This window comes from Burkholderia sp. PAMC 28687 (genome assembly GCF_001577465.1).
Classification (GTDB): Bacteria; Pseudomonadota; Gammaproteobacteria; order Burkholderiales; family Burkholderiaceae; genus Caballeronia.
Window position 1 is genome coordinate 342,747 of record NZ_CP014505.1, and the last position, 57,671, is coordinate 400,417.

48 protein-coding genes and 2 pseudogenes (2 of these 50 cut by a window edge) are annotated in these 57,671 nt (G+C 60.8%); 35 read left to right on the plus strand and 15 right to left on the minus strand.

The features are described 5' to 3' along the window. The 4 genes in view from AX768_RS01590 to thiL are tightly spaced (at most 58 nt apart) and all read right to left on the minus strand, a layout consistent with a single transcriptional unit that may run on beyond the window. Positions 1 to 445, minus strand: partial view of a DEAD/DEAH box helicase gene (locus tag AX768_RS01590; RefSeq protein WP_442857248.1) — the 5' portion only. 2,867 nt of this gene lie to the left of the window's left edge; only the first 445 of its 3,312 coding nucleotides appear in the window; the start codon lies at positions 443 to 445; the stop codon falls past the left edge of the window. A gap of 55 nt (positions 446 to 500) precedes the next feature. Then, positions 501 to 1,001, minus strand: a complete 501-nt coding sequence (locus tag AX768_RS01595) for a CinA family protein (RefSeq protein WP_061998498.1) — start codon at positions 999 to 1,001, stop codon at positions 501 to 503. Between the two features lie 58 nt (positions 1,002 to 1,059). Continuing rightward, complete coding sequence (locus tag AX768_RS01600) at positions 1,060 to 1,596, minus strand: phosphatidylglycerophosphatase A family protein (protein ID WP_231941293.1); 537 nt, start codon at positions 1,594 to 1,596, stop codon at positions 1,060 to 1,062. Beyond that, a complete protein-coding gene (thiL, locus tag AX768_RS01605; protein WP_062000688.1) occupies positions 1,586 to 2,608 on the minus strand; it encodes a thiamine-phosphate kinase in 1,023 nt (340 codons plus the stop codon). The genes AX768_RS01600 and thiL overlap by 11 nt, the downstream gene beginning before the upstream one ends. Before the next feature lie 245 nt (positions 2,609 to 2,853). Here thiL and AX768_RS01610 point away from each other — a divergent pair, with 245 nt between their 5' ends. The 3 genes from AX768_RS01610 to AX768_RS01620 all read left to right on the plus strand — a co-directional run bounded on the left by AX768_RS01610 (position 2,854) and on the right by AX768_RS01620 (position 6,743). Continuing rightward, complete coding sequence (locus tag AX768_RS01610; protein WP_061998499.1) at positions 2,854 to 5,160, plus strand: NADP-dependent malic enzyme; 2,307 nt, start codon at positions 2,854 to 2,856, stop codon at positions 5,158 to 5,160. A gap of 639 nt (positions 5,161 to 5,799) precedes the next feature. After that, complete coding sequence (locus tag AX768_RS01615) at positions 5,800 to 6,180, plus strand: ribonuclease (protein ID WP_082771456.1); 381 nt, start codon at positions 5,800 to 5,802, stop codon at positions 6,178 to 6,180. Positions 6,181 to 6,185: 5 nt separating this feature from the next. Beyond that, positions 6,186 to 6,743: a barstar family protein gene (locus AX768_RS01620; protein ID WP_062000690.1), complete on the plus strand. Its 558-nt coding sequence runs from the start codon at positions 6,186 to 6,188 to the stop codon at positions 6,741 to 6,743. A 105-nt stretch (positions 6,744 to 6,848) separates the two neighbouring features. Here the strand turns inward: AX768_RS01620 and AX768_RS01625 are convergent, their stop codons facing one another. Together AX768_RS01625 and AX768_RS01630 are read right to left on the minus strand one after the other, a co-directional pair. Next, on the minus strand, positions 6,849 to 7,586 hold the full coding sequence (locus tag AX768_RS01625) for a 16S rRNA (uracil(1498)-N(3))-methyltransferase (RefSeq protein ID WP_061998500.1): 738 nt from the start codon (positions 7,584 to 7,586) through the stop codon (positions 6,849 to 6,851). A 61-nt stretch (positions 7,587 to 7,647) separates the two neighbouring features. Continuing rightward, positions 7,648 to 8,061, minus strand: a complete 414-nt coding sequence (locus AX768_RS01630; protein WP_061998501.1) for a VOC family protein — start codon at positions 8,059 to 8,061, stop codon at positions 7,648 to 7,650. A 311-nt stretch (positions 8,062 to 8,372) separates the two neighbouring features. Between AX768_RS01630 and tkt the strand changes: the two genes are divergently transcribed. Continuing rightward, complete coding sequence (tkt, locus tag AX768_RS01635) at positions 8,373 to 10,403, plus strand: transketolase (RefSeq protein WP_061998502.1); 2,031 nt, start codon at positions 8,373 to 8,375, stop codon at positions 10,401 to 10,403. 68 nt (positions 10,404 to 10,471) lie between these two features. After that, positions 10,472 to 11,482 (plus strand): type I glyceraldehyde-3-phosphate dehydrogenase, encoded by a 1,011-nt coding sequence (gene gap, locus AX768_RS01640; RefSeq protein WP_061998503.1) that lies wholly within the window; start codon positions 10,472 to 10,474, stop codon positions 11,480 to 11,482. Between the two features lie 104 nt (positions 11,483 to 11,586). On the opposite strand, the gene fur is transcribed toward gap, so the two are convergent. Next, positions 11,587 to 12,015, minus strand: a complete 429-nt coding sequence (fur, locus tag AX768_RS01645) for a ferric iron uptake transcriptional regulator (RefSeq protein WP_056356132.1) — start codon at positions 12,013 to 12,015, stop codon at positions 11,587 to 11,589. A gap of 201 nt (positions 12,016 to 12,216) precedes the next feature. Between fur and bamE the strand changes: the two genes are divergently transcribed. The 9 genes from bamE (at position 12,217) to AX768_RS01690 (ending at position 21,667) form a co-directional block, all read left to right on the plus strand. Then, complete coding sequence (gene bamE, locus AX768_RS01650; RefSeq protein ID WP_061998504.1) at positions 12,217 to 13,044, plus strand: outer membrane protein assembly factor BamE; 828 nt, start codon at positions 12,217 to 12,219, stop codon at positions 13,042 to 13,044. A 189-nt stretch (positions 13,045 to 13,233) separates the two neighbouring features. Further along, entirely contained in the window at positions 13,234 to 14,031 is a 798-nt protein-coding gene (gene dapB / locus AX768_RS01655; RefSeq protein WP_061998505.1) for a 4-hydroxy-tetrahydrodipicolinate reductase, read from the plus strand. Between the two features lie 34 nt (positions 14,032 to 14,065). After that, complete coding sequence (locus AX768_RS01660) at positions 14,066 to 14,770, plus strand: MotA/TolQ/ExbB proton channel family protein (RefSeq protein WP_061998506.1); 705 nt, start codon at positions 14,066 to 14,068, stop codon at positions 14,768 to 14,770. 35 nt (positions 14,771 to 14,805) lie between these two features. Next, positions 14,806 to 15,231, plus strand: coding sequence for an ExbD/TolR family protein (locus tag AX768_RS01665; protein ID WP_061998507.1), 426 nt, complete (start codon positions 14,806 to 14,808; stop codon positions 15,229 to 15,231). Positions 15,232 to 15,521: 290 nt separating this feature from the next. Then, positions 15,522 to 18,116 carry a leucine--tRNA ligase gene (gene leuS, locus AX768_RS01670; protein ID WP_061998508.1) on the plus strand — a complete coding sequence of 865 codons (2,595 nt, stop codon included), beginning with the start codon at positions 15,522 to 15,524 and terminating at the stop codon, positions 18,114 to 18,116. Positions 18,117 to 18,190: 74 nt separating this feature from the next. Further along, positions 18,191 to 18,742, plus strand: coding sequence for an LPS-assembly lipoprotein LptE (locus AX768_RS01675; RefSeq protein ID WP_062000691.1), 552 nt, complete (start codon positions 18,191 to 18,193; stop codon positions 18,740 to 18,742). Between the two features lie 20 nt (positions 18,743 to 18,762). Then, on the plus strand, positions 18,763 to 19,878 hold the full coding sequence (holA, locus tag AX768_RS01680; RefSeq protein ID WP_061998509.1) for a DNA polymerase III subunit delta: 1,116 nt from the start codon (positions 18,763 to 18,765) through the stop codon (positions 19,876 to 19,878). A gap of 64 nt (positions 19,879 to 19,942) precedes the next feature. Further along, positions 19,943 to 21,220, plus strand: coding sequence for a glutamate-5-semialdehyde dehydrogenase (locus AX768_RS01685; RefSeq protein ID WP_197672640.1), 1,278 nt, complete (start codon positions 19,943 to 19,945; stop codon positions 21,218 to 21,220). 30 nt (positions 21,221 to 21,250) lie between these two features. Continuing rightward, positions 21,251 to 21,667, plus strand: coding sequence for a CopD family protein (locus tag AX768_RS01690; RefSeq protein ID WP_062000692.1), 417 nt, complete (start codon positions 21,251 to 21,253; stop codon positions 21,665 to 21,667). Between the two features lie 56 nt (positions 21,668 to 21,723). Here AX768_RS01690 and AX768_RS01695 read toward each other — a convergent pair whose 3' ends face one another. Continuing rightward, positions 21,724 to 22,476 carry a copper homeostasis protein CutC gene (locus AX768_RS01695; protein ID WP_061998511.1) on the minus strand — a complete coding sequence of 251 codons (753 nt, stop codon included), beginning with the start codon at positions 22,474 to 22,476 and terminating at the stop codon, positions 21,724 to 21,726. A 592-nt stretch (positions 22,477 to 23,068) separates the two neighbouring features. On the opposite strand from AX768_RS01695, the gene AX768_RS01705 reads away from it, so the two are divergent. The 6 genes and pseudogenes from AX768_RS01705 (at position 23,069) to AX768_RS34080 (ending at position 31,523) form a co-directional block, all read left to right on the plus strand. Then, the gene (locus tag AX768_RS01705) at positions 23,069 to 25,372 is read left to right on the plus strand and encodes a type I secretion system permease/ATPase (protein ID WP_061998513.1); all 2,304 of its coding nucleotides are present in this window, start codon (positions 23,069 to 23,071) and stop codon (positions 25,370 to 25,372) included. Then, positions 25,369 to 26,646, plus strand: a complete 1,278-nt coding sequence (locus tag AX768_RS01710) for an HlyD family type I secretion periplasmic adaptor subunit (RefSeq protein ID WP_061998514.1) — start codon at positions 25,369 to 25,371, stop codon at positions 26,644 to 26,646. The genes AX768_RS01705 and AX768_RS01710 overlap by 4 nt, the downstream gene beginning before the upstream one ends. A gap of 128 nt (positions 26,647 to 26,774) precedes the next feature. Continuing rightward, positions 26,775 to 28,691: a TolC family protein gene (locus AX768_RS01715; RefSeq protein ID WP_172811907.1), complete on the plus strand. Its 1,917-nt coding sequence runs from the start codon at positions 26,775 to 26,777 to the stop codon at positions 28,689 to 28,691. A gap of 617 nt (positions 28,692 to 29,308) precedes the next feature. Next, positions 29,309 to 30,319 (plus strand): annotated as a pseudogene (locus AX768_RS33570) (ESPR-type extended signal peptide-containing protein); the annotation flags it as partial. Continuing rightward, positions 30,309 to 30,443 (plus strand): annotated as a pseudogene (locus AX768_RS34365) (hypothetical protein); the annotation flags it as partial. The pseudogenes AX768_RS33570 and AX768_RS34365, both read left to right, overlap by 11 nt. A 120-nt stretch (positions 30,444 to 30,563) precedes the next feature. After that, positions 30,564 to 31,523, plus strand: coding sequence for a YadA family autotransporter adhesin (locus AX768_RS34080; RefSeq protein ID WP_257722380.1), 960 nt, complete (start codon positions 30,564 to 30,566; stop codon positions 31,521 to 31,523). Positions 31,524 to 31,666: 143 nt separating this feature from the next. On the opposite strand, the gene AX768_RS01725 is transcribed toward AX768_RS34080, so the two are convergent. Next, on the minus strand, positions 31,667 to 32,512 hold the full coding sequence (locus tag AX768_RS01725; RefSeq protein WP_061998517.1) for a MurR/RpiR family transcriptional regulator: 846 nt from the start codon (positions 32,510 to 32,512) through the stop codon (positions 31,667 to 31,669). Between the two features lie 273 nt (positions 32,513 to 32,785). Between AX768_RS01725 and edd the strand changes: the two genes are divergently transcribed. From edd to AX768_RS01760, 7 genes are all read left to right on the plus strand, one after another. Further along, the gene (gene edd, locus AX768_RS01730; RefSeq protein ID WP_061998518.1) at positions 32,786 to 34,633 is read left to right on the plus strand and encodes a phosphogluconate dehydratase; all 1,848 of its coding nucleotides are present in this window, start codon (positions 32,786 to 32,788) and stop codon (positions 34,631 to 34,633) included. 24 nt (positions 34,634 to 34,657) lie between these two features. Next, on the plus strand, positions 34,658 to 35,293 hold the full coding sequence (eda, locus tag AX768_RS01735) for a bifunctional 4-hydroxy-2-oxoglutarate aldolase/2-dehydro-3-deoxy-phosphogluconate aldolase (RefSeq protein WP_061998519.1): 636 nt from the start codon (positions 34,658 to 34,660) through the stop codon (positions 35,291 to 35,293). Between the two features lie 187 nt (positions 35,294 to 35,480). Further along, the gene (locus AX768_RS01740) at positions 35,481 to 36,842 is read left to right on the plus strand and encodes a GntP family permease (RefSeq protein WP_061998520.1); all 1,362 of its coding nucleotides are present in this window, start codon (positions 35,481 to 35,483) and stop codon (positions 36,840 to 36,842) included. Between the two features lie 10 nt (positions 36,843 to 36,852). Beyond that, on the plus strand, positions 36,853 to 37,347 hold the full coding sequence (locus AX768_RS01745) for a gluconokinase (protein WP_061998521.1): 495 nt from the start codon (positions 36,853 to 36,855) through the stop codon (positions 37,345 to 37,347). A 454-nt stretch (positions 37,348 to 37,801) separates the two neighbouring features. Beyond that, a complete protein-coding gene (locus AX768_RS01750) occupies positions 37,802 to 39,352 on the plus strand; it encodes an Ig-like domain-containing protein (protein ID WP_061998522.1) in 1,551 nt (516 codons plus the stop codon). After that, entirely contained in the window at positions 39,331 to 42,765 is a 3,435-nt protein-coding gene (locus AX768_RS01755; protein ID WP_061998523.1) for an Ig-like domain-containing protein, read from the plus strand. The genes AX768_RS01750 and AX768_RS01755 overlap by 22 nt, the downstream gene beginning before the upstream one ends. After that, complete coding sequence (locus AX768_RS01760) at positions 42,674 to 43,492, plus strand: Ig-like domain-containing protein (RefSeq protein WP_231941342.1); 819 nt, start codon at positions 42,674 to 42,676, stop codon at positions 43,490 to 43,492. Before AX768_RS01755 ends, AX768_RS01760 begins: the two co-directional genes overlap by 92 nt. Positions 43,493 to 43,612: 120 nt before the next feature. Here AX768_RS01760 and purB read toward each other — a convergent pair whose 3' ends face one another. After that, positions 43,613 to 45,001, minus strand: a complete 1,389-nt coding sequence (gene purB / locus AX768_RS01765) for an adenylosuccinate lyase (RefSeq protein WP_061998525.1) — start codon at positions 44,999 to 45,001, stop codon at positions 43,613 to 43,615. Between the two features lie 151 nt (positions 45,002 to 45,152). Between purB and AX768_RS01770 the strand changes: the two genes are divergently transcribed. Together AX768_RS01770 and AX768_RS01775 are read left to right on the plus strand one after the other, a co-directional pair. Then, a complete protein-coding gene (locus AX768_RS01770; RefSeq protein ID WP_061998526.1) occupies positions 45,153 to 45,398 on the plus strand; it encodes a FitA-like ribbon-helix-helix domain-containing protein in 246 nt (81 codons plus the stop codon). After that, a complete protein-coding gene (locus AX768_RS01775) occupies positions 45,395 to 45,805 on the plus strand; it encodes a type II toxin-antitoxin system VapC family toxin (RefSeq protein WP_061998527.1) in 411 nt (136 codons plus the stop codon). Before AX768_RS01770 ends, AX768_RS01775 begins: the two co-directional genes overlap by 4 nt. 10 nt (positions 45,806 to 45,815) lie before the next feature. Here AX768_RS01775 and murU read toward each other — a convergent pair whose 3' ends face one another. Next, positions 45,816 to 46,508 carry an N-acetylmuramate alpha-1-phosphate uridylyltransferase MurU gene (gene murU, locus AX768_RS01780; protein WP_061998528.1) on the minus strand — a complete coding sequence of 231 codons (693 nt, stop codon included), beginning with the start codon at positions 46,506 to 46,508 and terminating at the stop codon, positions 45,816 to 45,818. A 26-nt stretch (positions 46,509 to 46,534) separates the two neighbouring features. Beyond that, entirely contained in the window at positions 46,535 to 47,560 is a 1,026-nt protein-coding gene (locus tag AX768_RS01785; protein ID WP_061998529.1) for an aminoglycoside phosphotransferase family protein, read from the minus strand. Between the two features lie 272 nt (positions 47,561 to 47,832). Between AX768_RS01785 and AX768_RS01790 the strand changes: the two genes are divergently transcribed. The 6 genes from AX768_RS01790 (at position 47,833) to AX768_RS01815 (ending at position 56,038) form a co-directional block, all read left to right on the plus strand. Beyond that, positions 47,833 to 50,220: an LPS-assembly protein LptD gene (locus tag AX768_RS01790; RefSeq protein WP_061998530.1), complete on the plus strand. Its 2,388-nt coding sequence runs from the start codon at positions 47,833 to 47,835 to the stop codon at positions 50,218 to 50,220. A 145-nt stretch (positions 50,221 to 50,365) separates the two neighbouring features. After that, a complete protein-coding gene (locus AX768_RS01795) occupies positions 50,366 to 51,730 on the plus strand; it encodes a peptidylprolyl isomerase (protein ID WP_086381372.1) in 1,365 nt (454 codons plus the stop codon). A gap of 12 nt (positions 51,731 to 51,742) precedes the next feature. Then, the gene (gene pdxA / locus AX768_RS01800) at positions 51,743 to 52,726 is read left to right on the plus strand and encodes a 4-hydroxythreonine-4-phosphate dehydrogenase PdxA (protein ID WP_061998532.1); all 984 of its coding nucleotides are present in this window, start codon (positions 51,743 to 51,745) and stop codon (positions 52,724 to 52,726) included. Positions 52,727 to 52,761: 35 nt separating this feature from the next. Continuing rightward, positions 52,762 to 53,580 carry a 16S rRNA (adenine(1518)-N(6)/adenine(1519)-N(6))-dimethyltransferase RsmA gene (gene rsmA, locus AX768_RS01805; RefSeq protein ID WP_061998533.1) on the plus strand — a complete coding sequence of 273 codons (819 nt, stop codon included), beginning with the start codon at positions 52,762 to 52,764 and terminating at the stop codon, positions 53,578 to 53,580. A gap of 298 nt (positions 53,581 to 53,878) precedes the next feature. Next, positions 53,879 to 54,976: a porin gene (locus tag AX768_RS01810; RefSeq protein ID WP_231941294.1), complete on the plus strand. Its 1,098-nt coding sequence runs from the start codon at positions 53,879 to 53,881 to the stop codon at positions 54,974 to 54,976. A 117-nt stretch (positions 54,977 to 55,093) separates the two neighbouring features. Continuing rightward, positions 55,094 to 56,038: a LysR family transcriptional regulator gene (locus tag AX768_RS01815; protein ID WP_061998534.1), complete on the plus strand. Its 945-nt coding sequence runs from the start codon at positions 55,094 to 55,096 to the stop codon at positions 56,036 to 56,038. On the opposite strand, the gene AX768_RS01820 is transcribed toward AX768_RS01815, so the two are convergent. The 3 genes from AX768_RS01820 to AX768_RS01830 form a co-directional block, all read right to left on the minus strand. Beyond that, the gene (locus AX768_RS01820) at positions 56,039 to 56,971 is read right to left on the minus strand and encodes a DMT family transporter (protein WP_061998535.1); all 933 of its coding nucleotides are present in this window, start codon (positions 56,969 to 56,971) and stop codon (positions 56,039 to 56,041) included. Positions 56,972 to 57,052: 81 nt separating this feature from the next. Next, the gene (gene gloA / locus AX768_RS01825) at positions 57,053 to 57,439 is read right to left on the minus strand and encodes a lactoylglutathione lyase (protein ID WP_061998536.1); all 387 of its coding nucleotides are present in this window, start codon (positions 57,437 to 57,439) and stop codon (positions 57,053 to 57,055) included. A gap of 48 nt (positions 57,440 to 57,487) precedes the next feature. Next, positions 57,488 to 57,671, minus strand: partial view of a M48 family metallopeptidase gene (locus AX768_RS01830; RefSeq protein WP_062000694.1) — the final stretch only. It continues 773 nt past the right edge of the window; the window shows 184 of its 957 coding nt (coding positions 774–957); its start codon lies beyond the right edge, outside the window; the stop codon is at positions 57,488 to 57,490.

Here is a 57,671-nt window from a genome sequence, read left to right on the forward strand (position 1 = left end):
TGCGCATGACGCGCGACGTGCCGAGCACGTAAGCGAGCGCCAGGGCGCCATTTGCTTCGGTGGTTTTCTTCGCAGCCGTACTGCGTGTCGATGCAAACCGTGAGCGAAATCCTTCAAGCCAGCCGGCGACTTCGGCGCGTACTGAGTCGGGTTCCTCGGGTTTGTCGCTGGCGGTCGCGAGCAACGCGGCGGCAGCGTGCTTGCAGCCGAATCCGACCGGGCACGAACAGCGGCCTTGGGCTGAGATCGCGCCACGGTCGTCACGGAACTTCACTTCGACGTGATACGGCTGGCGCTGGGTGCCTTTCACGTCGGCACGCAGAACGTCGTTGTCCCAGTGCAGGTGCCTGACTTCGTCGACGTACCCGCGCGCCTTGGCCACGGTAGATGCGCCGAGCCATTTGATGATCTGAGCCGTGTCGTAGGCAAACGCCGGCATCAGCATGCCCACCCATGATTCGCGGTTCCGGTTTTTGCCTGTCTAGCCAACATCCGCTTGTTCACCGTTCCCTTCGTTCTAATAGTTCGAGCAGACCGCGCAGCGCATGCGCCGCTGCCTGGGTGCGGATCTGTTCGCGGTCGCCCTTGAACAACTGCGTCTCGACAGAGGTATGCAGCCGGTTGCTCCATGCAAATGAAACCATGCCGACCGGCTTGGTTTCCGTACCGCCGCCCGGACCCGCTACGCCCGTAATGGACAGCGAAACCTGCGCCCGGCTGTTCCTGAGTGCACCTTCGGCCATGGCCTTGGCAACCGGTTCGCTCACCGCGCCGTGACGCTCGATCAGGTCGGCCGGCACGCCGATCATCTCGGTCTTGGCGGCATTCGAATACGTGACGAACCCCCGCTCGAACCACGCGCTGCTGCCGGAAATATCAGTCATCGCAGCCGCGACCATGCCGCCCGTGCACGATTCCGCCGTCGCGAGCATCAGGCGCTCATCACGCAGTTTGTTGCCGGCACGAATGGCGAGCTGGTGGACGACTTTATCGGTGGCCATGATGGGACTCGCTAGTGGGCTGATCGTGTGGGCAGGAGAGAATCGATAACGCGCGGCATCAAATCGTCATGCGCCACAGCGCGATCACGAGCAACGAGAAAAACGCGGCCGCGATGTCATCGAACATGATGCCGAAGCCGCCCTTCAGATGACGATCGAAATAGCTGATGGGCGGCGGTTTAACCATATCGAAGAAGCGGAACACGATAAACGCCCACAACTGTCCGGTGAACGTGGCGGGCGTGACAAGCAGCAACACGAGCCAGAACGCGACGATCTCGTCCCACACGACCGGCGACGGATCCTCGATACCCATTTTCTTCGCCGTGAAGCCGCAGAACCAGCACCCGGCGACGAAGCCCACGGCGATCAGCACGGCCCATTCGGCAACGGTGAGGTACGGGTTGAACGCCACGAACGACGCCCACGCGAACAATGTGCCGACGGTGCCGGGCGCAACCGGGGACAAGCCGCTGCCGAAACCCAGCGACAGTATGTGAAGCGGATGCGACAGCATGAAGCGGGCGCTCGTCCGGCGCTTTGGCTTGGGACGCGGTTTGTCGTCGATAGTCTCGGTGATCGGGTCAGTCTGCATGAAAGTGGTCGTAGCCCGATGCCGTAAACGATACGGGACCGGCATGATTGCGCCAGTCGATGGCGGGCGTGTCAGTGAGAGCAGCAAGACCCTCGATTGTACCGATGCGCGTCACGAGCACGCCCACCTGCTTGGCCGCGCGTTGGATTTTTGCGCGCGCCTCGACTGGCGCGGTAAAGCAGAGTTCGTAGTCGTCGCCGCCGGCGAGGACGCACGGCAACTGGGCGGCCGCCGGCAATGCACCGATAACGGGGGAGCGCGGTACGAGATCCACGTCGACGGTCGCGCGCATGTTCGAGCGCTTCAATATGTGCAGGAGGTCGCCCGCGAGGCCGTCGGAGAGATCCAGCGCGGCGTGCGCCACGCCGCGCAACGCAATGCCGAGCGCCACGCGCGGCTCGGGCTGCTCGAGCGCCTTGATCGCGATGGCTGCGCTGGCGGCGTCTTTTACTGACCACTCCTGCCGCTTGATGCCGAGTCCGGCGCGCGCGTTGCCTAGCTGTCCCGAGACCCAGATGTCGTCGCCGGGGCGCGCGGCGTCGCGGCGCAACGCGCGCGCGGCAGGAACGTCGCCGAAGACCGTGATGCTGATGGTCACGTGCGGTCCGCCGGTCGTATCGCCGCCGATCAACTCGCAGCCGTGCGCGTTCGCCATCCGGAAGAGGCCGTCGCTGAACGCCTGGAGCCAGCTTTCCTCGGCTTTGGGCATGGACAACGCAAGCGTGAACGCACGCGGCGCGGCGCCCATTGCGGCCAGGTCCGAGAGGTTCACGGCGAGCGCCTTGTGGCCGAGCGCGAACGGAGAGACATCGGGGAAGAAATGGCGGCCGGAGACAAGCATGTCGGTGGAAATCGCCAGTTGCTGACCGCGCTTGGGCGCGAGCAACGCGCAATCATCGCCGATACCGAGCGTCGCGCCCGCGCCCCTACCCGAGTTTTGAGCCGCCGGTACGCGGCGCGTGGTCGCGGGTTGGGAGAAATAACGTTCGATCAGGGAAAACTCTGAGAGCATCGGCAGTCCGGCAATGTCGAAAGAGAGTTGGAGACGATGCGCCCGCGTTCGCGCACGTTTCATCTCGATAAAAGGATTTAGCGGCGTAAACCGCTGGCAGCCATGTGCTTTCCGCCGGCTTTCGAGGCCTTGTCCGAATGGGCCATGCGTCGGGAATTGCGGGTATCACCTTCTGGGACGGCCTTTGATTGGCGCTACAATGCGTTCGAACATCTATTCTAATCTTGCCTAAAGCCCGCCGCCTCATGACCACGCCAGCAGACAACGCCAAAGCCAAACTCCGCGAAGCCGCGCTCGATTACCACGAGTTTCCCACCCCCGGCAAAATCGCGATCGCCCCGACCAAGCAAATGATCAACCAGCGCGATCTGGCGCTGGCCTATTCGCCGGGCGTCGCATTCGCGTGCGAAGAGATCGTTGCGAACCCGCTGAACGCCGCGCGCTTCACCGCGCGCAGCAATCTCGTCGGCGTGGTGACGAACGGCACGGCTGTGCTCGGGCTTGGCAACATCGGGCCGCTCGCGTCGAAGCCGGTCATGGAAGGCAAGGCTGTGCTGTTCAAGAAGTTTGCGGGCATCGACGTGTTCGACATCGAGTTGAACGAGATGGACCCCATGAAGCTCGTCGATGTGATCTGCGCGCTCGAACCCACGTTCGGCGGCATCAACCTCGAAGACATCAAGGCGCCGGATTGCTTCATCGTCGAGCGCGAGGCCCGCAAGCGCATGAAGATCCCGGTGTTCCACGACGACCAGCACGGTACGGCCATCGTGGTCGCGGCGGCGATTACCAACGGTCTGGTCGTGGTCGGCAAGAAGATCGATGAAGTGAAACTCGTGGCGTCGGGCGCGGGCGCCGCGTCGCTTGCCTGTCTCGACTTGCTGGTCGAACTCGGCATGAAGCTCGAGAACATCTTCGTGACGGATCTGGCCGGCGTGGTCTACAAGGGCCGAGTGGAACTGATGGACCCGGACAAGGATCGCTTTGCGCGCGAAACGTCCGCACGCACGCTTGCCGACGTCATCGAAGGCGCCGACGTTTTCCTCGGCCTTTCCGCTGGTGGCGTGCTGAAGCAGGACATGGTGAAGGGCATGGCGCCGAAGCCGCTGATTCTCGCGCTCGCTAACCCGACGCCGGAAATCCTGCCGGAACTCGCACTGGAAGTCCGACCGGACGCAGTGCTGGCAACCGGCCGCACGGATTATCCGAACCAGGTCAACAATGTGCTGTGCTTCCCGTTCATCTTCCGCGGTGCGCTGGATGCGGGCGCGAGCACGATCACGCGCGAGATGGAAATTGCCGCCGTGAACGCGATTGCGGAACTGGCGCGTCAGGAACAAAGCGATATCGTGGCGACCGCTTACGGCATCCAGGATCTGTCGTTCGGTCCCGAGTACCTGATTCCGAAGCCTTTCGATCCGCGCCTGATCGTGAAGATCGCGCCGGCCGTTGCGAAGGCGGCCATGGATTCAGGCGTGGCGACGCGTCCTATTGAAGACATGGATGCTTACGAGCAGCACCTGCAGCAGTTCGTGTATCACAGCGGCACGACCATGAAGCCCGTGTTCCAGCTTGCGCGCAGCGTCGAGCCGGACAAGAAGCGCATTGTGTTCGCCGAGGGCGAGGAAGAGCGCGTGTTGCGCGCGGTGCAGATCGCGGTAGACGAGAAGATCGCCAAGCCGATCCTGATCGGACGTCCGGCCGTGATCACGCAACGCATCGCCAAGTACGGTTTGCGTCTGACGCCGGGCGTGGATTTCACTGTGGTGGATACGGATCACGACTCGCGTTATCGCGATTTCTGGCAGACGTATCACACCATGATGGCCAGGAAGGGCATCAGCGCGCAGATGGCGAAGCTCGAAATGCGCCGCCGCACCACACTGATCGGCTCCATGCTGGTGAAGAAGGGCGAAGCGGACGGCATGATTTGCGGCACGATCAGCACGACGCACCGGCATCTGCATTTCGTCGATCAGGTGATCGGCAAGAAGGCGGGCTGCAGCGTGTACGCGGCCATGAATGCGCTGGTGCTGCCGGGCCGGCAGATTTTTATTGTCGACACGCACGTGAACGTCGACCCGACGCCCGAGCAGCTTTGCGAAATCACGATCATGGCGGCGGAAGAAGTGCGCCGCTTCGGGATCGTGCCGAAGATCGCGCTGCTCTCGCATTCGAACTTCGGCACGAGCAACGCACCGTCCGCCATCAAGATGCGCGAGACGCTGGCGCTGCTGAAAGAACGCGCGCCGGAGCTGGATGTGGACGGCGAAATGCACGGCGACGTGGCACTCGACTCGCGGTTGCGCGCCGAAGTGCTGCCGGAATCAACCCTGGAAGGCGATGCAAACCTGCTCGTGCTGCCGAATATCGATGCGGCCAACATCTCGTACAACCTGCTGAAGACGGCCGCCGGTAACAACATCGCCATCGGTCCGATTCTTCTGGGTGCGGCGCAGCCGGTTCACGTGCTTACGGCGTCTGCAACGGTGCGACGCATTGTCAACATGACTGCGTTGCTGGTTGCGGACACGACGGCTGTAGCGCGTTGAGGTAAATCAAGCTCGCAGAAGTTGCGGGATGCGTTGGTAGAAAGGGGTTGCGGAATCGTCGCAATCCCTTTTTTGTTGGGCGGCCGAAAAATAGACCGTGGCTGCTTCAGGCCAAAAAAAAAGCGTGCCGGATCATCCGGCACGCCTCGAGGCATGCAAGGGGATTTGCTTGTCCTCCAAACAGCAGTGGTTCCGATCGTCAGACCGTGAGAGCTTTCCCCAGAGAGGCGACACTGGGTCCACTCCCCAAGCCACGCATGAGAGAATTATTAACCCATCCAAGATAAAAACATCTCAGATCAGTCCGATATTTGATGCCGCCCTAAATTTGATTGCGGTCGGAAAACGCCGGTGGGCCTGCAGCCCGGCCTGACGGCAGGGGACCGGAGCTGATTAAAAACCGGGCATCGCCTGAACCAACGTTGATTCCGGCTGTCATTAGCGATACCCTTACGTCTTTCATGGTCGTCAATTTTTGGGGCTTTAAGCGGGATGGGTTTTGTGAAGCGCGCATGGGTTTGTGGTTTCCTGACGGCGCTTTTGGTGGTGCTGAGCGGCTGCGGCAAGAGCGCGCCGGACTCGCCAAGCCCGGGAGGCAACAGTCCCGCAGCAGCGTCGCAGGCCCAGTCGCCGCTCGCAGTGCAGGACAAGAACAGGCCGCAAAGCGATCCGCGCAGAGAGAACAGGCGCGATGCCGCATCAGCGGGTTTGGAGTCGTCACAGACGACTGTCGACGCTGCGCAATTGCCAAAGCAGGCGGTTGTGACGTTACGGCGGATCGAAGCTGGCGGACCTTTCCCGTATGAGAAAGACGGCATTGTGTTTGGCAACCGCGAGCGTATGCTTCCGCCGCATCCGCGCGGCTATTACCGCGAATACACCGTACCTACGCCGCGCGCCCGTGATCGCGGCGCACGCCGGATCGTATGTGGAGGGCCGCGTCGGCAGATCGACAACTGCTTCTACAGCGACGACCATTACGTGAGTTTTAAACGCATTGCGGGATTAACTTCGGGATGAACGGCATGAGCGACAACATCTACGCGCACGACAACGGTGTCGCGGGTGATCTTTTCGCCGGCGATGGCAACATGTTCCAGCGCGTTTTGCGACTCCGCACAACAGACGAAACGAGACCCGACAACGAACCGAGCACGGCGCTGTCATCATTGAACGAGGGGTCTATGAGTCTTTTCAAGACAGTACGATCGAATATCGTGCAGTCGATTCGCGCTTTTCGCGTTCAGGATCTCGCCGACGAAGCGGGCAAGCTCGGCCAGCATTTCCTTTACGCCTACTGTGGTCAGGCGCAGAGCAAGCAGGAAGTGCTCGAAACCATCGCGACGTCCTTCTTGTTTCCCAAGCACTTTGGCAAGAACTACGATGCGCTCTACGACAGCCTGACCGACTTGGTACAGAAAGCCGGATCGCAACCAGGATTCGTGATCGTTCTGGAAGCACTGCCAGTGGCGCAGAAATTCGACAAGGAAGGGCGCGAAACCCTTTTGGACGTGTTCCGTGAAGCGGCGGAGTTCTGGGCGGAACGACGTGTGGCTTTCAGGGTGTTCTACTCGTTCGCCTGACGCGTTTGCCTGACTCGTTTGCGTGGATTACGCAGGTTTCATGTCTGACAGATAAGCCGGCCGGCGCCTTTTAAAAGAGGCGCCGGCCGGCTTTTGCGTTCCCAGTCACCATCCGCCCCATTTTGCTGCGAGCGCTGCCAGGACTGCAACGCCGGCCGTTTCCGTGCGAAGAATGCGCGGTCCAAGGCCGAGCGTGGTGAATCCGGCATCGGCGATAGCGGCTTCTTCTGCCGGCGAAAAACCCGCTTCGGGGCCGATTGCGATCGTGACCGGCGAGGTGGGCCCTTTGCCCGGAAGGGAAGCGAAACTCAATTCCGCCCTCGGCGACAACAACAAGCGCAACTCGCCGGTTTCGACGGGCGGCAGGCCATTCAACCATTTGTCGAGATCCAGCGCCGGCGTGACGCCGGGCACGCGATTGCGTCCGCACTGCTCGCACGCGGCGCGCGCCAGAGCCTGCCAATGGCTGTGCCGGCGGATCGCGCGTTCACCGGAAAGCCGCACCACGCCGCGCTCAGTGGTGAGGGGGATTACTGATGCAACGCCCAGTTCCACCGCCTTTTCAATCAGCCAGTCCATCTTGTCGCCGCCTGCCACGCCCTGCGCCAATGTCACACGATACGGCGTTTCGGCATCGCGTTCGATGAATGCATCGATGCGCGCGGTCGCCGTGCGCTTGCCGATTTCGAGCAGCCGCGCGCTGTATTCGCCGCCGGTGCCGTCGAACAGGATGATGGGGTCGTCGGTTTGCAGGCGCAGGACCTGGACGTGCCGGACGACATCGTCTGGCAGCGGCATGATTTCGCCCGCAACGAGCGGGCTGGAAACAAAGAAACGTGGCATGAGAGGGTGCGCCCAAACGCGTGCGGGCGTCCAGGCTAGTGATGAAAACGGAGGGTGTCGGTCAGTTCAGGTGCCGGGCGATTGCCCAGCGATACCCATCCGGGTCTTCGAATTGCGCGAACCGGTCGCCCCAGTACTGGTCTTGCGGTTCGATCAGCCCCTTCGCGCCGACGGCAATGGCGCGGCCATAGACGGCATCGACATCATCCACGTACAAGTAGAACGACTGGGGCGCCATCAAGCCCGTGCTTTTCGGTGTTCTTGCGTGCGACCCGTATGCGCCTTCCGGTGCGAACATCAGGATCAACTGTCCGCGATACGTCATCTCGACATGGATCACGGCGCCGTCGTCATTGACGCTGTCGCGTAGTGCAAAGCCTAGCGCCTGCTCATAGAACCCCGTGCTTACGCGAGCATCGCGAACCGTCAGATACGGCGTGAGCCAAGGGACATCGGCGGGGCGGGGGTCGGTCATTTCAAAATCTCCTCGGAGCGCGCTGGTTCATGCATTGTGCCATGGCGGTTGCGGGTTCAAGCCCGGCTTGGCCGCGTTGCGCCCGGATGCCTGATGCAGGTAGCGTGCCCGAGCGCCGGGTCGCAGCCGGTTTTCTTGCGCCCGCTTGGGCGGCCCGGTCGCGCCTGAGTCCCGGAGCCGTCTGCTAGAATGACGGGCTCCCGATCCTCTCCGTTTCTCGTCGCTCCGGTTGCTGAAAACGTGGTTTCGTCGTTCGCCCGGTGCGTCTCCAGAATCATCCCAGGATCTTTTCAGGACCTACCGGACTCGACATGACATCCCCGACTTCCAGCCAGACCACCCTGATGGCCAACGCAATCCGCGCGCTGGCAATGGACGCCGTTCAGCAAGCCAATTCCGGCCATCCCGGCATGCCGATGGGCATGGCGGAAATCGGCGTCGCACTCTGGTCGCGTCACCTGAAGCACAATCCGAGCAACCCGCACTGGGCCGATCGCGACCGTTTTGTTCTGTCGAACGGTCACGGTTCCATGTTGCTGTACTCGTTGCTGCACCTGACCGGCTACGACCTGCCGATCAACGAACTCAAGAATTTCCGTCAACTGCATTCGAAGACGCCGGGCCATCCGGAATACGGCATCACGCCGGGCGTGGAAACCACTACGGGTCCGCTCGGGCAAGGTCTGGCGAATGCTGTCGGCATGGCGCTGGCCGAGGCGCTGCTCGCCGCCGAGTTCAACAAGGACGGCGCGAAGATCGTCGATCACCACACGTACGTGTTCCTTGGCGACGGCTGCATGATGGAAGGCATCTCGCACGAAGCGTGTTCGTTCGCCGGGACGCTCAAGCTGAACAAGCTGATCGCGCTCTACGACGACAACGGCATTTCAATCGATGGCCACGTCGAACACTGGTTCCACGACGACACCCCGAAGCGCTTCGAAGCGTACGGCTGGAACGTGATCCGCGCGGTCGACGGCCATAACGTCGACGCGGTGGACGCTGCTATCGCGCAGGCCAAGAACTCGGACAAGCCGACGTTGATCTGCTGCCGCACGACCATCGGCAAGGGTGCGCCGACCAAGCAAGGCAGTCACGATTCGCACGGCGCGCCGCTGGGTCCGAAGGAAATCGCAGACGCCCGCGCTGGAATGGGCTGGACGTGGGAGCCGTTCGTGATCCCGCAGGAAGTCTATGCAGCGTGGGACGCGAGGGAATCGGGCGCGCGTGCCGAAGCCGAGTGGAACAAGCAATTCGATACCTACCGCGCGAAACATTCGGCCGAAGCCGCCGAGTTCGTGCGCCGCATGAAAGGCGAATTGCCGGCGACGTGGGCACAGGACGCGAAGAACATCATCGAAGCGGCAAATCAAAAGGGCGAAACCATTGCCACGCGCAAGGCTTCGCAGCAGACGCTGGACGGCCTTGCCGCCGCGTTGCCGGAATTGCTGGGCGGCTCCGCCGACCTGACGGGTTCCAACCTGACGAACTGGAAGGCGTCGAAGGCGGTGCGCGCCGGCGAGACCTCGAACCAGATCCAGTGGGGCAACCACATCAACTACGGCGTGCGCGAATTCGGCATGAGCGCGGCGATCAACGGCATGGTGGTGCATGGCGGGTATCGTCCGTTCGGCGGCACGTTCCTGACGTTCTCGGACTATAGCCGCAACGCGCTGCGAGTCGCCGCGCTGATGAAAGCGCCGTCCATCTTCGTATTCACGCACGATTCCATCGGTCTTGGCGAAGATGGTCCGACGCACCAGTCAGTCGAACAAACTTCGAGCCTGCGGCTGATTCCGCACTTACACGTATGGCGTCCGGCGGATACCGTCGAGACCGCTGTGGCGTGGACGTCGGCGATCGACTACAAGGGACCGTCGGCCCTGATCTTCACGCGTCAGAACCTGCTGTTCTCGGCACGCAATGACGTGCAGATCGCGAATATCGCAAAGGGTGGCTACGTGCTGCGTGACTGGAACGACGACATTCCCGCACGCAAGATCATCCTGATCGCCACGGGTTCGGAAGTCGAACTGGCGCTGAAGGCGGCTGAGAAGCTGGCGCAGGAAGGCATCGGCGCGCGGATCGTGTCCATGCCGTGTACCAACGTGTTCGATCAGCAGGACGCCGAGTATCGTGAGCGCGTGTTGCCGAAGGGCGTCGTGCGCGTGGCAATCGAAGCCGGCGTGACGGATTTCTGGCGTAAATATGTGGGTCTCGAAGGCGGCGTGGTGGGCATCGATTCGTTTGGCGAATCCGCGCCTGCCGGCGAGCTTTTCAAGTATTTCGGCTTTACCGTCGAGCATGTCGTGGAGACGGCGAAAGCCGCGCTCGCGGGCTGAACGGACGCTTTGACGAGCGGACCGGCAGCAGCGAACTGAACTTTTTTTCAGCCATCAGGAGATAGACCATGACGATTCGCGTTGCAATCAACGGCTACGGCCGGATCGGCCGCAATACGCTGCGCGCCTTGTACGAAAACGGCAAGAAGCATGACATCGAGATCGTTGCCATCAATGATCTCGGCGATGCCAAGACGAACGCGCACCTGACGCAGTACGACACGGCGCACGGCAAGTTCCCGGGCGAAGTATCGGTTGACGGCGACTACCTCGTGGTCAACGGCGACCGCATCCGCGTGCTGGCCAACCGCAATCCGGCCGAACTGCCGTGGGGCGAGCTGAACGTGGACGTGGTGCTGGAATGCACGGGCTTTTTCACGACGAAAGAGAAGGCCAGCGCCCACATCAAGGGTGGCGCGAAGAAGGTCATCATCTCGGCGCCGGGTGGCAAGGACGTCGATGCAACCATCGTTTATGGCGTGAATCATCACGTGCTGAAGGCGTCGGACACGGTGATCTCGAACGCATCGTGCACGACGAACTGTCTCGCACCGCTCGTCAAGCCGCTGAACGACAAGATCGGTCTAGTGAATGGCCTGATGACGACCATTCATGCATACACGAACGACCAGGTCCTGACGGACGTGTATCACGAAGACCTGCGCCGCGCGCGCTCGGCCACGCACAGCCAGATCCCGACGAAGACGGGCGCTGCATCGGCGGTTGGCCTGGTGCTGCCGGAGCTGAACGGCAAGCTGGACGGTTACGCGATTCGCGTGCCGACCATCAATGTGTCGATCGTCGACCTGTCGTTCATTGCCGCACGCGACACGACGGTGGAAGAAGTGAACTCGATCATGAAGGAAGCATCAGAAGGCGCGCTGAAGGGCATTCTGGGCTACAACACGGCGCCGCTGGTCTCGATCGACTTCAACCACAATCCGGCATCGTCCACGTTCGACGCAACGCTCACGAAGGTGTCAGGCCGTCTCGTGAAGGTGTCGAGCTGGTACGACAACGAGTGGGGCTTCTCGAACCGCATGCTGGACACGGCTGTGGCTTTGGCCAATGCGAAGTAAGGCAGCGAGCACGCTTTGCTGTAAGCACAAAAAAACCGCCGGTTTGCAAGAACCGGCGGTTTTTTATTTCCTGGCGTACGAACGTTACAACCGCTGCGAACGGATCAGTTTTTCCTGTGCGGACACTGTTCCTTCGTGCACGTGCCGTAGAGTGCGAGCGCGTGTTCGTGCAGCTTGAACCCGCGTTCTTTTGCGATATCTTGCTGGCGGCTTTCAATTTCAGCGTCGAAGAACTCTTCGACCAGGCCGCAGTCAAGACACACCAGATGGTCATGATGCGAGCCTTCGTTGAGTTCGAACACGGCCTTGCCGGATTCAAAGTTGCTGCGCGACAGCAGCCCTGCTTGCTCGAACTGCGTCAACACGCGGTACACGGTCGCAAGACCGATATCGAGTTCTTCGTGCAACAGGTTGCGATACACGTCTTCTGCAGTCAGGTGGCGCACCGGACTATGCTGGAAAATCTCGAGGATCTTGAGCCGGGGCAGGGTTGCCTTCAGCCCGATATTTTTGAGATCGGCGGGATTGGTCATGGCTAGGCATCCCTAGAGTACAATTCAAGGTTCTCATAGTAATGCGTTTTTACCGTTCTGGTCACCATCCGAACGAAATGGCGCGATCTCCGAAAGACTTCGAAACTTCCTGCGCCCATACGGGCAATGGGCCAGGCGAAGGGTGAAATGAAGGGTGAAATGTTTCCAAAATCTTTATTGAATTGCCGGGAGAGCCGTCGTATGCGCGGAACTTTGATTGCTGCCGCAACCATGACCGTCCTGGCCGGGTTGTCCGCTTGTTCCACCTATGACAGCGTCACGCAGAGCATCGCGCAACACATCACGCCGTATCGGATCACGGTCGTGCAGGGGAATTTCGTTTCGGCAGAAGCTGCGGCGCAGATGCAAGTCGGCATGTCGCGCGATCAGGTGAAAACGCTGCTCGGCACGCCGCTGCTCGCGGACATGTTCCACGCGGACCGCTGGGACTATATTTTCTACTTCAAGCGCGGATCGACTTCGGTTGTTCAGCAGCGCGATTTCGTGGTGAATTTCGCCGGCGATCGCGTGGCGAACTGGACGGGTGGCGAGAACCTGCCGTCGAATCTCGAACTGCTGGCTGAAATCGATGGCGACAAGGGCCGCAAGATTCCCGCAGCGCCGGTTCCGGGCATGGCGAGCGCAGCCGGCGCCAGCGGCGTTCCGGCTACGCCGGCGCCCACGACCGTCTCGGCGCCGGGTGGCGAGCCCAGTACGCAGCCGGATGCATCGAATGCATTCGCCGGCGACGCCAACCAGCAGGCCGCGCAAGCCGCCAACCGTGCAACGGCGGCTGTGGAAGCACCGACCGGACGTACCCGCTCGTCGGCCATGCCGAACGTGCCGGGCAATCCGAGCCTGCCACCGAACGTCAGCGCTGCCGGCAACTCGCAGATTCAGTTGCAGCGGCGTCCGCAGACGGTGACCATTCCGAACAGTGCTGCAGTCGGGCCTGCCGGTACGTCGCCTACGCCGGCAAACACGGATGGACAGGCAACGTTCTACGTACCATCGACGAAAACCAATTAAGCAGCACGGCGGGCGTCTCCTCATTGGCTGTCCCGCCGTTCTCGCCTGATTGCACTATCTCGCAAGCGGCCAACGCGCCGCTTCGACGCTTCTGATGCTTCTGCACGAATTGCTTGTTGCAACGACGGCAACACAACGGCAACACAACACCAACACAACGCAAATACGCTTCATCACGCGAGACACGCCATGAAAATCGCCATCGCCGGTGCATCGGGCCGTATGGGCCGCATTCTGATCGAAACCGTTCTCAATAATCCCGACGTGACCTTGTCCGGCGCGCTCGACCGCGCGGGATCACCGCAGCTTGGCGAGGACGTGGGTACGTTGCTCGGTAAAACCACGGGCGTGGTTCTTACTGACGATATCGAGCAGGTGTTTGCCGAAAGCGATGTGCTGATCGACTTCACGCGTCCCGAAGGCACGCTCGTGCATCTGGAAGCGGCGTTGCGGCATAACGTGAAAATGGTGATCGGCACGACGGGTTTCAGCGATCAGCAGAAGGCGCAATTGCGTGCCGCCGGCGAGAAGATCGGGATCGTGTTCTCGGCGAACATGAGCGTGGGCGTGAACGTGACGCTCAAGCTGCTGGAGTTTGCTGCCAGACACTTCGATAAAGGCTACGACATCGAGATCGTCGAGGCGCATCACCGGCACAAGGTCGATGCACCGTCAGGCACCGCGCTGGCAATGGGCGAGACGATCGCCAACGCGCTCGGCCGCGACTTGAAGGAATGCGCGGTGTACGGCCGGGAAGGCGTGACGGGTGAACGCGATCCCTCCACCATCGGTTTCGCTGCGATTCGCGGCGGCGATATTGTCGGCGACCACACGGTGCTGTTTGCGGGCATCGGCGAGCGCGTCGAGATCACGCACAAGTCTTCCAGCCGTTTGTCTTACGCTCAAGGTTCGCTGCGCGCCGCGCAATTCCTGGCGAGCCGGGAGCGCGGAATGTTCGACATGCAGGACGTGCTCGGCTTGCGTTGAGCCAGGCTGCAGATTCCTCCGAGGTCCGAGTTCAATGGCAACAACCGGCATCATTCATTACTTGCAGAGCAGCGACGGCATCACGCATGGCGTGGCGGGCGTGCTGCTGGCCATGTCGGTGGCGAGCTGGTGTTTTCTGATCGTGAAGGCATGGGTCCTCGTTCGTGCAAAACGCCAGGGGCCGCGCGCCGTACAGCGGTTCTGGCAGGCGGCGACGCTTGCTGACGGCATCGCGGAGTTGAAGAAAGCCGATCGCGAACGCGTGTATTTGCCGCTTGCGATAGCTGCGTGGCGTGCATCGGAGGCGGAAATGCCGGGTGCGTTGATCGCGCATGTCGAGCCCGGCGAGCGTGTGTTGCGCGCGCTCAGGCATGCGCTGCTGGCGTCTCAGCGGCGGCTTGAGTTCGGGCAGGTCTTGCTGGCGTCGGTGGGAAGCACAGCGCCGTTTGTCGGATTGCTCGGCACTGTCTGGGGCATTTATCACGCGCTCGGCAGCATTGCCGCCAGCGGGCAGGCGATGATCGAAAACGTGGCCGGTCCGGTTGGCGAGGCGCTGATCATGACGGCGTTCGGACTGGTCGTGGCCATTCCGGCCGTGCTTGCGTACAACGTGCTCGGACGGCTGGTGCGGCAAATCTCGGAAGAACTCGATGGCTTCGCGCACGACCTGCACGCTTACACCAACGGCACGGCGCCGCGCCGGGTGAAGAGCGCGGCCGTTCAGGACCACGTGGCCTGAGCCGAAGCTTCCCAACCGCGAACCGGAACTACATCATGGCATTCGGCGGACTGGACAAGAAATCGAACGGCGCTCCCATGGCGGAGATCAACATGACGCCGTTGATTGACGTGATGCTGGTGCTGCTCGTGATTTTCATCATCACCGCGCCTTTGTTCACGCACGCAATCCGGCTGGATCTGCCGAAGGTGGCATCGCAGGTCGTGCGCGAGACGCCGGACACGATCACGCTTTCCATCGATGACACCGGCAAGTTCTATTGGAACGACAAACCGGTCGCCTTCGAGCAGATGCAGGCGCAATTCGCGGCGGAAGGCAAGAAAGCGACGCAACCGGAATTGCATCTGAGGGCATCGGCGGCGACGCGTTATGACGTGATCGCACGGGTGATGGGCGCCGCGCAAAGCGCGGGCTTGAGCAAGATCGGCTTTGTGACCGAGCCTGCGAAGCCCACGCATTGAGAGAATCCGGGCTTGCGAGGCGAGCCGGTCACCCAAAGGCGCGCCTCGCCAGAACCCTTCGCCTCAACGGTATAATCGCGCTTTGGCCGCGCGGGCGGCCTCCATGTCTACATTGCGTCACCGGGGCATGGAACCACGCTGAAGGAGCGGCCCGGGCACCATGCCAGACGGCCTCGATCTCGACGAGACCCGTGACCGACGCCCGCCGAGCATCGCCCGGAGCCTGGCCGTGACGCTTTTCCGGGCAACACAGCCACATCGCCGCAAGGCAAAACCGCCAAGACCACACCATGCAAGATAAATACGTACCCGCCGACGTCGAATCCGCAGCGCAAAGCGACTGGCGCGCGAAAGATGTCTACCGGTCGACCGAAACCAGCGACAAGCCGAAGTTCTACTGCGTGTCCATGCTGCCGTATCCGTCGGGCAAGCTGCACATGGGCCACGTGCGCAACTACACCATCAACGACGTGATGTACCGGTTCCTGCGCATGAACGGCCACAACGTGCTGATGCCCATGGGCTGGGACGCGTTCGGCATGCCGGCGGAAAACGCGGCGATGGCGAACAACGTGCCGCCGGCGAAGTGGACTTACGACAACATCGACTACATGAAGAAGCAGATGCAGTCGATGGGGCTGGCTATCGACTGGTCGCGGGAAATCGCGTCTTGCAAACCCGAGTACTACAAGTGGAACCAGTGGTTGTTCCTGAAGATGCTGGAAAAGGGCATTGCGTATAAAAAGACCGGCACGGTGAACTGGGACCCGGTCGACCAGACGGTGCTTGCGAACGAACAGGTGATCGACGGCCGCGGCTGGCGCTCGGGCGCGCTCGTGGAAAAGCGCGAAATCCCGATGTACTACATGCGCATCACGGAATACGCGGACCAGTTGCTCGGCGACCTCGACGGCCTCGGCTGGCCCGAGCGCGTGAAGTTGATGCAGCAGAACTGGATCGGCAAGAGCTTCGGCGTGAATTTCGGTTTCCCCTACGAGATCGACGGCGAAAGCAAATTGCTGCGCGTTTTCACCACGCGCGCCGACACCATCATGGGCGTGACCTTCGCAGCGGTCGCCGCGGAACATCCGCTGGCAACGCGCCTTGCTCGCGACAACCCCGCGTTGCAAACCTTCATTGAAGAATGCAAGCGCGGCGGCGTGGCCGAGGCCGATGTCGCGACCATGGAAAAGAAGGGCATGCCGACCGGCTTCCATGTCACGCATCCGCTGACGCAGGAAAAGGTCGAAGTGTGGATTGGCAATTACGTGCTGATGAGCTACGGCGAAGGCGCGGTGATGGGCGTGCCTTCGCACGACGAGCGCGATTTCGCGTTCGCGAAGAAATACAACCTGCCGATCAAGCAAGTGGTCGCGGTCGAAGGCAAGACCTACAGCACGGACGCGTGGGAAGAGTGGTATGGCGAGAAGGGTACGGGCACGCTGATCAACAGCGGCAAGTACGACGGCCTCGGCTTTGAAGAAGCCGTGAACGCGATTGCGGCCGACCTGAAGGCAAAGAATTTCGGCGATAAACAAATCACCTGGCGTCTGCGCGACTGGGGCATTTCCCGCCAGCGTTATTGGGGCACGCCGATTCCGATCATCCACTGCTCCGCGTGCGGCGACGTGCCGGTGCCGGAAGCCGATCTGCCGGTCGTCTTGCCGGAAGACCTCGTGCCGGATGGCACGGGCAACCCGCTTGCGAAGTCGGAAGCATTCGTGAATTGCACATGTCCGAAGTGCGGCGCGCCGGCAAAACGCGAGACGGACACCATGGACACGTTCGTGGATTCGTCGTGGTATTTCTCGCGCTACGCCGCGCCCGACGCGAAGACCATGGTCGACGAACGCACCGATTACTGGATGCCGATGGACCAGTACATCGGCGGAATCGAGCATGCCATTCTTCACCTTCTGTATTCGCGTTTCTGGACGAAGGTCATGCGCGACCTGGGTCTCGTGAACTTCGACGAACCCGCGAAGAACCTGCTCACGCAGGGCATGGTGCTGAACGAAACGTACTATCGTGAAGACGCGGCAGGCAAGAAGACGTGGATCAACCCGGCGGACGTGACCGTGTCGCACGACGACAAAGGCCGCCCCGTCGGCGCAGTGTTGAACGCCGACGGCCAGCCGGTCGTGATCGGCGGCGTGGAGAAGATGTCGAAGTCGAAGAACAACGGTGTTGATCCGCAATCGCTGATCGATGCCTACGGCGCCGACACGGCACGCCTCTTCGTGATGTTCGCGGCACCCCCGGAGCAATCGCTCGAATGGTCGGGCACGGGCGTGGAAGGCGCGAGCCGCTTCCTGCGTCGCGTCTGGCAACTGGCGCATGGCCGCGCCGACGCGCTCAAGACGCACGGCAAGCTCGATACATCCAAGCTCAACGACTCGGACCGTACACTGCGCCGCGAGATCTACACCATCTTGAAGCAAGCCGACTTCGACTATGGCCGTTTGCAGTACAACACGGTTGTATCGGCGGCGATGAAGATGTTGAACGCGGTGGACGGCGCGAAAGACGCGACGCCGGCCGTGATCAACGAGACCTTCGGCGTGTTGCTGCGCGTGCTGTATCCCGTCGTGCCTCACCTCACGTTCCAGTTGTGGCAGGAACTGGGTTACGCGAACGTGTATGGCAGTCTGCTCGATGCACCCTGGCCGAAAGTCGACGAAGCCGCGCTCGAGCAATCCGAAATCGAGCTCGTGCTGCAGGTGAACGGCAAGGTGCGCGGCTCGATGATCATGGCCAAGGATGCGTCGCGCGAGGACATCGAAAAGGCTGCGGTTGCGCACGAGATGTTCGAGAAATTCTCGGAAGGGCGCACGCCGAAGAAGGTTATCGTCGTGCCGGGCCGTCTGGTGAACGTGGTCGTATGAGCCTGAAATCGCGCGCCGCGCAAATTCTGGAGGACGTTGTGAGCAGCAAAGGCTTCAGTTCGACCCACAAAAAGATCAGCCGACGGTCGGTCCTGTCGCTCGCGTGCGGCGCGTTGCTGCTGTCCGCGTGCGGTTTTCAGTTGCGCGGTCAGCAGGACTACGCATTCAAGCGGCTGGCAATCGTCGGCGGCACGCCGGAGATGCTCGGACGCCTGCAGCGCGTAGTGGAAGGCGGCAGCGATACCGTGATCGTCAAGGCGTCCGAAAAGCCCGACGCCATCCTTTCGCTGAGCGGTGGCAGCGGCATGAGGACGTTGAGCCTGAATGCGCAAGGGGTCGTGCAGGAATACGAGCTCGACTACAACCTGTCTTACTCGATGACCGGCGCCGACGGCACCATTCTCATCCCGTCGAGCACGATCGCTTTGAACCGCGCGCTGACCTATAGCGACCAGTTCACGTTGGCGAAGGGTACGGAAGCGCAGACGCTGTTCCGCGACATGCAGTTCGACGCCGTCGATCAACTGACGCGTCGGCTCGCCGTCGTGCGGTCGCTGCATCCGGCGCCGAGCGAAGCGTTGCCGGGCATCGCGCCGCGTGCGCCGCTGCCTGTGCCGCCGCTTTAAGCGCGCACGCCGCGAACACCATGCAACTTCGACTCGACGCGCTCGATGCGCACCTCGCCAAAGGGCTGAAAGGCCTGTACGTCGTTTATGGCGACGAGCATCTGCTCGTGCAGGAAGCATCGGACAAGATTCGCGCGTCGGCTCGGGCGCAGGGATTCACGGACCGCTCGGTATTCGTGGTCGACCGGTATTTCGACTGGAGTTCGCTGCTCGGCGCCAGCCAGTCGATGTCGCTCTTCGGCGACCGCCAACTCGTCGAGTTGCGCATTCCGACGGGTAAGCCCGGCAAGGAAGGCGGCGAGGCGCTGAAAACGCTGGCCGCCGCCGACAACCCCGACGTCCTCACGCTCATCACCTTGCCGCGCCTCGACGCCGCTACGCAGAAGTCCGCGTGGTTCACGGCGCTGAGCGGCCCGGGCGTGGCGATGAAGATCGATCCGGTCGAGCGCGCGCAGTTGCCCATGTGGATCGGGCAGCGGCTGAGCGCGCAGAACCAGCGGGTTGCGCCAGGCGAAGACGGGCGGCGGGCGCTGGTTTTTATCGCCGAACGGGTGGAAGGCAATCTTCTTGCCGCGCATCAGGAAATACAGAAACTCGGGCTTTTGTATCCCACCGGCATTCTCACGTTCGAACAGGTTCACGACGCCGTGCTCAACGTCGCGCGCTACGACGTGTTCAAGCTGAACGAAGCCATGCTTACCGGCGATATCGGCCGATTGACGCGCATGCTCGACGGGCTGAAGGGCGAGGGCGAAGCAGGGACGCTCGTGATCTGGGCGCTGGTCGAAGAAGTGCGCACGCTGCTGCGCATGAAACGCGGCGTTGCGGCGGGCAAACCGCTCGCTACGCTGCTGCGCGAAAACCGCGTCTGGGGACCGCGCGAACGGCTGATCGGGCCGGCGCTTTCGCGCGTCAGCGAAGCGGCGCTGGAAAAGGCTTTATCGCTGGCGGCGAAGCTGGATCGGCAAGTCAAAGGCCTGTCAGGCGGAAGTGGTCCGCGAGGCGGGGCCGGTCCCGGCGATCCGCCACCCGATGTGTGGGACGGCATGTTCGAACTCGCGATGACTGTCGCGTCCTCGGGCAGTCCGCTGCAAGGCAATGCGCCGAAACCCGCGCCACCTCGGCGACCTGGCTGACATCGGCTTAGAATCAGGCTTATCTTTGCGCTTTTCGGCGCTCCAGCGTTCCAAGAGAATGACGATGACCAACATCGACGAATACATGACCGACCTCGGCCGCCGCGCGCGCCGGGCTTCACGCGCCATGGCGCGGGCCTCGACGGGCGCCAAGAACGCCGCACTCGCGGCGATTGCGGATGCCATCGAACGCGAGCGCGCCGCGCTGAAAGACGCCAATGCGCGAGATCTTTCCCGCGCCCGCGATAAAGGCCACGACGCTGCGTTCATCGACCGGTTGACGCTTTCGGAGAAAGCACTCAACACGATGATCGAAGGCTTGCGGCAAGTCGCCGCGTTGGCGGATCCTATCGGTGAGATCAGTGGTTTGAAATTCCGGCCGACCGGGATTCAGGTCGGACAAATGCGCGTGCCGCTCGGCGTGATCGGGATCATTTATGAGTCGCGGCCGAATGTGACTATCGATGCCGCCGCGCTGTGCCTGAAGTCCGGCAACGCGGCCATCCTGCGCGGCGGTTCCGAGGCGCTCGAATGCAATGCCGCGCTGGCGAAACTGATCGGCGAGGGACTGGAGGCGGCCGGCTTGCCGCAAGAGGCGGTGCAGGTCGTAGCGACTGCGGATCGCGCCGCAGTGGGCAAGCTGATCACCATGACCGATTACGTGGATGTCATCGTGCCGCGCGGCGGCAAGAGCCTGATCGCGCGCTTGATGGAAGAGGCGCGCGTGCCGATGATCAAGCATCTCGACGGTATCTGCCACGTGTACGTGGATGACCGCGCCGATCTCGTCAAGGCGCTCAACGTTTGCTTGAACGCGAAGACCCATCGGTACGGGACCTGCAACACCATGGAAACGCTGCTGATCGCACGCGCGATTGCAGCGGACGCGCTGCCGATGCTGGCCAACGCATTCAGGGCGAAGGACGTGGAATTGCGCGTGGACGCGGCGAGCCGTGCCGTACTCGACAATGCGCGCTACGACGGCCCGCTCGTTACCGCCACGGAAGCCGACTGGAATACGGAATACCTTGCGCCGATCTTGTCCGTCAAACTGGTCGACGACCTGGATGACGCTATCGATCACATCAACACTTACAGCTCGCATCACACGGATGCCATCGTCACCGAAGACCACGACCGCGCCATGACTTTCCTGCGCGAGGTGGATTCGGCAAGCGTGATGGTCAATGCCTCCACGCGTTTCGCCGATGGTTTCGAGTTCGGCCTGGGTGCGGAAATCGGCATTTCGAACGACAAGCTGCACGCACGCGGGCCGGTCGGGCTGGACGGTTTGACATCGATGAAATATGTGGTTCTAGGCCACGGCGAAGTTCGCCAATAACCCCGCCTACCAAGCGAGAAAATGTCTCAGATGCTCTGGATCAAAGCGTTTCACATAGTACTGGTGGCCTCGTGGTTTGCCGGCCTGTTTTATCTTCCGCGCATCTTCGTCAACCTTGCAATGGAAACGGAACCGGCGGCCATCGCCCGCTTGCTGATCATGGCGCGCAAGCTGTTTCGCTTCATGACGTTCATCGCAGTGCCGGCTTTGGCTTGCGGGTTATGGCTCTTGCTGGTGGTGGGTATTGGCCAGGGTCAGGGATGGATGCATGCAAAACTGACCATAGTCGTACTGATCATTATTTACCACGCTTACTGCGGCGTCCTGCTGCGCACGTTCGCACGTGGCGAGAACAAGCGCTCGGACAAGTGGTACAGGATGTTCAACGAACTGCCTGTGCTCGGTTTGCTTGGCGCGACACTGCTGGTTGTTCTCAAGCCGTTCTGAAGTCAAGCTCGTTGCACTAGAAGAAACGCCGGACGCAAGTGCCGGCGTTCTGCATTTCAGCCGTCATTCGCCTTTGCAATGATCTGCTTCACCAGTTCAGCCGACGTCTCCACGATGGCATATTCATCCTGCCCCGGCCCCCCCATCTTTACCCGCTCATTGCGATACCGCATGCCGCTTGCAACAGGCGCGCGGGCAGAGGTGTGATATTCGATGCACCCGGTTTCAGCGACCAGTTGCGCGATGTTGTTCAATCGCACCCCGGCGCCGGGCATGACGACCATCCGCTCCCCGGCTGCCTCGCGAAGTTTGTTGATCAGCGCGGCGCCTTGCGGTGCGGTGGCTTCCTGCCCGGAGGTGAGGAGGTGGCTGCATCCAGCATCGACGATGTCCTCCAAAGCTTTGAACGGATCACGCGCGACGTCGAACGCGCGATGAAACGTCACCGCCATGGGGGCTGCCAGTTCGACCAGTTGCCGCGTACGAGACACGTCGATGTCACCGTCGGCAGTGAGCAGCCCGAGCACCACGCCATCCACGCCGAGCTCCTTGCATGCGCGAATGTCCCGCTCCATCACCTCGAATTCGATGCCCGAATACAGAAAGTCGCCGCCGCGCGGGCGGATGATCACGTTCAACGCAATCTGCAGCTTGTCCCGCGCGCTCAGGATCGCGCCGTAAGAGGGCGTGGTCCCGCCTTCCAGCAAGTTGTCGCAAAATTCGACACGGCTCGCGCCGCCGGCTTGGGCCGCCAGGCATGAAGTAACGGAACCGGCGCAGATTTCGAGCAAAACAGAGGGTATGGACATCGAAGGGCTTTCCCGATCAAGGCGCAGTTTGCAGCTTAAATCAGCCGTGCTGATATTTCAGCGTGCGCTCGAGACATACGAACATGATTTTGAATAACGCTCGGATCAAATTTACCTCGACTTTCGTTCTGTCCGGCGCAGCGTTGGAACCAGGGGCACAAATCGACAGCCGCACTTTCAATACGCGAAACGACGGCTGATCGGGCGCGGGCGTTTTCACCTGCGATTTTTACGTTGCAACCTCCGCTTCACGTCTCCCTACGGCATAAGTCGTTAATTCTGCTGCAAAAAGTTCGTCTTGGAATCGCCTATCCGGCATCTGTTTAATTAGGACGTTTCTCATGGTTTTCCGAGTCATCGACAACGAAAATCAACCCATCGCATTAGATCAGTGCGCCCAGTAGCAATTACGGATTCCTTTCCGGTCTTGTATTTAAGACGCTTCCGATTTTCCGCGTCCATGCCCGTACAGATAATGCACGCGCTGAAATAAATGCAATCCGCGACGAATCGTTTCACGTCAATTTAGCGACGTATCCACCTCGGCCGGTCAACGGGCATCATCCACGCCGGCGCTCAAAAGTCAAAAGCCATGAAAAATGAAGTACCGGGCGCAGTAACGCCCATTCAGCCGGACGATGACAACGCCTTGGCGTTATCGAAGAAGGTCGACGATACCCTGCTGCGAAGTCTCGTATGGATGGCGGCCTATCACGGCAAGCCGACCAGCGAGGCGGCCATGCTGTCGGGCTTGCCCGCGGGACGTTTTATTTCGCCGAAGCAGGCGCAACTCGCCATGGAGCAATCGGGCTTCTCGGTGGGCGTGATCGAACGCCAGCCACACGAAGTCTCGCCCATGTTGCTGCCCGTCGTCCTGTTCAGAAAAGACCATGGTGGTTGTGTGCTGATCGGCCGCTCGCCGACCGACGTCAAGCTTATCAAGCCGGCAGCGCAAATCAAAGAGGGCCAGCAGCCAGCCGAAGACGAAATGGAAGCGGCTTATCTCGTCGTCCTGCCGGAAGCGGGCTCGAAGGTCGTGGCAATCGGCGTGAGTCAGCTCAAGGCGAATTACACCGGCTTTGCCATGCTCGTGAAACCGGTCGGGCGCAATGACATGCGGGCCGGACGCCCGGAAGCCAAGGAAAGCGGCCACTGGCTGCTGAGCACCTTGTGGCGCTATCGCCGTTATTACTGGAGCGCTGCCCTCGGCGCGTTGCTGATCAACGTGCTGGCTCTCGCCGGCACCTTCTTCACCATGAACGTCTATGACCGTGTTGTGCCGAACCAGGCGTTCGTCACATTGTGGTCGCTCGCAATCGGCGTGGCGATTGCCATGCTGTTCGAATTCATTTCGCGCAACGTCCGGGCACATGTGCTCGATGTCGCGGGCAAGAAGGCCGACCTGATCATGGGCGCCATGCTGTTCAAGCAGGCGCTGGCCATCCGCATGGAGCACAAGCCGACGTCATCGGGATCGTTCGCCAACCAGTTGCGCGAGTTCGAATCAGTGCGCGACTTCGTTGCGTCCGCAACGCTTGCAACCATCTCCGATCTTCCGTTTACCTTGCTTTACATTGCGGTGATTTTCATGATCGCCGGGCCGCTTGGGTTCATCCCGCTGGCGCTGATTCCGGTGATTATCGGCGTGAGCCTGTTCATTCAGTGGCCGCTCAAGAAGACGATGAAGGAAAACCTGCGTGAATCGTCGTTGAAGCAGGGCGTGTTGATCGAAACGGTGGAAGGCATCGAAACGCTCAAGGCCACGGGTGGCGAGCGTTATATGCAGGAGCGCTGGGAGCTGTTCTCGGCCAAGGCCTCCGATACCTCGATGAAGTCGAAGCGCCTCTCCACGCTGGCCACCAACTTCGTCACCTGGATTACCCAGTTCGAAACCGTGATGATCGTGGTCGCCGGTGTGTACCTGATCTCGGACGGCAAGCTGACCCAGGGCGCGTTGATCGGTTCAGTGATCCTCGCGAGCCGCGCATTGGCGCCGCTTGCCCAGGTAACGGGTCTCGCCGTGCGCTTCCAGCAAGCCAAGGCTGCGATGGATTCGCTTAGCGCTCTGATGAAGAAGCCGGTCGAACGCGATCCGGAAGTGGATTACCTCGATGGTCCGGTGGTGACGGGCGCGATCGAACTGAAGGGCGTGGGTTTTCACTATCCATCGCCGAACGGCATGAAGCCGCCCGAATTCCTGAAGAACATCAACATCAAGATCGAAGCCGGCGAGCGCGTAGGGATTTTGGGGCGCGTGGGAAGCGGCAAGTCGTCGTTGCTGCGAGTCATGGCGAATCTTTACCGTCCAACAAGCGGACAGCTTTTCAGCGATGGCATCGATGTCTCGCAAATCGATCCGTCCGACTTCCGCGCTTCGGTAGGTTATGTGGCACAGGACAGCCGCCTGTTCTACGGGTCGTTACGTCAGAACGTGATGATCGGCCGCCCCGATGCATCCATTCATGAACTGCTGCGAGTCGCGAAGCTCACCGGGCTGGACGCCATGGCTGCCAGCAATCCAAGTGGCTGGAACATGCAGATCGGCGAGAACGGCGATGGTCTGTCCGGCGGCCAACGCCAACTGGTCGCACTGGCCCGCACGCTGATCATGCGCCCGAAATTGCTGCTGATGGACGAACCCACCAGCGCCATGGACACCCAGACCGAAGCCGCGTTCATCCGCGATCTGGCGAGCACCACGCAGGACACCACTTTCGTCGTGGTCACGCATCGTCCGTCTTTGCTGCAACTGGTCGACCGGATCATCGTGGTCGATGGCGGCAGGGTCGTCACCGATGGTCCGAAAGAAGATGTATTGGCCGCGTTGCGCACGCCGGCCGTCACACACGCGACGTCCGGCCATGAAGCCGCGAGCGCCACGAAGGAAACAGCATGAAAACACTTACCAAGATTGGCCGCTGGATTCGCGGCCTGACACCGGCTGGCCGCCGCAAGAACGCCGCACCGCGCATTCACCCGGCACACGCCGCGTACATGAACGATCTGCGCGAATCGCTGCTGGCGCAATCCATTCCCGGCACGATGATCGTGCTTTATCTGGTCGCCGCCATCATGGTGTGCGGTCTGGTCTGGGCGAAATTCGCCCGTGTTGAAGAAGTCACGCAGGCTCAGGGAAAGGTCATTCCTGTGAGCCGGGAGCAGATCATCCAAAGCCTGGAGGGGGGCATTCTTTCGGACATGCGCGTGAAGGAAGGCGATGTGGTCGAGAAAGGCCAACTGTTGCTCAATATCGATCCGAAGCGTGCCGACTCGAGCTACGCAGAAGGCTTGTCGAAGCTGATCGGCCTGCAAGGCAAAGTGGCGCGCCTCAAAGCCGAAGCGTTCCATACGGCCCTCGTTTTTCCTGCCGATGTCGCCGCAGACCAGACAGTCGTGCAAAGCGAAACAATGGCCTATCAGGCCCGTCGCCGGGCGCTGGAAGATAGCGTGTCGTCGCTTCAGCGCAGCTACACGCTCGCCATGAACGAATTGAACATGACCGAGCCGCTGTCCAGACGCGGTCTTATTTCGGAAACCGAAGTATTGCGCATGAAACGTAGTGCAAACGACCTGCAATCGCAGATCGTCGAGCGCCGCAACAAGTATCAGGCCGATGCCAACGACGAATTGTCGCGGCTCGAGCTGGAACTCTCGCAGACCAAGGAGAACCTCGTTGGACGCGCCGACGTGCTGAAGCGTACGACGCTCGTGGCGCCGGTCAAAGGCACCATCAAGGACATCAAGGTGACGACGCTCGGCGGCGTGATCCAGCCTGGTCAGCAGATCATGAGCATCGTGCCGTTCGCGGACCAGTTGATCGTCGAAGCACACGTGAAGCCTTCGGATGTTGCTTTCCTCAAGCCGGGACTGCCGGCCATGGTGAAGGTTTCGGCCTATGACTTCGGAATCTATGGGGGCTTGAAAGGGCATGTGATCAACATCAGTCCGGACACGCTCGTCGATGAAAAAGCTGCGCCCGGAAAGGCCGATGCAATCTATTACCGTGTCCAGGTCCTGACCGATAAAAGCGAACTCACGGCGGCAGGCAAGCACCTCCCGATCATTCCAGGCATGACCGGCAACGTCGAGATTCGCACGGGCGAAAAGACAGTCCTTTCGTACCTGCTGAAACCGATTTTCAAATCGCGTGAAGCGTTCCGCGAGAGATAAGCATCATGTCAAATTCAACACGCATCGCCCGGCCTGACCGCGGCGAAGAGAAACTTATCAAAGATGTCTATCGCCGCCGGCCGCTGGTTTCGTCATTTGGCGTGCTGGTCGGTTCCGGAGTGGTTGCAATGGCAGCACTACCGTCGGTCGCCAAAGCGAAGTCAGCGCTTGACGACATGGCGTGGCTTCCGCAGAACGCGCAGTTGTCGAACGGTGCTGCAACGGTGCCCAGGGCCATAGTGGCGTCGCCATTGCGCACCATCAGCGTATCGCCGAACGGTGGCAACGAGTTGGCGCCGGTGGCGCATACCGCCCAGCCGGTGCAGCCAACTGTTACGCGGATCATTGCGCCGGCCGCACCCGTCAACGCGGCACCGCGTCCGCGCGGTTTCGCCGACATGGGTTTTGCGCCTACCGTTCCGGTGCAGGCGGCAGTAAGCGCGCCAGTGGCGCAACGGCCGGTCCAGATTGCGCGGCAACAGGTTGTAGTGGGTGTATCGGCCTCGCCGATCCGTCCTTCGCTTGCAGAGAACCCCGCGCATGACATGCAGGCTGACCTGCAGGCGATGCGCGCCGAGATGGCGCGATCCGCCGCGACGGCGCAGGAACCAGTCATCGTGGCACCCTCCAAAACCATGTTGGCCGCGCCGTCCGCGTTGCCGCCCATGCGCGTCGAAGACATCAAGCCGGGGCCTGCGCCTGCGGGATTGGATGCGGACACGCCCGCCGAGGTGAAGGGTCAGCGCAAGACGCGCAATGCTGACCGTGGCTATGCGGACTGGCTCGACGACAAGGAAGGTGCGAAAGCGCAGATCGATCGTTCCGTGGTTCCCGAGCAGGCGGTGCGCAGCGCATTGCGTGGGGCCGTGGATACCGCCGCAGAGCGCAATGCGGCGATCCGCCAGGCACGCAACGACTGGGAAGCCGCGAAATACGATGTCGACCAGGTCAAGGGCCAGCGCTGGCCGCAGGTTCAGGTCGGGGGTAATTCGCCCGCACTGACAGGATCCCATACGACATTCGATGACAGCAACCGTGCCTCGGCCAATGTCAGCGTCACGACCATGGTGTATGACTGGGGGAAGACGAGCAAGAATATTGCAAGTCGCTCGAAGACCGCGGAAGCGGCAGAGTTCTATCTGAAAACAATCGAGCAGCAGAATGCATATGACGTTTCGTCGACGCTCGTGGATCTCGCAAAATACCGTGCGGTCTACGCCGCCGGTGACAGCTATGTGAAACGGATGTCGGCGCTGGTCGACATGCTGGTTGAAATTACCAAGGTGGATCCAGGCCGCCTGAGCGAGTTGAGCCAGGCAAGAGCGCGCCTGCTTCAGGCGCAGACGTCGCAGGATACAGTCGCCGCGCAGGTTCGCTCGCTCGAACTCAACGCCCGCAAGCTCGTTGGCGATCAGGAAACGGCAATGCCGCATGGCACGCGCTGGCAGTTGCGTCTTGATCCACTCGACAGCGCCGTTGCTGCCGTCGCACAAAATCCTGCCATCGAGCAGGCCACGGCCGAAGCCGCCGCTGCAAGCCTGACGGCGAAATCGGTACGGGCAGCTTCGCTGCCGCAGTTGAACTGGGTGATCAACAAGACGACCGCGCACGATTCGTTTAATAACGTGCAGCCGTGGACCACCATGCTCCAGCTCACCTGGACGCCGTTCCAGGGCGGCAGCCAGCGCGCGGCGGAGCGTGCGGCGCTTTCGCGTGCGGCATCGAGCAGCGACAAGCGCGATCAGTTGCAGCTCGATTCGGAATTTCGTGTCCGCGATGCCCACCGCGATGCGATCGCCCTTGCAACGCGGGCCCAGCTGTATGCGCAGTTATCGACGGAAACCGATCTGGTGCGCAAGCAGTTCTTCGAGCAGTGGTATCACTTGAACCGGCGCACGTTGGTCGACGTCTTGCTCGCGGAAGCCGATTTCTATAACAACCAGGTCAGTGAGGTCACGACCCAGTTCGACGCATATCAAGCAATTCTTAAAATCCATTTAAATAATGGGACGTTGAATCAGTGGCTGATTGACGGCGCAAGCTGACTTGCCATGGCCTATCTAACGTATTAATCATGATCGGCCGTGACTGGCCATATAAACGTCCGCTGATGCAATGCGCATCGGTGGACGTTTTTGTTTTTAAAGGGTGTTTTCAAACGACTGAATGTAAAAGGTAAAAACTTGTCTCCGAAGATAATGTGAATAAATTTTAATGATTTAACGTTCTCTTGTTGTTTTGGGGCAACGTAGATTATGAATTAGGATAATTCCTATTATCTCGGTAACTACGGAACCGATGCCACCGGTTGTGTCACAAAGCCTTCCTCCGCGAGCGTCGCGGCCGCAGCCGTAGGGCGAGCGATAAAGCGGCGACTGCGCGGTCGAGCGAACTGAATCACCCCGCTTTAGTTTGCGAAACCCAGTTTAGGAGTTTTCGCATTAAGCCTGCGACCTTCAAAACCTATAGTTCGTTTGCGTTCACGAAAACCAGTTTTTGAACGACTCCCGGTCTCCGTGCTTCAGTGCGAAATCTCTGAAAGGGCATGAACGCCGAGCATAAAGCGGAAGGTTTAAAAGCCATTGCTCCATTTATTAATTGGCGATCAATGTCTCTACCGACTTGCAAGGCGATTTTTTTATTTTTGTAAAGGTACACAGCAATGAACAAGTCTTATAAATCAGTTTGGAACGAATCGACAGGCACGTGGGTCGCCGTTTCGGAAAACGCGACGGGTCGCGGCAAAAGCAAGCGCGCAAAAAGCGCAATCTCCAAAGCCATCCTGACGCAAATCGCGGTTGGCGGCATGAGCATCGCCGGGATGTCGGCTGCCATGGCCGGTGACGCGGTCAAGTTCGGCACCGGTGCATCGGTTGGCGTGGCTGACGGCATTGCGATCGGCACGGATGCCGGCGCTGACGTCGACACCAATCCGGCGAACAAGGACAAGACGGGCGGCGTTGCGATCGGTATCGATTCGTATGTAGTCGGCTCCGGCGTAGCGATTGGCAACAGCGCCCAGGCGGGTTCGGAAAGCTTGGCATTCGGCGCTGGCGCAATGGCATCGAACAACAGCACGGCAGTCGGCAACAACGCTATCGCGATCAACAAGCATGCAGTGGCGCTGGGTGAAGGCGCTTCGGCGGGTGGGGAAGGTTCTCTGGCGCTCGGCGCCGGCGCGGCCGTGGCGACAAAGAGTTCGGTGGCGTTAGGCGAAAACTCGGTGACGGATCGCGACAACTCGGTGTCAGTAGGCTCGGACACGATCAAGCGCCAGATCACGAACGTTGCAGCCGCTACGCAAGACAACGACGCAGTGACGCTCAAGCAGTTGAAGGACGCAGGTATCAACACTGACACAACAGGCGGTGTGACCAATTCGTTTGTCGCTTACGACGACGCGACGAAGAAATCAGTGACCCTCGACAAGGGCGGCGATGCTGTCAATGTCAAGAATGTCGCCGCGGGCGTTGACGCCACCGATGCTATCAACAAGGCGCAGCTCGACGCAGTGTCGAGCCAGGTCTCGACGTCCACGGCGTCATTGAAGTATCTGCGTTTCGGCACCACGAACGCTCAGGCTGCGAACGCAACCGGCACCGACTCTCTGGCGATTGGCGGCAACGCATTTGCATCACAAACCGGTTCGCTGGCATTCGGGCGTGATTCTGTTTCGTCCGGTACCAACTCAGTCGCGATCGGCCTGCGCTCGAGCGCATACTCGCAAGATCACCGGTGTAGCCAACGGCGACTTGACCTCGTCGAGCGTCGACGCAGTCAACGGTTCGCAGCTGTACAACGCGGCGAGCGGTCTGGCTACGGCTATCGGCGGCGGCGCTGCGCTGAACGGCGACGGCACGATCACGCAGCCTTCGTTCATTGTTGATGGCAAGCCGGTTCACAATGTTGGCGACGCAGTGTCGAATCTTGATGGCCGAGTCACCAACAACACGAACAGCCTGACGCAGTTGCAAACCACGGTGAATAACATCACCAATGCCGGCGGCGTGGCATCGCCGAATGCAGTGTCGTACGACACGTCTGCACACGACGTGATCACGCTGGGCAAGGACGGTGCAGGTGCCACCTTGACCAACCTGAAGGATGCAACGTTGTCGGCTGACAGCACCGACGCAGTAACGGGCAAGCAGTTGTTCGAAACAAAGACCACGCTTCAGGACAATATTGACGCCCTGCAGGCTTCGGTGACGAACATCGCATCGACCGGTTCCACGAGTATCGGCATCAACGGTACGAATGGCACGAACGGTGCGAACGGCGTAGACGGTGCACCTGCTGCAGCTTCGGCCTCGGGCAACGACGCAATCGCCATGGGCGACAACGCATCGGCTTCCGGCGATCACGCAGTTGTGATTGGCGGTGGTGCAAGCGGTACGGCTGACGGCGTTATTGCGATCGGCGGTAACTCGAACGCCAGCGGCAAGGACTCGATTGCTATCGGTAACGGTGCTACGGCTCCGGCAACCAACGCTGTCGCACTGGGCGCAGGCTCGGTGGCGGATCGTGACAACACGGTCTCGATGGGTTCGGAAGGTAAGGAGCGTCAGATCACCAACGTGGCAGCTGGCACGCAGGGTACGGACGCAGTCAACCTGAACCAGATGAACTCGGCGGTGGGCGGTGTTGCTCGCAAGGCGTATAGCGGTATTGCAGCAGCCACAGCGCTGACCATGATCCCGGACGTCGACGCGAACAAGACATTGTCGATCGGTATCGGCGGTGGCACGTTCCAGGGCTATGCAGCAACGGCTATCGGCGGCACGGCTCGTATCACGCAAAACATCAAGGTTCGCGTGGGTGCAGGCTGGAGCGCAGCAGGTACGACGGTTGGCGCAGGTGCTTCGTACCAGTGGTAAGTTGAGCTTGACCCCTGAGGCCCGGTTCGACAAGGACCGGGCCGTAGGAAAATCAGTTTAGAAAATTGTTCTGCTGTACCGTAGTATCTTCAAGCGGGTTCTTCTTCGGAAGGACCCGCTTTTTTTCGTTTGAACGCCGTACCTCAATTTCCCACGCGTCGTTTATCCAGCACGTCCTTAGCCTCAGCGAGCCGTTCCGCAAACTCCGGCCCGCGCGCGAGCGCGACCCCCACTGCCAAAATATCCCCGATCGCCAGGTGCGATACACGCGAGCTCATCGGCGAGAAAATGTCGGTGTCTTCGTCGACGTTGGCAAAAAGCCCAACGCTTGCCATGCGCGCCAGCGGCGAGTTGCCATGCGTGATTGCGATCACCTTTGCACCGCTCGCCAGTGCTGATTTCACTGCATCGAGAATGTCGCGTGTGCGGCCCGTATTCGATATCACCACCACCACGTCGCCCGCGCCCAATAGCGCCGCCGATGTCGTGTACGTATGCGGATCGGAATACGCGACGCTTGGCACGCCCAGCCTAAAAAACTTGTGCTGGATATCGAGCGCGGCAATGCCCGATCCGCCCGCGCCGTAAAACTCGATACGTCGTGCCTCCGCCAGCAATGCGATCGCTGCCGCCACGCTATCCGACGACAAACTGTTGCGCACCTGCAGCAGCGCGCCAATCGTCCGGTCCAGCACTTTCGCCGCAACACCGGCGGCGGGTTCGTCAGCGCGGACGTCGCGGAAAACAGCGGGTGCGGGGACATCGGAGGCAATGCTTTGGGCCAACCGGATCTTGAACTCACGGAATCCTGAAAATCCAAGCGCCTGGCAAAACCGCGCAATCGTCGGCTGGCTCACGCCCGCGCGCACAGCGAAGTCGGTCATTGCGAGATCGAGAACCTCCCGCGGGGCTTCCAGAACGTAATCTGCGAGCTTTCGCTCGGACGGGCGCAATTGCTCGCGCATTGCTTCGACTTGGGACAGCAACATCGGTAATCTCGCCTATGCTGGAATTGCACGGACTATAGCTGATTGGCCGAAATGTACAAAAACTACAAGAGAATCATGCTCTGAGGTTAATAACCACAAGACGAGCAACCGAATCTCAGCCTTTCAGTAAAAGCCACACAAAGAAATAAGGGTTTTCCAGATGGAAAATATGTAGTTTTTCTACTAAAATCCATGTCGATCGCACGGGAACGTCTCAAAAAAGCAAAACACCCGCGCGCACCGTTCAATCCCCGGTAAGGCGAAGGAGTGTCGATGGTTTCCCCGCATTCGCATCTCAACAAGGTCACGCAGCGCGTGATCGAGCGCAGCAAGCCGACGCGCATGGCGTATCTGGCGCGTATCGATGGCGCCCAAGGCCATTTTCCTGCGCGCGGTGCGCTGTCCTGCGCCAATCTCGCGCACGGTTTCGCCGGCATGGAAGGCCAGGAAAAAATCTCGATCAAGGCGATTCGCGAGCCGAATATCGGCATCGTGTCGTCTTATAACGAGATGCTTTCCGCGCACGCGCCGTTCAAGAATTATCCGGACATCATCAAGCAGGCAGCACGCGAAGCGGGCGGAGTAGCGCAGTTTGCAGGCGGCGTGCCGGCCATGTGCGACGGCGTCACGCAAGGCAATGCCGGCATGGAGCTTTCGCTGTTTTCGCGCGAAGTGATCGCCATGAGCACGGCGGTGGCGCTAACCCACAACATGTTCGATGCCGCGTTGTGTCTCGGCATTTGCGACAAGATCGTTCCCGGCTTGCTGATCGGTGCGTTGCAATTCGGCCATCTGCCGACCATTTTCGTGCCCGCTGGTCCCATGACCAGCGGCCTCACCAACGACGACAAAGCCAAGGTCCGCCAGCAATTCGCAACCGGCGCATGCGATCGCGACGCGTTGCTCGAAGCGGAAGCTGCGGCGTATCACGGCCACGGCACATGCACGTTCTATGGCACGGCCAACAGCAACCAGATGCTGATGGAAGTCATGGGCCTGCATCTGCCGGGGTCGGCGTTTATCCACCCGCACACGCCCTTAAGGGACGCACTCACCGCCGAAGCCGCGAAGCGCGTACTGGAGCTGACGGTGGATCGCGGTCATTACACGCCGGTCGGCCATGTCGTCGATGAGAAATCCATCGTGAACGGCATCGTCGCGCTGCTGGCAACGGGCGGCTCGACCAACCACACGCTGCATCTGGTCGCAATTGCGCGTGCGGCGGGGATTGTCATCGACTGGAATGATTTCGATGAACTCTCGCAAGCCGTCCCGCTCGTCGCCCGAATCTATCCGAACGGCAAGGCCGACGTGAACCATTTTCACGCGGCCGGCGGCGTTGCGTATCTGGTGCGCGACCTGCTCAGCGCGGGCCTGCTGCACGAAGACGTCAAGACTGTCGCGGGCGAGGGACTGAAGCACTACACGCGCGAACCGAAACTCATCGACGGAAAACTGCAATGGGTCGACGGTACCGAAACCAGCCACGACACCAAAGTGCTGCGCAGCCACAGGGAGCCCTTCGCGCCTGACGGCGGTCTGCGTCTGATGCAGGGCAAGCTTGGCCGTGGCGTGATCAAGATCTCGGCGGTGGCCGAGGCGCATCGTCATGTGAAAGCGCCCGCGATCGTGTTCGAGTCGCAGGAACAAGTCCAGGAAGCGTTCGATAACGGCGAACTCAAGCGAGATTTCGTGGCTATCGTGCGGTTCCAGGGTGCGCGGGCGAACGGCATGCCGGAGTTGCACCGGTTGACGCCGCTTCTCGGCGTGTTGCAGGATCAGGGCTTCCACGTTGCGCTGGTGACGGACGGGCGCATGTCGGGCGCGTCGGGCAAGGTGCCCGCCGTGATCCATATATCGCCGGAAGCGTTGTTGCACGGGCCGATAGGCAAGGTGCGCACGGGTGACATGATCGTCATCGACGCGAACAAGGGCGTGCTGGACGTCGAGCTGGACGAAAAGGAATGGGCTGCGCGCGAAGTCGAGCAGCCGAAACATCAAGCGGGTAACGAAGTCGGTTTCGGGCGCGAGCTGTTCGGTGTGTTCCGCAATGCAGCCATGCCGGCTGAGCTGGGCGCATCAGTATTCGGCCCGATGGTCGGCGAACAGCACAGAGCCTGAGAGACTCTCTATAAGGAGCAGCAAATGAAACAGGTAAGCGAAATCGTGCGCCTTGGGCCGGTGATCCCGGTTCTCGCCTTCGAATCGGCCGAGCAAGGCGAAAACGTCTCGCGCGCGCTGCACGCAGGCGGCGTCAAGGTGCTCGAGATCACGCTGCGCACGGCCGCAGGGCTTGAGGCGATCGAACGCGCCAGCCATCTGGCCGATGACATCGTGGTCGGTGTCGGCACCATCACGAAACCGGAACATTGCGCGCAGGCGAAGAAAGCGGGCGCGCAGTTCGGGGTATCGCCAGGATTGACGAAGGACATCCACCAGGCGGCGCTCGATTGCGGCCTGCCGCTGCTGCCGGGCGTGATGACGCCGACCGACATCATCACGGCGATGGAACTGGGCTACGAGATCGTGAAGCTGTTTCCGGCGCAGCAGGCGGGCGGTGTGTCGATGCTGCAGGCTCTCAACGGCCCGTTCCCGACGCTCAGGTTCTGCCCGACCGGCGGCATCACCGCCGAAACGGCACCGAGTTTCCTGGCGCTGCCGAATGTGGTGTGTGTCGGTGGTTCGTGGCTGACGCCGAAAGCCGCGCTCGCTGCGCAAAACTGGGAAGAGGTCACGCGCCTTGCCAGGGCGGCAAGCACGCTGGCGCCGCCGCAACGCTAAAAAGCAACGCCGCAAACAAGCCCCTGCGCTCATCCCGCCGGGGCTTTTTCACTTTTGGACACACATCGCGCGCGTGTTTCCCGGGCTGCAAGTAAAATCCCGGTGGTTCAATCTCGACTGCGCATGCCGCCCCCGGGGCGCATCCGGTTCGCGGCATAAAAAACGTCACATACTTGGGAGGCGCTTAATGGAGCCAGTACAGGGCAGCATGCTGCTGGTGTACGCAGTGATCGCAATTGCATTGCTGATCTTGATGATCACGCGGTACAAGGTTTACCCGTTCCTGGTCCTGATCATCGTTTCGTTGTTGCTGGGTCTGGCCGTCGGCATGCCGATGGACAAGATCGTCAAGGCGTTCGAGACCGGCAACGGCAACACGCTCGGGCACATTGCCATTGTGGTCGGGCTCGGCACCATGCTCGGCAAGATGATGGCCGAATCCGGCGGGGCCGAACGCATTGCGAATACGCTGATCAACTGGTTTGGCGAAAAACACATCCACTGGGCGATGATGGTCGTGGCGATCATCGTCGGCTTGCCGGTGTTCTTTGAAGTCGGCTTCGTGCTGCTGATCCCGATTGCCTTCAACGTCGCGAAACGCACCGGGAAGTCGCTGCTGCTGATCGGCATGCCAATGGTAGCCGGTCTTTCCGTGGTTCACGGCCTGATTCCGCCGCACCCGGCTGCGTTGCTCGCGGTGCAGGCGTATCACGCGGACATTGGTCGCACGATTGCTTATGGCCTGATCGTAGGTGTGCCGACTGCCGTGGTCGCGGGTCCGCTGTTTGCTCTGCTGGTGTCGAAGTACATCAAGCTGCCGGAAAACAATCCGCTGGCGGCGCAATTCATCGATAACCGCAAGGAAGGCGAAGCTCGCGAGTTGCCCGGGTTCGGCATCACGCTGTTCACCATCTTGTTGCCGGTAATCCTGATGTTGATCGGCAGTTGGGCGGATCTGGTCACCACGCCGAAGAGCCTGCCGAACAACCTGCTGAAGTTCTTGGGTACGTCGGATGTGGCGTTGCTGGTTGCCGTGCTGTTCAGCTTCTGGAGCTTTGGGGCATCGCGCGGATTCAACCGGGAGCAAATCCAGAAGTTCTGCGGCGAATGTCTGGCGCCGATTGCCGGCATCACGCTGATCGTGGGCGCGGGCGGCGGCTTCGGCAACGTGCTGCGCGAAAGCGGAATTTCCACGGAACTGGTGCACACGGCATCGGCTGCGCATTTGTCGCCATTGCTGCTCGGCTGGTTTGTCGCGGCGCTGATTCGTCTTGCCACCGGTTCCGCGACGGTCGCCATGACGACCGCTTGCGGGATCGTCGCGCCGATCGCCGCGGCGGCCGGCGGCGCCGTGAGCCCGGAATTGCTCGTGCTCGCCACGGGTTGCGGATCGCTGATTTTCTCGCACGTGAACGACGGCGGCTTCTGGCTGGTGAAGGAGTATTTCGGCATGACGGTCGGGCAGACGTTCAAGACGTGGTCGCTCTGCGAGACGATCATTTCAGTGATGGGTTTGGGTCTGACCTTCGCTTTGGCGTCGGTCGTGTAAGGAGAATCAGATGATTTTGATCGCGATGGGTGTGTCGGGCTGCGGCAAGACCACGATTGGTGAAATGCTGGCAGAGCGGCTGGGCTGCGGATTCGCGGACGCCGACAGTTTTCATAGCCAGGCGAACAAGGACAAGATGCACAAGGGCATCCCCTTGACCGACGATGACCGGTGGCCGTGGCTGAAGGCGATCCGGGCATCGATAGAAGAAAAACAGGCGGCGGGCTCGACCGAGGTGTATGCATGCTCGGCGCTCAAGCGCGCGTACCGCGACATTCTTCGCAACGGCAACCAGGACGTGACTTTTGTTTACCTGAAGGGAACGCCGGAGTTGTTGAAAGAACGGATTAAAACGCGTAAAGGCCATTTCTTCGATCCGGCTTTATTGCAGAGTCAACTGGATACGCTGGAACCGCCCGGAGCAGATGAAGCCATTGAAGCGGATATCGCACTGACGCCTGAAGAGATTGTCAGCAAAGTATTAAGTGAAGTTAAGGATCGCTAAGTTGCATCGAAGCGAACTTTAGCCTGTCGGGATAAGAAATCAAAAATCTCAACAATCCCGGTTTGAATCGATAATCCGTTTTCACACCTTAGAAAAAGACCGTTTCAGCGCCGCGCTGGACCGGTCTTTTGCTTTTCTATACCGTAAAGCGCTCGCCGGCATTGCGTTTTACCGTCCTTCATAGTCTGCCCGCTTGGCGCCCTCGTCACCTCATCAATCCGGTACAGGACAGTGCTGGTGGGGCGTTGTCGTATCCAGGAAATGCCCCGTGTCGCATTCAAGGGCAGGTCCTGTGTGTGTGCGCGCGTGATCGTTACTCAAGATCTCGGATCACGTTGGAGGGCCGTCCGGGTAACGGCTGCTCCTGTGCGTTTTTGGTCGGGCCGGCACGAATCGTTCGTTTTGCGAAAGGATTTCCGTCCCGTCGATTTCTCAGTGAAACAGGGTTATAGAAATGGCGATTCAATCCACAGCACCGTCCCAGGCAATCATTACGTCAGTCGGGTCAGCACAGAGCGGCGGTACGGCAGATAATAATCATCCCGTCATTACGGGTAAGGCCGATGCCGGTACCAAAGTCAATGTTTATGATGGCGTCAAACTGATTGGTACCGCGGATGTCGGCACGGACGGCACGTGGTCCTTCACCGTCCCGGATTCGCTTACGGTTAAAGCAGGCAAGCACACGTTCACCGCAGTTTCCATGGACGGCGACGTGTGGGGTGCGACCTCCGCGCAGTTTGCAGTTACGCTTCCCGGCGGCGCACAAGTGCCGAACCCGCCGGTTGTCGATAGTTTCACCGACAACGTAGGTCCGGTCACGGGCCCGATCACGGCGGGCGCCACCACTGACGATGCCCGTCCGGCCATGAGCGGCACGGGTACGGCGGGCGACATCATCAAGCTGTATGACGGCGACAAGGTCATTGGTTCGGCGACGGTCGACCCCACTGGCAAATGGACGGTCCAGCCCAAGGACGACCTGAGCGATGGCGCGCACGATGTCCATGTAACGGAATCCAATGCAACCGGGGAAAGCGGTCCGACCTCGCCCATTCCGTTCACGGTCGACACGGTAACTCCGTCGACGCCGATCATCAACGGCGCCACGGACAACGTTGGCCCGATCACGGGTTCAATCCCCGCTGGCGGCACGACTGATGACCCGAAGCCGGAGTTCAGCGGCAAGGGTGACCCGGGCGACACAGTCACGTTGTATGACGGCGATACACCCATTGGCAGCGCCAAGGTAGACGACAACGGCGACTGGAAAATCAAGCCGACTAACGACCTGCCCAATGGCGATCACGAAATCACGGCAGCCGAAACGAACGCTGCGGGCAACACGAGCAAGCCGTCGGAGCCGATCGAGTTCACGGTCGACACGGGCAAGCCCAGCACGCCGGTGATCAATGGCGCAACGGACAACGTCGGCCCCGTCACGGGCGCAGTTCCCGCTGGCGGTACGACCGATGACCCGAAGCCGGAATTCAGCGGCAAAGGCGACCCGGGCGACACGGTCACGTTGTATGACGGCGGCACGCCCATTGGCAGCGCAACTGTCGACCAAAACGGCGACTGGAAGATCAAGCCGGCTAACGATCTGCCCGACGGCGACCACAAGATCACGGCTGAAGAAACGAACGCTGCAGGCAACACGAGCGATCCGTCCAGGCCGCTCGAGTTCACAGTCGACACGACCAAGCCCAGCACGCCTGAGATCAGCGGCGCGACGGACAACGTCGGCCCCGTCACGGGCCCCATTCCTTCGGGCGGCACGACCGATGACCCGAAGCCGGAATTCAGCGGCAAGGGCGACCCGGGCGACACGGTCAGCCGAAGGCGGATCTGCCTGCGAGCAACAGCATCACGGTCACGGACACGAACCCGGCGGGCAAGACCAGCACGCCGTCGGATCCGCTCGCCTTCACGGTTGACACGAGCACGCCGGTCAAGCCGGTCATCTCAGGTGCGACCGATGCAGTGGGCCCGGTTACGGGCCTGATTCCGGCCGGCGGCGTGACCGACGACCCGCGTCCGACGATCAACGGCAAGGGGCAGGCGGGTGACCTGATCACGATCCTGGACAACGGCACGCCGATCGGATCGGTGACAGCGGACAAGAACGGCGACTGGACGTTCCATCCGAAGGCGGATCTGCCTGCGAGCAACAGCATCACGGTCACGGACACGAACCCGGCGGGCAGGACCAGCACGCCATCGGATCCGCTCGCCTTCACGGTTGACACGAGCCCAGTCACGCAACCGACCATCATCAGCGCCACTGACGCAGTTGCTCCGGTCACGGGTCTGATCCCCTCAGGCGGCGTGACGGACGACTCACAACCGGTGTTCAGCGGCACGGGCAAGGCGGGCGATATTGTCAAGCTGTACGACAACAGCACGACGCTGATCGGTACGGCGACAGTGGACACAAACGGCAAGTGGTCGATCAAGCCGGCGAACCCGCTGTCGAACGATTCGCATTCGATCACGGCCACGGAAACGAACCCCGCGGGCAAGGTAAGCGAGCCGACATCGGCGTTCCCGTTCACGGTGGACACGAGCCCGGCCACGCAACCGACCATCATCAGCGCCACTGACTCAGTCGCTCCGGTCACGGGGCTGATCCCCTCAGGCGGCACGACGGATGACGCACAACCGGTGTTCAGCGGCACGGGCAAGGCGGGCGAAATTGTCAAGCTGTACGACAACGGCACGACGCTGATCGGTACGGCGACGGTGGACACAAACGGCAAGTGGTCGATCAAGCCGGCGAACCCGCTGTCGAACGATTCGCATTCGATCACGGCCACGGAAACAAACGCCGCGGGCAAGGTAAGCAACCCGACATCGGCGTTCCCGTTCACTGTGGACACGAGCGCGGCAACGATTCCGACCATCATCAGCGCAACTGACGGAGTGGGCGCGGTCACAGGCGTGATTCCGAAGGGCGGCGTGACTGACGACGCGGAACCGGTGTTCAGCGGCACGGGCAAGGCGGGTGATATTGTCAAGCTGTACGACAATGGCACGACGCTGATCGGCTCGGCGACGGTGGACACAAACGGCAAGTGGTCGATCAAGCCGCAGAATCCGCTGTCAAACGATTCGCATTCGGTCACGGCCAAGGAAACGAACGCAGCAGGCAAGGTAAGCGACCCGACGTCAGCGTACCCGTTCACGGTGGACACGAGCCCGGCTACGAAACCGACCATCACCAGCGCCACCGACGCAGTCGGTCCGGTCAAGGGAACGGTCCCCGATAACGGCGTGACCGACGACGCACAACCGTTGTTCAACGGCACGGGCAAGGCGGGCGACACCGTCAAGCTGTGGGAAGGTACGACGCTGCTTGGCTCGGGCACTGTCGATACAAACGGCAACTGGTCCATCAAGCCGATGAGCGCATTGTCGAACGCCACGCATACCGTTACGGCGACCGAAACGAACCCGGCGGGCAACACCGGAAACATGTCGGATCCGTTCCATGTGACGGTCCTCACCGGCAATCCCGCAACGCCTGCAGCGCCGACCGTGACAGACAACGGTGTCAACGTGCCGAATGGCGGCACGATGCCCGACGGTCATCCGACCATCAGCGGCACGGGCACGAAGGGTGACGTGATCCATATCATGGATAACGGCAACGAGATTGGCAGCGTGACGGTCAACCCGAATGGCACCTGGTCGTACAGCCCGGGCGCGGACTACCTGACCCCGACCGTTCCGCATGCCATTACGGTGAAGGAGACGAACCTGGCGGGTAACACCAGCGACGCGTCGCCTTCGACCACGGTGTCGTATGTTCTGTTGCCGACCGAAGCGGTCGTCATCACGAATGTGATCGACGATTCGTCCGGCACGAACGTCTCTGTTCCGAGTGGCACCGGCTATACCTACTATACAACACCGATCTTGAAGGGCACGCTCTCAACAGGGCTGACTGCAGGCGAGCATCTGGTTGTGTACCGCGATGGCGTGGCTCTCACGGGAAGCCCGACTGTAAACGGAACCAACTGGACCTACAACGATTCGGGTGTCACGGCGGGAACGCACACGTACACGGCCAAGGTGGTCAATACCAATGGCAGCGGTCCGGTTTCTAACCCTTATACGATTACGGAAGGTGTAGCGGGCGCTGTGGGCCAACTGGTGATTGACTGTTCCGTGAATGCTAACGGTACGGCCACTTATCGTATAGGGAAGCTCGGCGCGAATAACACTTTGACGGAACCTACGTTGCCCGGAAGAGGGGCAGGGTCGTGGTCCCTTACCGCATGGAATCTGGATGGAACGATGGCATTCAGAGTGTTTCAAGATGCTGCATGGAGTAAGTTTGCCAGCACCTCTATAACACTCAATCCCAATCTGCTGTATTCGGCGTCGTTGAGTTATCCGAAAGTATTGGGGTCGCCCTCGTGTTCATACGATGTGCGCTTAGGTAGTGATGTACTTCATGCTCACTTCACCCCGATCAGTTTGGCTGCGGTTCCGCCTAACTTTTATGGCAGTGGGGGGATAGATGCCAACGGTAACCTGTACACGATAACGGCGCCGGTCAAGGCAACTCTTCACGCCACCGTCTCCGAGGACGCACTGTCGAGTACCGCTCACACCGATACGACGACCCAGTCGAACGATACGACGACCCAGCCGCATCACACGGTCGTTGGCGAGCACGACACCTTCACGGGTCAGGCGCAGAACGGCAACGAGACAGTGGATCTGAACATGGATCCTGCGTCCTACTTCAAGCAGGCCAGTGCGCACATTGAAGGCGCGAAGGGCGGCGCAGTGGACACGTTGCATCTCACAGGCGACCACCAGGTCCTCGACTTGACCTCGCTGACCGGCAAGACAGCGGCGGCGAAGATCTCGGGTATCGAAGCGGTCGACCTGGGCGGTCACGCCAACACGTTGAAGTTGTCGCTCACGGACGTGCTGAATCTGGGTGAAACCGACCTGTTCCAGAAGGACGGCAAGCAGCAGATGATGGTGAACGGCTCGAACGGCGACACGGTGGATCTGTCGAACGCCCACGTTGCCGGTCTGGCCGAAGGCGAGTGGCAACAGCATGGCACCACCCAAGTGGGCGGCGTGACGTACAACGTGTACGAGCACTCGGGCGCACATACCGAGTTGCTGGTTCAACAACCTGTCCGACGCACATATGCATTCCATTACGGCAACTGCGTACGACCAGTTCGGTCGCTCCAACGCGCCGTCGCAGCCTGTGAACGTGCTTGTCGACGTGCACGCAACGGTTCCGGTTCCGGAACCGACTCCGGTTCCCGACGTACCGCATCAGGCCGTGATTACGTCCGTGGGTGGCGTAACAAATGGTGGAAAGATCAGTTCGTCCACGCCGGTAATCAGCGGCACAGCGGATGCCGACGTCAACGTTTATATTTTTGACGGCGGCCGTATCATCGGCATGACGGTTGCCGGACACGACGGCTCGTGGGCGTACACGTCGGCTGAAACTCTGGCCGGTGGCATGCACACCATCAGCGCCGCAGCGGTCACCCCGAGCGGCCAGTTTGGCCAAATGTCCGAACCGCTGGTTGTGGCAATCGATTCGAACGCCTCGATGCCTGCCCACATTACGGATTCGAGCCTGCACACCGTTGTGGGCGACCATGACGTTTTCTTCGGGCACTATGCAGGCAACGAAACCGTTGACCTCACCGCAGACGCAGCAAGGTATTTCTCCCAGGCCTCGGCGCATATTGCAGGTTCGCAAACCGGCGCCGCGGATACGCTGCACCTGGTCGGTGACCATCAGTACCTCGACTTGAACTCGCTGACGGGCACGTCGTCGGCAGCGAAGCTGTCGGGTATCGAAGTGATCGATCTGGGTGGCAAGTCGAACACGCTGAAGCTGTCGACGGCGGACGTGCTGAACCTGGGTGAAATGGACCTGTTCATGCGCGACGGCCACAAGCAGATGATGGTGAAAGGCTCCGCTGCCGACACGGTCGATCTGTCTAGCAATAGCCTGTACGTTCCAGGCGTGGCTGACGGTTACTGGGCCAGCCACGGCCAGGCTCAGGTGGACGGCGTGTCGTATCAGGTCTTCGAGCACAGTGGCACGCACGCGGAACTGCTGGTTCAGCAGAACGTGCATGTAATCGTGCATTAAGTTGAAGATGCCCGCGTTTTAGCCCACTGGCGGAACGCGGCTGATTGAACGCACCACCGTAGTAAAAAAGCCGTTCCAGGATGTTCTGGAACGGCTTTTCAATTGGCACGGGCCAACGCGTCAGGCTATGCGTTTCGCCAATTCCACCGCCTTGCCCACATACGAATGCGGCGTCATTGCGAGCAGGAGGTTCTTCGCGTCATCGGGAATGGCGAGTCCCTTGATGAACGTCTGCAAGCCCTCGCGCGTGATCCCCTTGCCGCGCGTCAGTTCCTTCAACTGCTCGTACGGATTCTCAACACCGTAACGGCGCATCACCGTTTGCACCGGCTCGGCCAGCACTTCCCAGCAGTTATCCAGGTCTTCGTTCAGCCGCACAGCGTTCACTTCCAGCTTGTCCAGCCCGCGAATCAGCGAGTCATACGAGAGCAGCGAATAGCCGAATCCAACGCCGATGTTACGCAGCACGGTCGAATCGGTAAGGTCGCGCTGCCAGCGCGAGATGGGCAGCTTATCGGCGAGATGGCGCAGCATGGCGTTCGCCATGCCGAGATTGCCTTCCGAATTTTCAAAGTCGATGGGATTGACCTTGTGCGGCATGGTCGATGACCCGATCTCGCCGGCCTTCGTCCGCTGCTTGAAATAGCCAACCGAAATGTAGCCCCACACATCGCGATCCAGATCCAGAAGGATGGTGTTGGCGCGCGAGATGGCATCGAACAGTTCGGCCATGTAATCGTGCGGTTCGATCTGAATGGTGTACGGGTTGAACGTCAGCTTGAGCCGGTCTTCGACCACGGCTTCTGAAAACTCTTCCCAATCGAATTCAGGATAAGCCGAAAGATGCGCATTGAAGTTGCCGACCGCGCCGTTCATCTTCGCGAGTATGGGCACCTCGGCGATCCGCTCGATAGCACCTTGCAACCGCGCTGCCACGTTCGCCATTTCCTTGCCGAGCGTGGTCGGGCTGGCCGGCTGGCCGTGCGTGCGCGAGAGCATGGGTTGCGCGGCGTTGTCGTGAGCAAGCTTGATCAGCCGGTCGTGCACCGAGCGCAGTGCCGGCAGCAGCACGTGTTCGCGAGCGCCCGCGATCATCATGCCGTGCGACGTGTTGTTGATATCTTCCGATGTGCACGCAAAGTGGATGAATTCGCTTGCGCGCTCAAGTTCCGGCTGGCCCTTCACGGATTCCTTGAGCCAGTACTCGACGGCTTTCACGTCGTGATTCGTGACCTTTTCGATATCCTTGATGCGCGCGGCGTCGTGTGCGGTAAAGCGCTCGGCGAGCTGCAGCAGGAAGTCTTCGGACTCGGATGAGAACGCCGGCACTTCTTCGAATCCGGCTTGCGACAGCGCAATCAGCCAGTGAATTTCGACCTTCACGCGATGTTTCATGAACGCGTATTCGGACAACCATTCCCGCAGCGCTTCGGTTTTGGCGGCGTAACGGCCGTCGAGCGGCGACAGCGCGGTGAGCGCGAAGAGGGTATCGGGACGGGTATCGGACATGGTGGGGCCGCGGAGAAAAAGCGAAAGAGGAGGTGGGATTTTAACATTTGCGAACCGGGCGCTGGATTCGCGCATGCGGCGGAATCCCGCAACCCCGTATCGTTCGTTTTTATGCTAGCATTGCAGTCAATGACAGCAAGCGGGGTATGCAATGGCAACACTGACAATTCGCAATCTCGATGATCAAATCAAGGCTCTTCTTCGCGTCGAAGCTGCTCGGCACGGCCGCTCTATGGAAGAAGAAGTGCGAGTGATCTTGCAGAGCGCATTGGCCGGAACCGCCAACGCGACCGGTTTCGGTAGCCGCGTTCACCAACGTTTTGCAGGCCTTGCGGACAAGGGCCTGACTTTGCCGGAACGATCGGGCAAGCCGCGTGCAGCTGAGTTTCCGGAATGATTGTGCTGGACACAAACGTTTTGTCGGAAATCATGCGCGCCAACCCCGACGAGAACGTACTCACCTGGCTCGATTCTCAATACGCGCATGACCTGCACATTACATCCATCACGGTCTCGGAACTGCTGTACGGCGTTGCGCGGCTCGCGCACGGCAAACGCAAAACCGCGCTGCGTGGCGCAATAGAATCCATGCTCGACGGTGAATTGGCGGGCAAGGTGCTGGCCTTCGACGAAACTGCCGCGCGCTGCTACGCAATCCTCGTAGCGCAAGGCCGGCCGATCAGTTCCGCCGATGCGCAAATCGCCGCGATTTGTCATAGCCGCGATGCAGTGCTTGCCACGCGCAATGGCAAGGACTTCGAGGCGACCGGCGTTGCGGTTATCGACCCCTGGACAGCGGCGTAGCAACCACTGCCTACTTGCCTCGCAGCGCCCGATCCAACGCCTCGAGCTGCGCCACGGTCCCGACGTTCTCCCACCGTCCTTCAAACAGCTCGCCGGTTGCCCGCCTCGCCTTGATCGTTGCCTGGTAATACGGTGTCAACGCACGCCGTGTTGCTGGCGCAAGATCGCGAAACATGCGGGTATCGTACAAACCGATGTTGCCGAACGTGAAGCGCGCGGAGCCATCGAGCGAAAGCGTGCCGTTGGGCTCGAGCGCAAAATCGCCGAGCGTATGAAACGGCGGATTCGGCACCATGACCAGATGCATCGCCGGCTCGGATGCGAGCGCCATTGACGGGACACGCGTGCGCAAACTCGCGTAGTCGAAATCACAGAACACGTCGCCGCTCACCGCCAGGAATATCGCCGGCTCGCCTTGCGTTTCCAGCAGCGGCAGAGCCTTGGCAATCCCGCCGGCCGTCTCCAGCGCATGCATTTCGTGCGAGTAGCGGATCTCGACGCCCCAGCGCGAACCGTTGCCGAGGTTCGATTGAAGCATGCGCCCGAGCCACGCGTGATTGATCACGATGACTTCGAACCCCGCCGCCGCCAGTCGTTCGATCTGCCAGACAATCAGCGCCTTGCCGCCGACCTTGAGCAGCGGCTTGGGACACGAATCCGTCATCGGACGCATGCGCTCGCCGCGGCCGGCGGCAAAAATCATGGCCGTGGTCAACGTATTCACGGCGCTCAAAACGTATATCCCACATCCACGGCGCGGCCTTCGAGCGTATCTAGCAGGCGCGCAAACGGCCGCAACGGCCTGTAGCGCTCGGACACCTTGCGTGCATAGCCGATAAACCTCGGCAAATCAGCCAGATACTGCGGCTTGCCATCGCGATGATAAATCCGCGCGAACAGTCCCAGCACCTTGATATGGCGCTGCAATCCCATCCATTCGATCTGCCGGTAGAACTCGCCGAAGTCGGCATCCAAGGGCAATCCGGCTTTGCGCGCGCCTTCCCAGTAGTAGACGAAGCAGTCGAGCTCGAACTCTTCTTCCCAGCTTATGAATGCATCGCGCAACAGCGACGCAATGTCGTAGCTGAGCGGCCCATACACCGCGTCCTGGAAGTCGAGTACGCCAGGATTGGGATCGGCCACCATCAGGTTGCGCGGCATGAAGTCGCGCAGCATGAAGACCTGCGGTTGCGCCAGCGCGCTTTGCACGAGCACGTTGAACGTGTCGTCGAGCACCTTGCGCTCGGCGGTTTCCAGCGTGTGGCCGAGATGCTTCGCGACGAACCACTCGGGCATCAGTTCCATTTCGCGGCGCAAGAACGCTTCGTCGAAAGCGGGCAAGACGCCTTCCCGCGATGTCACCTGGAACTTGATCAACGCATCGATAGCCGCGCGCATCATCGGCCGGGCGTTCTTTTCGTCGAGCACGGAGAGGTAGGTGGTGGTGCCCAGATCCGTCACGAGCATGAAGCCGGCATCGAAGTCGGCTGCGAGGATTTGCGGAACATGCACGCCCGCGTCGCGCAGCAAGCCTGCCACCTGGACAAACTCGCGGCATTTTTCAGGCGGCGGGGCATCGACGGCAATCAGCGTGTTGCCGGACTCGCTTTGCGCGGCCAGCCGGAAATAGCGGCGGAAACTGGCGTCGGTGGAAGCGGGAGCAAGCGTGGCAAGATCCAGTGCGTACCGCTCGGCCACGGTTCGCAGCCAGTCGTAAAGCTGTGTAAGGCGAAAATCAGGGGTTTGGGGCGTCATAAATTCTAGGGGTGAAACGTCTTGCCATATAATACCCCACGACTTTTTTAAGCATTCCGTTTGCATCGCGTGTAACGTCCGGCGCCCCGGCCTGCAGCAAGCCTTAGCGGCTTTTTACAGGTCAGGAGTTACCGCCCGAACCATCCATCGATCGATTCATTTTCGTTCGCAGCGAACCGTACTCCGGTGGCGCGAGTTCCGGTGGCTGTGCCCGGGTGCTCACGTCCCGGGCGTCGAGCGCCGAGCGTGACGCGATTGAACAGCACTCAAACATGCCGCCACGACAGCTTTCCAAACAAGTTTTATCGCGCGAGTCGCGTGATCAGCGGCCACGCAGGCGGCGGCTGTTCGCAGCGCTGATCGCGGTGCCCGGCCTCATGCCGGCGCTTGCCAATGCGCAGCTTTCGGGCGCTGCAGCCGACACTCAGCCGCTCGGCGACCCGTGGAGCCTGCGTCTCGCTCCCCAGCTCGAAGAACGCCCGCTGCGGCAGGGCGATCAGCCTGCTACGTTCGTACTGGGCAATCGCACTTCGGGCACGGCTGACCAGGACATGGCGGCGAAGGGAGCGGCGGAGCTGCGCCGCAACACGTCGGTGATCAAGTCGGATGCGCTGCATTACGACCAGGACACCGACATGGCCGATGCTTACGGCAATGTCAGGATCTTCAACAACGGCAATACGTTCATTGGCCCGGAAGCGCACTTGAAGGTGGAGGCGAACGAGGGTTACATGACGAACCCGAAGTATCGCTTCAACTTGTCGAACGGCTCGGGCAGCGCTGCGCGCGCGGACCTGATCGACAACGAGCAGACGCGCGTGGACCACGGCACGTACACAGCGTGTTCGTGCGAGACGGACCCGGCGTGGTACATCAAGGGCACGTCGTTTGACTTCGATACCGGCGCGAACGAAGGCGTGGCCCACAACGGCGTGCTGTTTTTCCAGGGCGTGCCGGTGTTCGCGAGCCCGTGGATGTCGTTTCCGCTGACCGGCGAACGCCGCAGCGGCATCTTGCCGCCCACGGTATCGCTGAATTCGACGACCGGTTTTGAAGTCTCGCTGCCGTATTACTTCAACATCGCGCCGAACCGCGACCTGCTGGTAACGCCGCGCCTGATGACGCGGCGCGGGATTCAGTTGCAGTCGACCTTCCGGTATCTGTCGCCTACCTATTCGGGCACGATCACCGGAGAATTCCTGCCGAACGACATGCAGACGCATACGAACCGTTATGCGATCTACATCCAGCATCAACAGAATTTCGGCGGCGGTTTCGCGGGTTACATCAACTACAACAAGGTCTCGGACAGTCAGTATCCGGAAGACCTGGGCAACGCCGCGAACCAGTTCCTGAACGGCACGCAAGTGCTGTATCAGCAGGAAGCCGGGTTGACCTACAACAACGGCCCGTGGTCCATCATCGCCCGCGAGCAGCGCTGGCAGACCTTGCCGCCGGCAGTGGCGCCGTATGCGCGCGAGCCGCAGCTGAACGTGCTGTACAACAAGTACAACGTAGGCGGTTTCGACTACGGCGCGGAGATGGATTACACGCGCTTCACGACCACCGTGGACGATGCAACGAAGGGTCAGCGCGCGGTCTTCAATCCGTATTTGAGCTACAGCGTCACGGGCCCGGGTTATTTCGTCACGCCGAAGATCCAGTATCACCTGGCGTCATATAACCTGAGCCAGCTTGGCAGCACGGCTTCCGGCACGCCCGTGGGCCAGCCGAAGAGCCTGACGGAATCCATCCCGACTGTCAGCTTCGACACTGGCCTGGTATTCGATCGTTCGGTCACGGTGTTCGGGCAGGATTACATCCAGACGCTGGAACCGCGGCTGTACTACGTGTACACGCCGTATCGGAACCAGGAGTTCGCGCCTGTCTTCGATACCGGCGAGGCCGACTTCAGCCTTGCCGAAATCTACACGCCGAACACCTACGCGGGTAATGACCGCATTGCGGATGCAAACCGTCTCACGGTCGGCCTGACTTCGCGTTTCATCAACCCGGCAACGGGCGACGAACGTGCGCGTTTTGTCATCGCGCAGCAATATTATTTCCAGCCGCAGCGCGTGACGATTGCGGAAGGCCAGTCGCTGGATCAGGCGAAGCATTCGGACCTGATCGTGGGAGCGTCGTTCAAGCTTGGCGCTGGTTTTTCGCAGGAAACTGCGTTCCAATATAATGCCGACAACAACCAGCTCGTGCGCTCGAGCATTGGTTTCGGCTTCAGTCCAGAAGCGCGCAAGGTCATCAACATTGGCTACCGGTACACGCGGGCAAACGAAACCACGCTGTCCACCCAGCCGATCAACCAGATCCTGGTCTCGGCACAATGGCCGATCACGCGACACATTTATAGCGTCGGCCGGGTGAACTACGATCTCGCGAGCCATCGTCTCGTCGACGGGCTGCTGGGCTTCCAGTACGATGCCGACTGCTGGACGCTCGGCCTCGGCGTGCAGCGTTACGCAAACGGTGTCAACAGCACGGGTAGTAACAGCGCCGGTACTCGCGTGCTGGCTCAAATGACGTTCAAGGGCTTGTCGAACGTCGATAATGGCCTGACCGCGGCGTTCCGTGCCGGCGTCAACGGCTACACACCGCCGCCGCCGCCGCCCGCACCGCTCGCGCGTTACACCAACTACGAATGAGCGCGTGAATAGAAACGGTCAGGTCAGAAAGTGCCAGTGGTATGCGCCCAGGCGTATATTTGCGGGTTGAGCGCAGAAGGCACGCAGCAGCGCAAGGTAATAGGGCCGGTCACCGGCCGCAATCGATGGAGTATCTGTGTCAAACATGAACAAGTTTAAGTGGACAACGTTCGCGGCAAGCGCATGCGCTGCGGCTTTCCTGACCGGCCCGGTGGCGCACGCTCAGGCGTTGACGGCCGCACCGGGCGGCGTGCAGATAGCGGACTCCGTCGTCGCGGTTGTGAACAATGACGTGATCACCGAGCGCGAGCTCAATGACCGCAGCAACCTCATCGTGCGTCGCCTGCAGCAGCAGAACGCGCCAGTCCCGCCGGCCGCGCAGTTGCAACGCCAGGTGCTCGATCAGATGGTGCTGGAACGCATCCAGTTGCAGAAGGCGAAGGAAGACAACATCACCATCGACGCGCCCACTGTGCAGCGCACGCTCGAGCGTCTCGCGCAGCAAAACCAGATGACGCTTGACGTGTACCGCGCGCGCATCGAGGCGCAAGGCGTGCCTTGGGACACCTTTCAGCGCGATGCCCGCACGGAGCTGACGCTTTCGAAGCTGCGCGAGAAAGAGGTGGACAGCAAGATCACGGTGTCGGACGCGGAAGTGGCGAACTACGTGGCGAGCCAGCGCGGACCGAACGCAGGCGGCGGCAACGACCTGCATCTGCAGCACATCATGTTCAAGGTGCCGGAAAACGCATCGCAGGCTGACATTGCTGCGATCCAGGCGAAGGCCGAAGCCGTATTGAAGGACGCGCAGAGCGGCTCGGATTTCGCGAAGCTCGCGAAGAACAACACGCAGGACACCGATGCCGCCAAGGGCGGCGATCTGGGGTTCCGCACGCAGGCTTCGTTGCCGGCATCGATTGTCACGGCGGTTGCGACGCTGCGTCCGAACCAGGTGAACCCGCAACTGATCCGTACCGACGGCGGCTTCGAAATCATCAAGCTGGTAGAACGCCGCACAGGCCAGGGTCAGGCTGCCGATGCGCCCAAGCTCGTGCAAACGCACGTTCGTCACATTCTGCTGCGCGTGACCGATGGCACGTCGGAACCGGCAGCGCGTCAAAAGCTGCTTGAAATCAAGGCAGACGTGGCGAAGGGCGGCGATTTCGCCAATTACGCACGGACTTACTCGTCGGACGGCTCGGCGTCGCAGGGCGGCGATCTCGGCTGGATCAGCCCGGGTGAAACCGTGCCGGAATTCGAGCGCGCCATGAACAACCTGAAAGACGGCGAAGTCAGCGATCCGGTGCGTTCGGAATACGGCTATCACCTCATCCAGGTGCTCGGACGTCGTGAGGCTGAAGGCTCGGTGCAGCAACAGCTTGATCTGGCGCGTCAGGCCATCGGTCAGCGCAAGGCCGAGCAAGCTTATTCGGACTGGCTGCGTGAACTGCGTGACACCGCTTACGTCCAGTACAAGGGCGCCGCCGCACAGCAGGCCCTGAACCAGTAAAAGGTTGTCCGAATGGAACCAGCAGGCCGCTCACTGTCCATAGCCATCACCACCGGGGAACCGGCCGGCGTTGGTCCTGAACTGACAGTGGCGGCCCTGGCTGACGCAGCAACGCGCTGGCCAGGGGTGAGGTTTTCGGTACTGGCCGACCGACATTTAATGACCGAGCGTGCGGGTACATCGTCGTGGCCTTCCGGCGATGCGTCGATCGAGATTGAACACCATGCGCTGAGCGTTCCCGTTGTAGCGGGCAAGCTTAATGCCGCGAACGGGCGCTACGTGCTCGGTCTGCTCGATACGGCCATCGACGGCGCGGTCAGCGGACGGTTCGACGCCATCGTCACGGCGCCGCTGCAGAAAAGCACCATCAACGACGCCGGCGTTCCCTTCACCGGCCACACCGAATATCTCGCCGAGCGCACGCATACCCCGCGCGTGGTCATGATGCTCGCAGGCACTGGCGAACGGCCGTTGCGCGTCGCGCTCGCCACCACACACTTGCCGCTGAAGGATGTATCGGCGGCGCTGACGGTGGATGGCATCGTCGAAACGCTGGGCATCATTCATCGCGACCTGAAGGCCATGTTCGGCTTGCCCGCGCCGCGCATTCTCGTCACCGGCCTGAATCCGCACGCGGGCGAAAACGGCTATCTCGGCCGCGAGGAAATCGATGTCATCACCCCGGCGCTGTTGCGCGCGCGCGAACTGGGAATCGACGCACCGGGTCCGTATCCCGCCGACACGCTGTTTCAGCCGCGCTATCTGAAAGACGCCGATTGCGTGCTTGCCATGTTCCACGATCAGGGCCTGCCGGTCCTGAAGTACGCAACGTTCGGCGAAGGCATCAACGTGACGCTCGGCTTGCCGATCGTCCGTACTTCCGTCGATCACGGCACCGCGCTCGATCTCGCCGGCACGGGCCGGGCGGACCCGGGCAGCCTGATCGTCGCCATCGATACCGCTGTTGCCATGGCGCGCCATCGTCGCGCGGCCTGATCCCCTTATTTGCAGTTCCTGACCGGTTTTCTCCGATGTCCATCAAGCACCAGGGCCACTTCGCGCGCAAGCGCTTCGGGCAGAACTTCCTCGTTGACCAGGGCGTGATCGATTCGATCGTCGATGTCATCGATCCCAAACGCGGTGAACGCATGGTCGAGATCGGGCCGGGACTGGCCGCGCTGACCGCGCCGTTGATCGAGCGGCTGTCCACGCCCGAGTCGCCGCTGCACGCGGTCGAGCTGGATCGCGATTTGATCGGGCGGCTTGAAAAGCGTTTTGGCGAACTACTTGCGTTGCACGCTGGCGATGCACTCGCGTTCGACTTCGGCTCGCTCGCGCTGGAAGGCGACACGCCGTCGCTGCGGATTGTCGGGAACTTGCCGTACAACATTTCCAGCCCGCTGCTGTTCCACCTCACGGCGTTTGCGCCGAAGGTCATCGATCAGCATTTCATGCTCCAGGACGAAGTCGTGGACCGGATGATCGCCGAGCCGGGAACGAAGGACTTCGGCCGGTTGACGGTGATGCTGCAGTACCGCTATTCAATCGACAAGCTGATCGACGTCCCGCCCGAATCGTTCAATCCGCCGCCGAAGGTGAACTCCGCGATCGTCCGCATGATTCCGTATGCGCCGAACGAACTGCCCGATGTCGATGACAAGGTGCTCGGCGAAGTCGTGCTGGCCGCGTTCTCGCAGCGCCGCAAGATGATGCGCAATACGCTGGGTGTGTATCGTGACCGGGTCGACTTCGATGCACTCGGCTTCGATTTGTCGCGGCGTGCGGAAGAAGTGCCGGTGGCCGAATTCGTGAAGCTCGCGCAGATGGTGGCGCAGGCACGTAGTAATTAAGCGTCAGTTGTTGTTTCTTCCTCTCCCCGCTTCCTTTTCGACGCTTTTCCCCTCTTGACTCCATGCATTCCCTGCATTCTTTCGATGCAAGGAATGCACTGGAGTTAACCGTCTCCTTGCCCTCAAATTAGCGACGCGTTCGCGCAAGCCCGGCCCCAAAGCCACGGCCGCGACGAGTTCGATGCGTGCGGATTTGATTCGCACTACGAGATGACAAAGAGACGGGAGACGCATGAAAACTTTAGGAATTTCTGAGACAAAAAGCAGATTCATCCAATGGCGTTCGCAATGGTGCAAGTTGGGCATTGCCGTACTGCCTGTAGCGTTGAGTTGCGGATCGGCCCATGCGCAGTCGAGCGTGACGCTTTACGGTGTCGCTGACGTCAGCATGCGTTATCTCTCGAATGCCGACGCTCAGGGTAATGGCCGCTTCCTCATGGGCCCGGGCGGCATGAGCGAAAGCCGCTGGGGCATCAAGGGCGTGGAAGATCTCGGCGGCGGCTGGTCGACCATGTTCAAACTCGAAAACCGCTTCTTCCTGAACAATGGCCAGAGCGATCCGACCATGCCGTTCTTCAACGAAGCGCAGATCGGCATTCAGTCGACATCGTATGGACAGGTTGTGATCGGCCGCCAGTACAACGTGATGATCGAAGGTATCACCATGGGCGGCTACTCAAGCAACCCATGGATTCCATACGACTTCAACTTCCAGCCCGAAGTGACCATGACGGGCGGCATCTGGAGCAGCAACCAGATCCAGTATCACGGCAGGTTCAAGGACTTCCGCATTTCCACCGCGTATTCGTTCAGCGGCAACGCCGGCATGATGTCCTATGGCAGCCAGTACGGCGTGGCCGCGGCGTTCACGCCCGGCGGCGGACCCGTCTCGATTGGCGGCGCGTTCAAGGAAACCAAGGACTCGATCAACGGAAGCGATGCCAAGGCGTGGACCGTCGGCGGATCGTACACGTGGAACAAGACGCGGTTTGCGCTGGGTTATATCGTCAATCAGAACGACAAGGGCTTCACCACGTTCGCCAACGGACCGTTCTCCGCGCCCGGGCTGGCCGCGCTGAAATATTCGGACTTCAAGCGCCGCCGGATGATCCTCGGCGGCATCACGCAAGAGGTGGGCAGCACCTGGCATTTCGCGGCGAACGTGTGGCGCACGCTGCAGGACGGCAAGGCGCAATCGCAGGACGGTTCGGCGTGGCAGTACCAGCTCGTCGCGGATTACGACTTGTCAAAGCGTACCGACGTGTATCTTGAAGCCGATTATTCGCGCTATAAGGGCGATCTGATCGGCGCGCAGTTGCAGGGCGTGAATGCGCCGGGCCTTGCGCAGAAAAGCACGCAAATCGGTGTGATGACCGGGATTCGACATCGCTTCTGAACATGCTTTGAGGCGTTCGGACGAACGCCTCGAAACATCGGCGAAAACGAGTGCGGATGATATAACCAGCCGGCGTTGAAAACAGGCAGAAAAACATTCAGGGCTGCGTTACATATCATGCATGAGATCAATTCGCGTCGACTGGCGCATCTTGTTGCGCTGGCCGAAGAGGGCAGCTTTGCGCGTGCGGCGGAGCGCGTGCATTTGAGCCAGCCCGCGTTGAGCCGCAGCATTCAGGCGCTGGAGGACGAATTCGATATCAAGCTCTTCGATCGCGCCGCCCGCGGCGTCGCCACGACCGCCGCCGGAAAACTGCTGGTCGAGCGCGCGCGGCGCGTGCTGTTCGAAGCACGTTGTCTGTTCCGTGATGTCGAACTCATCCGCTCCGACGCGCTCGGCGAAGTGCGGATCGGCCTCGGCGCGCATGCCGCCAATATTCTGTTTCCAGACATGCTCGTCGAGTTTGCGCGGAAATACCCGGGCATCAAGATATCGCTGGAGATCGCCGAAGCGGGGAAGTTGATGGAGCGGCTACGCGCCGAGCGCGCGGATTTTGTCGTGGTGGATCGCCGGGAAACGGCTATTGCGCCCGATGTCACCATGCATCGGCTGACCGGCCACGACGGCGGCTGGTTCGTGCGGCAGGGGCATCCGCTGCTCGCTCGTGCGCCCGTGCCGCTCGCGGCGCTGCGGGAGTATCCGCTGGTGTCGGTATCGTTGTCGGCGTTCATGGAGGACGCCGTGCGCCGGTTGCTGAAGTTTCGCGCGCACGAGGAGATTCCGCTGCATCTGGAATGCAACGATGTCGCCGTGTTGAAGAGCGTCGTCGCGCGCACGGATGCCGTCATGTTTTGCACGGCTTCATCGGTGCAACGCGATGTGCATCATGAACGGCTCGTGCGTGTATCGATCGTGCATCCGCGCAAGCTTGGTTTGCAGTTTGCCCTAGTCTGTCTCGCTGACCGGACGCAATCGGCTGCGGCCGAAGGCGCCCTCGGACTTGCTGCGCAGATCATGAACGAGGCAACCCGGGCAGCCCGCGCAACGGGCCGCTCAAGATGATCAGGCGCGCGCCCGCGCAGCCGGCGCATTCACCAGCCCAATGCCCATCACCACCAGCGCCGCCGCCAATATGAAGCGCGTTGTCAGCGTATCGCCGAGCAGCAGCACGCCGAACGCCACGCCGAAGATCGGCGTGAGAAACGAGAACACGGAAAGCCGCGACGCCATGTAGCGCGTGAGCAGCCAGAACCACGTGAGATAACTCAAGAACGCCACGATGATCGCCTGATACGCGAGACTTGCGATCGCGGTCGGCGTAATCGTGCCGATGTGAGTCTGATCGAGCGCGAAGGCGAGCGTGAGCAAGACAATCGCCGATACACCCAGTTGATAGAACAGCGTCTTGCTCGCGCTCACACGTGCGAGCGGCGAGGCGCGGATCACGACCGTGGTCGCGGCCCAAAAGACGCCACCGAGGACGCCGAGCGCATCGCCGGCCGTGCCTTGCCATGTCGATGCCGTATCCGGATTCGGATGCAGGAAGCCGTCGGCGAAAGCGATCGTGATACCGCCGAACGCGACCGCAATGCCGATCCACTGCACGCGGCGAAGTTTTTCGCCTGGCACGAAGAAGTGCAGGCCGAGCGCCATGAAACACGGCGCGGTATAGAGGAACACGACCATGCGCGTGGCGCTGGTCAGCGTCAGTCCCAGGAAGATGCACACGAACTCGCCGCCGAACAGCACGCCCGCGAGCAGGCCGGACCCGAGGGTATCGTCGCGACGAAAAAGCTCCACGCCGCGCGAACGCGTCCAGAACCACACCAGCACGGTCGCGATGGTGGAGCGAATGCCTGCCTGGAGCAACGGCGGGAACGAGACGTTCGCCCCTTTGATCGCGACCTGCTGGAAGCCCCACACCGCGCACAAGCCGATCATCAACAAGATGGCGGTGGCGTCGGGCGCGCGTCGAACGGGAAGGGCGGTGCTCATGAAGTGTCTCGTCTCTGCTTTTTATTGTGGTGTTGCGAATGCCGAAAACGACAAGGGCCCCGAAGGGCCCGGTCAATCATCTCAAGAGTGCTTCTCGATCAGTTCGACCTTGTACCCGTCCGGGTCTTCGACAAACGCGATGACCGTCTTGCCGCCTTTCACCGGACCCGCTTCGCGCGAGACCTTGCCGCCGGCCTCGCGGATGCGGTTGCATGCGGCGGCGGCATCGTCCACTTCCAGCGCAATGTGTCCATACGCCGAACCCAGGTCATATTTGTCGACGCCCCAGTTGTAGGTCAACTCCAGCACGCTGTTCTCGCTTTCATCGCCGTAACCGACGAACGCCAGCGTGTACTTGTATTCGGTGTTTTCGCTTTGACGCAGCACTTTCATGCCGAGAATGCGCGTATAGAAATCGATGGAGCGCTGCAAGTCGCCGACGCGCAGCATGGTGTGGAGAAGTCGCATGATGGGGTCCTGTGAGGGTTGTCGTTTTGATGCGTCCTGAACCGGCCGCTAAAGCAAGGGCAGCAGTTCAGGCGGGTGATGCTTGAGCGTGTGCCGCGCTTCCTGGAAGTCCGGAAATATGGATTCGACGGTGTTCCAGAAACGCGCGCTGTGGTTCATCTCGCGAAGGTGCGCGAGTTCGTGCGCGACCACATAGTCGATGATGTGAACCGGAAAATGGATCAGCCGCCAG

Coding starts and splice junctions, on each gene's coding strand:
- AX768_RS01595 (WP_061998498.1), bottom strand. CDS start 1,001: ATGGCCACCGATAAAGTCGTCCACCAGCTCGCCATTCGTGCCGGCAAC.
- AX768_RS01600 (WP_231941293.1), bottom strand. CDS start 1,596: ATGCAGACTGACCCGATCACCGAGACTATCGACGACAAACCGCGTCCC.
- thiL (WP_062000688.1), bottom strand. CDS start 2,608: ATGCTCTCAGAGTTTTCCCTGATCGAACGTTATTTCTCCCAACCCGCG.
- AX768_RS01610 (WP_061998499.1), top strand. CDS start 2,854: ATGACCACGCCAGCAGACAACGCCAAAGCCAAACTCCGCGAAGCCGCG.
- AX768_RS01620 (WP_062000690.1), top strand. CDS start 6,186: ATGAGCGACAACATCTACGCGCACGACAACGGTGTCGCGGGTGATCTT.
- AX768_RS01625 (WP_061998500.1), bottom strand. CDS start 7,586: ATGCCACGTTTCTTTGTTTCCAGCCCGCTCGTTGCGGGCGAAATCATG.
- AX768_RS01630 (WP_061998501.1), bottom strand. CDS start 8,061: ATGACCGACCCCCGCCCCGCCGATGTCCCTTGGCTCACGCCGTATCTG.
- tkt (WP_061998502.1), top strand. CDS start 8,373: ATGACATCCCCGACTTCCAGCCAGACCACCCTGATGGCCAACGCAATC.
- gap (WP_061998503.1), top strand. CDS start 10,472: ATGACGATTCGCGTTGCAATCAACGGCTACGGCCGGATCGGCCGCAAT.
- fur (WP_056356132.1), bottom strand. CDS start 12,015: ATGACCAATCCCGCCGATCTCAAAAATATCGGGCTGAAGGCAACCCTG.
- bamE (WP_061998504.1), top strand. CDS start 12,217: ATGCGCGGAACTTTGATTGCTGCCGCAACCATGACCGTCCTGGCCGGG.
- dapB (WP_061998505.1), top strand. CDS start 13,234: ATGAAAATCGCCATCGCCGGTGCATCGGGCCGTATGGGCCGCATTCTG.
- AX768_RS01660 (WP_061998506.1), top strand. CDS start 14,066: ATGGCAACAACCGGCATCATTCATTACTTGCAGAGCAGCGACGGCATC.
- AX768_RS01665 (WP_061998507.1), top strand. CDS start 14,806: ATGGCATTCGGCGGACTGGACAAGAAATCGAACGGCGCTCCCATGGCG.
- leuS (WP_061998508.1), top strand. CDS start 15,522: ATGCAAGATAAATACGTACCCGCCGACGTCGAATCCGCAGCGCAAAGC.
- holA (WP_061998509.1), top strand. CDS start 18,763: ATGCAACTTCGACTCGACGCGCTCGATGCGCACCTCGCCAAAGGGCTG.
- AX768_RS01685 (WP_197672640.1), top strand. CDS start 19,943: ATGACCAACATCGACGAATACATGACCGACCTCGGCCGCCGCGCGCGC.
- AX768_RS01690 (WP_062000692.1), top strand. CDS start 21,251: ATGCTCTGGATCAAAGCGTTTCACATAGTACTGGTGGCCTCGTGGTTT.
- AX768_RS01695 (WP_061998511.1), bottom strand. CDS start 22,476: ATGTCCATACCCTCTGTTTTGCTCGAAATCTGCGCCGGTTCCGTTACT.
- AX768_RS01705 (WP_061998513.1), top strand. CDS start 23,069: ATGAAAAATGAAGTACCGGGCGCAGTAACGCCCATTCAGCCGGACGAT.
- AX768_RS01710 (WP_061998514.1), top strand. CDS start 25,369: ATGAAAACACTTACCAAGATTGGCCGCTGGATTCGCGGCCTGACACCG.
- AX768_RS01715 (WP_172811907.1), top strand. CDS start 26,775: ATGGCAGCACTACCGTCGGTCGCCAAAGCGAAGTCAGCGCTTGACGAC.
- AX768_RS01725 (WP_061998517.1), bottom strand. CDS start 32,512: ATGTTGCTGTCCCAAGTCGAAGCAATGCGCGAGCAATTGCGCCCGTCC.
- edd (WP_061998518.1), top strand. CDS start 32,786: ATGGTTTCCCCGCATTCGCATCTCAACAAGGTCACGCAGCGCGTGATC.
- eda (WP_061998519.1), top strand. CDS start 34,658: ATGAAACAGGTAAGCGAAATCGTGCGCCTTGGGCCGGTGATCCCGGTT.
- AX768_RS01740 (WP_061998520.1), top strand. CDS start 35,481: ATGGAGCCAGTACAGGGCAGCATGCTGCTGGTGTACGCAGTGATCGCA.
- AX768_RS01745 (WP_061998521.1), top strand. CDS start 36,853: ATGATTTTGATCGCGATGGGTGTGTCGGGCTGCGGCAAGACCACGATT.
- AX768_RS01750 (WP_061998522.1), top strand. CDS start 37,802: ATGGCGATTCAATCCACAGCACCGTCCCAGGCAATCATTACGTCAGTC.
- purB (WP_061998525.1), bottom strand. CDS start 45,001: ATGTCCGATACCCGTCCCGATACCCTCTTCGCGCTCACCGCGCTGTCG.
- AX768_RS01770 (WP_061998526.1), top strand. CDS start 45,153: ATGGCAACACTGACAATTCGCAATCTCGATGATCAAATCAAGGCTCTT.
- AX768_RS01775 (WP_061998527.1), top strand. CDS start 45,395: ATGATTGTGCTGGACACAAACGTTTTGTCGGAAATCATGCGCGCCAAC.
- murU (WP_061998528.1), bottom strand. CDS start 46,508: ATGATTTTTGCCGCCGGCCGCGGCGAGCGCATGCGTCCGATGACGGAT.
- AX768_RS01785 (WP_061998529.1), bottom strand. CDS start 47,560: ATGACGCCCCAAACCCCTGATTTTCGCCTTACACAGCTTTACGACTGG.
- AX768_RS01790 (WP_061998530.1), top strand. CDS start 47,833: ATGCCGCCACGACAGCTTTCCAAACAAGTTTTATCGCGCGAGTCGCGT.
- AX768_RS01795 (WP_086381372.1), top strand. CDS start 50,366: ATGAACAAGTTTAAGTGGACAACGTTCGCGGCAAGCGCATGCGCTGCG.
- pdxA (WP_061998532.1), top strand. CDS start 51,743: ATGGAACCAGCAGGCCGCTCACTGTCCATAGCCATCACCACCGGGGAA.
- rsmA (WP_061998533.1), top strand. CDS start 52,762: ATGTCCATCAAGCACCAGGGCCACTTCGCGCGCAAGCGCTTCGGGCAG.
- AX768_RS01815 (WP_061998534.1), top strand. CDS start 55,094: ATGCATGAGATCAATTCGCGTCGACTGGCGCATCTTGTTGCGCTGGCC.
- AX768_RS01820 (WP_061998535.1), bottom strand. CDS start 56,971: ATGAGCACCGCCCTTCCCGTTCGACGCGCGCCCGACGCCACCGCCATC.
- gloA (WP_061998536.1), bottom strand. CDS start 57,439: ATGCGACTTCTCCACACCATGCTGCGCGTCGGCGACTTGCAGCGCTCC.